54 protein-coding genes, 20 tRNA genes, 2 rRNA genes, 2 riboswitches and 1 other annotated feature (1 of these 79 running past the window's edge) are annotated in these 55799 nt (G+C 39.0%); of the genes, 57 read left to right on the forward strand and 19 right to left on the reverse strand.

Annotated elements, in window-relative coordinates:
- From ACNHOZ_RS00005 to ACNHOZ_RS00135, 27 genes are all read left to right on the forward strand, one after another.
- Positions 1-122: ribosomal RNA gene (locus tag ACNHOZ_RS00005) — 23S ribosomal RNA — on the forward strand; the annotation flags it as partial.
- Positions 123-231: 109 nt separating this feature from the next.
- Positions 232-347 (forward strand): 5S ribosomal RNA (gene rrf, locus ACNHOZ_RS00010).
- A 9-nt stretch (positions 348-356) separates the two neighbouring features.
- A tRNA-Val gene (locus tag ACNHOZ_RS00015) sits at positions 357-432 on the forward strand.
- Between the two features lie 26 nt (positions 433-458).
- A tRNA-Thr gene (locus tag ACNHOZ_RS00020) sits at positions 459-534 on the forward strand.
- Between the two features lie 8 nt (positions 535-542).
- Positions 543-618: transfer RNA gene (locus tag ACNHOZ_RS00025), tRNA-Lys, on the forward strand.
- 14 nt (positions 619-632) lie between these two features.
- Positions 633-714 (forward strand) — tRNA-Leu (locus ACNHOZ_RS00030).
- A 23-nt stretch (positions 715-737) separates the two neighbouring features.
- Positions 738-812, forward strand: a tRNA-Gly gene (locus ACNHOZ_RS00035).
- Between the two features lie 14 nt (positions 813-826).
- Positions 827-915 (forward strand) — tRNA-Leu (locus ACNHOZ_RS00040).
- Positions 916-924: 9 nt separating this feature from the next.
- Positions 925-1001 (forward strand) — tRNA-Arg (locus ACNHOZ_RS00045).
- Positions 1002-1005: 4 nt separating this feature from the next.
- A tRNA-Pro gene (locus ACNHOZ_RS00050) sits at positions 1006-1082 on the forward strand.
- Positions 1083-1087: 5 nt separating this feature from the next.
- A tRNA-Ala gene (locus ACNHOZ_RS00055) sits at positions 1088-1163 on the forward strand.
- Between the two features lie 30 nt (positions 1164-1193).
- Positions 1194-1270, forward strand: a tRNA-Met gene (locus ACNHOZ_RS00060).
- Positions 1271-1297: 27 nt separating this feature from the next.
- Positions 1298-1390, forward strand: a tRNA-Ser gene (locus ACNHOZ_RS00065).
- 25 nt (positions 1391-1415) lie between these two features.
- Positions 1416-1492, forward strand: a tRNA-Met gene (locus tag ACNHOZ_RS00070).
- Between the two features lie 4 nt (positions 1493-1496).
- A tRNA-Asp gene (locus tag ACNHOZ_RS00075) sits at positions 1497-1572 on the forward strand.
- 10 nt (positions 1573-1582) lie between these two features.
- Positions 1583-1658, forward strand: a tRNA-Phe gene (locus tag ACNHOZ_RS00080).
- Positions 1659-1668: 10 nt separating this feature from the next.
- Positions 1669-1744, forward strand: a tRNA-His gene (locus tag ACNHOZ_RS00085).
- Between the two features lie 11 nt (positions 1745-1755).
- Positions 1756-1829, forward strand: a tRNA-Gly gene (locus ACNHOZ_RS00090).
- Positions 1830-1835: 6 nt separating this feature from the next.
- A tRNA-Ile gene (locus ACNHOZ_RS00095) sits at positions 1836-1912 on the forward strand.
- A 3-nt stretch (positions 1913-1915) separates the two neighbouring features.
- Positions 1916-1990, forward strand: a tRNA-Asn gene (locus ACNHOZ_RS00100).
- 3 nt (positions 1991-1993) lie between these two features.
- A tRNA-Ser gene (locus ACNHOZ_RS00105) sits at positions 1994-2084 on the forward strand.
- Between the two features lie 20 nt (positions 2085-2104).
- A tRNA-Glu gene (locus tag ACNHOZ_RS00110) sits at positions 2105-2176 on the forward strand.
- 294 nt (positions 2177-2470) lie between these two features.
- Positions 2471-4432 carry a 1,4-alpha-glucan branching protein GlgB gene (gene glgB / locus ACNHOZ_RS00115; protein ID WP_063248613.1) on the forward strand — a complete coding sequence of 654 codons (1962 nt, stop codon included), beginning with the start codon at positions 2471-2473 and terminating at the stop codon, positions 4430-4432.
- The gene (locus tag ACNHOZ_RS00120; RefSeq protein ID WP_016765788.1) at positions 4383-5534 is read left to right on the forward strand and encodes a glucose-1-phosphate adenylyltransferase; all 1152 of its coding nucleotides are present in this window, start codon (positions 4383-4385) and stop codon (positions 5532-5534) included. The genes glgB and ACNHOZ_RS00120 overlap by 50 nt, the downstream gene beginning before the upstream one ends.
- A gap of 22 nt (positions 5535-5556) precedes the next feature.
- Positions 5557-6582, forward strand: coding sequence for a glucose-1-phosphate adenylyltransferase family protein (locus ACNHOZ_RS00125; RefSeq protein WP_025750736.1), 1026 nt, complete (start codon positions 5557-5559; stop codon positions 6580-6582).
- On the forward strand, positions 6579-8009 hold the full coding sequence (gene glgA, locus ACNHOZ_RS00130) for a glycogen synthase GlgA (RefSeq protein WP_033579578.1): 1431 nt from the start codon (positions 6579-6581) through the stop codon (positions 8007-8009). The genes ACNHOZ_RS00125 and glgA overlap by 4 nt, the downstream gene beginning before the upstream one ends.
- Before the next feature lie 13 nt (positions 8010-8022).
- Complete coding sequence (locus ACNHOZ_RS00135; RefSeq protein ID WP_048019665.1) at positions 8023-10434, forward strand: glycogen/starch/alpha-glucan phosphorylase; 2412 nt, start codon at positions 8023-8025, stop codon at positions 10432-10434.
- A 38-nt stretch (positions 10435-10472) separates the two neighbouring features.
- Here ACNHOZ_RS00135 and ACNHOZ_RS00140 read toward each other — a convergent pair whose 3' ends face one another.
- Together ACNHOZ_RS00140 and ACNHOZ_RS00145 are read right to left on the reverse strand one after the other, a co-directional pair.
- Positions 10473-11270 carry a TIGR00266 family protein gene (locus ACNHOZ_RS00140; RefSeq protein WP_013059569.1) on the reverse strand — a complete coding sequence of 266 codons (798 nt, stop codon included), beginning with the start codon at positions 11268-11270 and terminating at the stop codon, positions 10473-10475.
- Between the two features lie 94 nt (positions 11271-11364).
- Positions 11365-12117: a TraR/DksA C4-type zinc finger protein gene (locus ACNHOZ_RS00145; protein ID WP_013059568.1), complete on the reverse strand. Its 753-nt coding sequence runs from the start codon at positions 12115-12117 to the stop codon at positions 11365-11367.
- Between the two features lie 353 nt (positions 12118-12470).
- Between ACNHOZ_RS00145 and ACNHOZ_RS00150 the strand changes: the two genes are divergently transcribed.
- From ACNHOZ_RS00150 to ACNHOZ_RS00185, 8 genes are all read left to right on the forward strand, one after another.
- Positions 12471-13892, forward strand: a complete 1422-nt coding sequence (locus tag ACNHOZ_RS00150) for an isochorismate synthase (RefSeq protein ID WP_255905878.1) — start codon at positions 12471-12473, stop codon at positions 13890-13892.
- Positions 13879-15633: a 2-succinyl-5-enolpyruvyl-6-hydroxy-3-cyclohexene-1-carboxylic-acid synthase gene (gene menD, locus ACNHOZ_RS00155; RefSeq protein ID WP_033579580.1), complete on the forward strand. Its 1755-nt coding sequence runs from the start codon at positions 13879-13881 to the stop codon at positions 15631-15633. The genes ACNHOZ_RS00150 and menD overlap by 14 nt, the downstream gene beginning before the upstream one ends.
- Before the next feature lie 3 nt (positions 15634-15636).
- A complete protein-coding gene (gene menH, locus ACNHOZ_RS00160) occupies positions 15637-16446 on the forward strand; it encodes a 2-succinyl-6-hydroxy-2,4-cyclohexadiene-1-carboxylate synthase (protein WP_243495221.1) in 810 nt (269 codons plus the stop codon).
- Positions 16447-16462: 16 nt separating this feature from the next.
- Entirely contained in the window at positions 16463-17281 is an 819-nt protein-coding gene (gene menB / locus ACNHOZ_RS00165; RefSeq protein ID WP_013085280.1) for a 1,4-dihydroxy-2-naphthoyl-CoA synthase, read from the forward strand.
- An 82-nt stretch (positions 17282-17363) separates the two neighbouring features.
- Complete coding sequence (locus tag ACNHOZ_RS00170) at positions 17364-18827, forward strand: o-succinylbenzoate--CoA ligase (RefSeq protein ID WP_098112340.1); 1464 nt, start codon at positions 17364-17366, stop codon at positions 18825-18827.
- A gap of 3 nt (positions 18828-18830) precedes the next feature.
- On the forward strand, positions 18831-19934 hold the full coding sequence (gene menC / locus ACNHOZ_RS00175) for an o-succinylbenzoate synthase (protein ID WP_048019668.1): 1104 nt from the start codon (positions 18831-18833) through the stop codon (positions 19932-19934).
- Positions 19935-20211: 277 nt separating this feature from the next.
- A riboswitch (cobalamin riboswitch) is annotated at positions 20212-20397 on the forward strand.
- A 133-nt stretch (positions 20398-20530) separates the two neighbouring features.
- Complete coding sequence (locus tag ACNHOZ_RS00180) at positions 20531-22774, forward strand: ribonucleoside-diphosphate reductase subunit alpha (protein ID WP_028411864.1); 2244 nt, start codon at positions 20531-20533, stop codon at positions 22772-22774.
- A 16-nt stretch (positions 22775-22790) separates the two neighbouring features.
- Positions 22791-23834, forward strand: coding sequence for a ribonucleotide-diphosphate reductase subunit beta (locus ACNHOZ_RS00185; protein ID WP_013059560.1), 1044 nt, complete (start codon positions 22791-22793; stop codon positions 23832-23834).
- A 29-nt stretch (positions 23835-23863) separates the two neighbouring features.
- On the opposite strand, the gene ACNHOZ_RS00190 is transcribed toward ACNHOZ_RS00185, so the two are convergent.
- Entirely contained in the window at positions 23864-24067 is a 204-nt protein-coding gene (locus ACNHOZ_RS00190) for a hypothetical protein (protein ID WP_013059559.1), read from the reverse strand.
- Positions 24068-24133: 66 nt separating this feature from the next.
- Positions 24134-24292, reverse strand: a complete 159-nt coding sequence (locus ACNHOZ_RS00195) for a DUF1540 domain-containing protein (protein ID WP_013059558.1) — start codon at positions 24290-24292, stop codon at positions 24134-24136.
- 207 nt (positions 24293-24499) lie between these two features.
- On the opposite strand from ACNHOZ_RS00195, the gene ACNHOZ_RS00200 reads away from it, so the two are divergent.
- The 3 genes from ACNHOZ_RS00200 to ACNHOZ_RS00210 are packed head-to-tail and all read left to right on the forward strand — an operon-like array spanning position 24500 to position 26065.
- A complete protein-coding gene (locus ACNHOZ_RS00200) occupies positions 24500-24781 on the forward strand; it encodes a DUF2325 domain-containing protein (RefSeq protein WP_028411863.1) in 282 nt (93 codons plus the stop codon).
- A 54-nt stretch (positions 24782-24835) separates the two neighbouring features.
- The gene (locus ACNHOZ_RS00205) at positions 24836-25591 is read left to right on the forward strand and encodes a hypothetical protein (protein ID WP_230624654.1); all 756 of its coding nucleotides are present in this window, start codon (positions 24836-24838) and stop codon (positions 25589-25591) included.
- A 15-nt stretch (positions 25592-25606) separates the two neighbouring features.
- A complete protein-coding gene (locus ACNHOZ_RS00210; protein WP_034271367.1) occupies positions 25607-26065 on the forward strand; it encodes a flavodoxin in 459 nt (152 codons plus the stop codon).
- A 29-nt stretch (positions 26066-26094) separates the two neighbouring features.
- Here ACNHOZ_RS00210 and ACNHOZ_RS00215 read toward each other — a convergent pair whose 3' ends face one another.
- Positions 26095-27132 (reverse strand): cytochrome d ubiquinol oxidase subunit II, encoded by a 1038-nt coding sequence (locus tag ACNHOZ_RS00215; RefSeq protein WP_048019669.1) that lies wholly within the window; start codon positions 27130-27132, stop codon positions 26095-26097.
- A gap of 15 nt (positions 27133-27147) precedes the next feature.
- Positions 27148-28482 (reverse strand): cytochrome ubiquinol oxidase subunit I, encoded by a 1335-nt coding sequence (locus ACNHOZ_RS00220; RefSeq protein WP_028411859.1) that lies wholly within the window; start codon positions 28480-28482, stop codon positions 27148-27150.
- 152 nt (positions 28483-28634) lie between these two features.
- Between ACNHOZ_RS00220 and ACNHOZ_RS00225 the strand changes: the two genes are divergently transcribed.
- Positions 28635-28880 (forward strand): type B 50S ribosomal protein L31, encoded by a 246-nt coding sequence (locus ACNHOZ_RS00225; protein WP_013059552.1) that lies wholly within the window; start codon positions 28635-28637, stop codon positions 28878-28880.
- Positions 28881-28909: 29 nt separating this feature from the next.
- On the opposite strand, the gene ACNHOZ_RS00230 is transcribed toward ACNHOZ_RS00225, so the two are convergent.
- Both ACNHOZ_RS00230 and ACNHOZ_RS00235 read right to left on the reverse strand, forming a co-directional pair.
- A complete protein-coding gene (locus ACNHOZ_RS00230; RefSeq protein ID WP_048019670.1) occupies positions 28910-29869 on the reverse strand; it encodes a metal ABC transporter substrate-binding protein in 960 nt (319 codons plus the stop codon).
- An 83-nt stretch (positions 29870-29952) separates the two neighbouring features.
- Complete coding sequence (locus ACNHOZ_RS00235) at positions 29953-31140, reverse strand: GTP-binding protein (RefSeq protein WP_080968619.1); 1188 nt, start codon at positions 31138-31140, stop codon at positions 29953-29955.
- 119 nt (positions 31141-31259) lie between these two features.
- Between ACNHOZ_RS00235 and ACNHOZ_RS00240 the strand changes: the two genes are divergently transcribed.
- Entirely contained in the window at positions 31260-31832 is a 573-nt protein-coding gene (locus ACNHOZ_RS00240) for a beta-class carbonic anhydrase (protein WP_028411855.1), read from the forward strand.
- A gap of 3 nt (positions 31833-31835) precedes the next feature.
- On the opposite strand, the gene yidD is transcribed toward ACNHOZ_RS00240, so the two are convergent.
- Positions 31836-32063, reverse strand: a complete 228-nt coding sequence (gene yidD / locus ACNHOZ_RS00245; RefSeq protein WP_080754454.1) for a membrane protein insertion efficiency factor YidD — start codon at positions 32061-32063, stop codon at positions 31836-31838.
- A gap of 150 nt (positions 32064-32213) precedes the next feature.
- On the opposite strand from yidD, the gene ACNHOZ_RS00250 reads away from it, so the two are divergent.
- The 5 genes from ACNHOZ_RS00250 to ytkD all read left to right on the forward strand — a co-directional run bounded on the left by ACNHOZ_RS00250 (position 32214) and on the right by ytkD (position 34768).
- Positions 32214-32687 carry an S-ribosylhomocysteine lyase gene (locus ACNHOZ_RS00250; RefSeq protein ID WP_013059547.1) on the forward strand — a complete coding sequence of 158 codons (474 nt, stop codon included), beginning with the start codon at positions 32214-32216 and terminating at the stop codon, positions 32685-32687.
- A gap of 163 nt (positions 32688-32850) precedes the next feature.
- Entirely contained in the window at positions 32851-33291 is a 441-nt protein-coding gene (locus ACNHOZ_RS00255) for a Dps family protein (RefSeq protein ID WP_013059546.1), read from the forward strand.
- Positions 33292-33372: 81 nt separating this feature from the next.
- Positions 33373-33798, forward strand: a complete 426-nt coding sequence (locus ACNHOZ_RS00260; protein WP_033579583.1) for a phage holin family protein — start codon at positions 33373-33375, stop codon at positions 33796-33798.
- A gap of 74 nt (positions 33799-33872) precedes the next feature.
- Positions 33873-34193, forward strand: coding sequence for a hypothetical protein (locus tag ACNHOZ_RS00265; protein WP_028411854.1), 321 nt, complete (start codon positions 33873-33875; stop codon positions 34191-34193).
- Between the two features lie 104 nt (positions 34194-34297).
- Positions 34298-34768, forward strand: a complete 471-nt coding sequence (ytkD, locus tag ACNHOZ_RS00270; RefSeq protein ID WP_034271379.1) for an RNA deprotection pyrophosphohydrolase — start codon at positions 34298-34300, stop codon at positions 34766-34768.
- A gap of 46 nt (positions 34769-34814) precedes the next feature.
- Here ytkD and ACNHOZ_RS00275 read toward each other — a convergent pair whose 3' ends face one another.
- The 3 genes from ACNHOZ_RS00275 to ACNHOZ_RS00285 are packed head-to-tail and all read right to left on the reverse strand — an operon-like array spanning position 34815 to position 37378.
- On the reverse strand, positions 34815-35621 hold the full coding sequence (locus ACNHOZ_RS00275) for an ABC transporter permease (RefSeq protein ID WP_033579585.1): 807 nt from the start codon (positions 35619-35621) through the stop codon (positions 34815-34817).
- Positions 35608-36378: an ABC transporter ATP-binding protein gene (locus ACNHOZ_RS00280; RefSeq protein WP_025750714.1), complete on the reverse strand. Its 771-nt coding sequence runs from the start codon at positions 36376-36378 to the stop codon at positions 35608-35610. The genes ACNHOZ_RS00275 and ACNHOZ_RS00280 overlap by 14 nt, the downstream gene beginning before the upstream one ends.
- 1 nt (position 36379) lies before the next feature.
- Positions 36380-37378, reverse strand: a complete 999-nt coding sequence (locus tag ACNHOZ_RS00285) for an ABC transporter substrate-binding protein (protein ID WP_048019671.1) — start codon at positions 37376-37378, stop codon at positions 36380-36382.
- Positions 37379-37550: 172 nt separating this feature from the next.
- Here ACNHOZ_RS00285 and ACNHOZ_RS00290 point away from each other — a divergent pair, with 172 nt between their 5' ends.
- Together ACNHOZ_RS00290 and ACNHOZ_RS00295 are read left to right on the forward strand one after the other, a co-directional pair.
- A complete protein-coding gene (locus ACNHOZ_RS00290) occupies positions 37551-38333 on the forward strand; it encodes an alpha/beta hydrolase family protein (protein ID WP_048019672.1) in 783 nt (260 codons plus the stop codon).
- A gap of 54 nt (positions 38334-38387) precedes the next feature.
- Entirely contained in the window at positions 38388-38630 is a 243-nt protein-coding gene (locus ACNHOZ_RS00295; protein WP_028411849.1) for a DUF2584 domain-containing protein, read from the forward strand.
- 34 nt (positions 38631-38664) lie between these two features.
- Here the strand turns inward: ACNHOZ_RS00295 and pckA are convergent, their stop codons facing one another.
- Entirely contained in the window at positions 38665-40254 is a 1590-nt protein-coding gene (gene pckA, locus ACNHOZ_RS00300; RefSeq protein WP_048019673.1) for a phosphoenolpyruvate carboxykinase (ATP), read from the reverse strand.
- A 373-nt stretch (positions 40255-40627) separates the two neighbouring features.
- Positions 40628-40745, forward strand: a riboswitch (SAM riboswitch).
- Between the two features lie 132 nt (positions 40746-40877).
- Between pckA and metK the strand changes: the two genes are divergently transcribed.
- Positions 40878-42080: a methionine adenosyltransferase gene (gene metK / locus ACNHOZ_RS00305; RefSeq protein ID WP_013059536.1), complete on the forward strand. Its 1203-nt coding sequence runs from the start codon at positions 40878-40880 to the stop codon at positions 42078-42080.
- A 33-nt stretch (positions 42081-42113) separates the two neighbouring features.
- Here the strand turns inward: metK and ACNHOZ_RS00310 are convergent, their stop codons facing one another.
- From ACNHOZ_RS00310 to ACNHOZ_RS00320, 3 genes are all read right to left on the reverse strand, one after another.
- Positions 42114-43259, reverse strand: a complete 1146-nt coding sequence (locus tag ACNHOZ_RS00310) for a glycosyltransferase family 4 protein (RefSeq protein WP_049166263.1) — start codon at positions 43257-43259, stop codon at positions 42114-42116.
- A gap of 18 nt (positions 43260-43277) precedes the next feature.
- Positions 43278-43802, reverse strand: coding sequence for a phosphatase PAP2 family protein (locus ACNHOZ_RS00315; RefSeq protein ID WP_028411846.1), 525 nt, complete (start codon positions 43800-43802; stop codon positions 43278-43280).
- A 191-nt stretch (positions 43803-43993) separates the two neighbouring features.
- The gene (locus ACNHOZ_RS00320; RefSeq protein WP_028411845.1) at positions 43994-44521 is read right to left on the reverse strand and encodes a gamma carbonic anhydrase; all 528 of its coding nucleotides are present in this window, start codon (positions 44519-44521) and stop codon (positions 43994-43996) included.
- Positions 44522-44628: 107 nt separating this feature from the next.
- On the opposite strand from ACNHOZ_RS00320, the gene ACNHOZ_RS00325 reads away from it, so the two are divergent.
- Both ACNHOZ_RS00325 and ACNHOZ_RS00330 read left to right on the forward strand, forming a co-directional pair.
- Positions 44629-45405, forward strand: a complete 777-nt coding sequence (locus ACNHOZ_RS00325; RefSeq protein WP_063248621.1) for an alpha/beta fold hydrolase — start codon at positions 44629-44631, stop codon at positions 45403-45405.
- Between the two features lie 31 nt (positions 45406-45436).
- Complete coding sequence (locus ACNHOZ_RS00330; RefSeq protein WP_028411844.1) at positions 45437-46495, forward strand: tetraprenyl-beta-curcumene synthase family protein; 1059 nt, start codon at positions 45437-45439, stop codon at positions 46493-46495.
- 12 nt (positions 46496-46507) lie between these two features.
- Here the strand turns inward: ACNHOZ_RS00330 and ACNHOZ_RS00335 are convergent, their stop codons facing one another.
- Positions 46508-47077 carry a class I SAM-dependent methyltransferase gene (locus ACNHOZ_RS00335; protein WP_028411843.1) on the reverse strand — a complete coding sequence of 190 codons (570 nt, stop codon included), beginning with the start codon at positions 47075-47077 and terminating at the stop codon, positions 46508-46510.
- Entirely contained in the window at positions 47074-48036 is a 963-nt protein-coding gene (locus ACNHOZ_RS00340) for a TIGR01212 family radical SAM protein (protein ID WP_048019675.1), read from the reverse strand. The genes ACNHOZ_RS00335 and ACNHOZ_RS00340 overlap by 4 nt, the downstream gene beginning before the upstream one ends.
- 169 nt (positions 48037-48205) lie before the next feature.
- On the opposite strand from ACNHOZ_RS00340, the gene ACNHOZ_RS00345 reads away from it, so the two are divergent.
- From ACNHOZ_RS00345 to ACNHOZ_RS00375, 7 genes are all read left to right on the forward strand, one after another.
- The gene (locus ACNHOZ_RS00345; protein WP_013059528.1) at positions 48206-48469 is read left to right on the forward strand and encodes a YtzC family protein; all 264 of its coding nucleotides are present in this window, start codon (positions 48206-48208) and stop codon (positions 48467-48469) included.
- A gap of 12 nt (positions 48470-48481) precedes the next feature.
- On the forward strand, positions 48482-48637 hold the full coding sequence (locus ACNHOZ_RS00350) for a hypothetical protein (protein ID WP_013059527.1): 156 nt from the start codon (positions 48482-48484) through the stop codon (positions 48635-48637).
- A gap of 158 nt (positions 48638-48795) precedes the next feature.
- A complete protein-coding gene (locus tag ACNHOZ_RS00355; RefSeq protein WP_028411841.1) occupies positions 48796-49983 on the forward strand; it encodes an MDR family MFS transporter in 1188 nt (395 codons plus the stop codon).
- Between the two features lie 157 nt (positions 49984-50140).
- On the forward strand, positions 50141-51463 hold the full coding sequence (locus ACNHOZ_RS00360; protein WP_048019676.1) for a GntP family permease: 1323 nt from the start codon (positions 50141-50143) through the stop codon (positions 51461-51463).
- A gap of 411 nt (positions 51464-51874) precedes the next feature.
- Positions 51875-52093 (forward strand) — a binding site (T-box leader).
- 64 nt (positions 52094-52157) lie between these two features.
- A complete protein-coding gene (gene leuS, locus ACNHOZ_RS00365) occupies positions 52158-54572 on the forward strand; it encodes a leucine--tRNA ligase (protein ID WP_048019677.1) in 2415 nt (804 codons plus the stop codon).
- Between the two features lie 239 nt (positions 54573-54811).
- Entirely contained in the window at positions 54812-55123 is a 312-nt protein-coding gene (locus ACNHOZ_RS00370) for a rhodanese-like domain-containing protein (protein ID WP_028411838.1), read from the forward strand.
- 214 nt (positions 55124-55337) lie between these two features.
- Positions 55338-55517 carry a sporulation protein Cse60 gene (locus ACNHOZ_RS00375; RefSeq protein ID WP_013059521.1) on the forward strand — a complete coding sequence of 60 codons (180 nt, stop codon included), beginning with the start codon at positions 55338-55340 and terminating at the stop codon, positions 55515-55517.
- 4 nt (positions 55518-55521) lie between these two features.
- On the opposite strand, the gene ACNHOZ_RS00380 is transcribed toward ACNHOZ_RS00375, so the two are convergent.
- Positions 55522-55799, reverse strand: the final stretch of a protein-coding gene (locus ACNHOZ_RS00380; protein ID WP_048019678.1) for a BaiN/RdsA family NAD(P)/FAD-dependent oxidoreductase. It continues 994 nt past the right edge of the window; the window shows 278 of its 1272 coding nt (coding positions 995-1272); its start codon lies beyond the right edge, outside the window; the stop codon is at positions 55522-55524.

The raw sequence follows: 55799 nt of genomic DNA on the forward strand, positions 1-55799 counted from the left end.
ATGAGATTTCCCATAGCGCAAGCTAGTAAGATCCCTGAAAGATGATCAGGTTGATAGGTCAGAGGTGGAAGCGTGGCGACATGTGTAGCTGACTGATACTAATCGATCGAGGACTTAACCAAACTTTAAAAGCGTAAGCTTTACTCAGCAACCTGTTATCTAGTTTTGAAAGAACAAAACTTTTTCAAAAAAGTCTTGCTTTCTTTTTTAAATCATGTATAATATAATATGTCTGGTGGCGATAGCGAAGAGGTCACACCCGTTCCCATACCGAACACGGAAGTTAAGCTCTTTAGCGCCAATGGTAGTTGGGACTTTGTCCCTGTGAGAGTAGGACGTTGCCAGGCTTTTATATCGGAGGATTAGCTCAGCTGGGAGAGCACCTGCCTTACAAGCAGGGGGTCGGCGGTTCGATCCCGTCATCCTCCACCATCGACTATTTAAGTCAGAGATTGCACGCCGGTGTAGCTCAATTGGTAGAGCAACTGACTTGTAATCAGTAGGTTGGGGGTTCAAGTCCTCTTGCCGGCACCATTTTTTTCGAGCCATTAGCTCAGTTGGTAGAGCATCTGACTTTTAATCAGAGGGTCGAAGGTTCGAGTCCTTCATGGCTCACCATTTAATATTCACACGCGGGTGTGGCGGAATTGGCAGACGCGCTAGACTTAGGATCTAGTGTCTTACGACGTGGGGGTTCAAGTCCCTTCACCCGCATCTTTACTTAATTTCATATATGCGCGGAAGTAGTTCAGTGGTAGAACACCACCTTGCCAAGGTGGGGGTCGCGAGTTCGAACCTCGTCTTCCGCTCCACGTATATAAGTCCTGCCGGGGTGGTGGAATTGGCAGACACACAGGACTTAAAATCCTGCGGTAGGTGACTACCGTGCCGGTTCAAGTCCGGCCCTCGGCACCATTTTAATAAGCGCCCGTAGCTCAATTGGATAGAGCGTTTGACTACGGATCAAAAGGTTAGGGGTTCGACTCCTCTCGGGCGCGCCATAAACGGGAAGTAGCTCAGCTTGGTAGAGCACTTGGTTTGGGACCAAGGGGTCGCAGGTTCGAATCCTGTCTTCCCGACCATTTATGGGGCCTTAGCTCAGCTGGGAGAGCGCCTGCCTTGCACGCAGGAGGTCAGCGGTTCGATCCCGCTAGGCTCCACCAATGAAATTAAATAATTGTAACGAATAATATGGCGGTGTAGCTCAGCTGGCTAGAGCGTACGGTTCATACCCGTGAGGTCGTGGGTTCGACTCCCTCCGCCGCTACCATATAAGTTACATTTGTTATAAATATACGGAGGAATACCCAAGTCCGGCTGAAGGGATCGGTCTTGAAAACCGACAGGGGTGTTAAAGCCCGCGGGGGTTCGAATCCCTCTTCCTCCGCCATTTATTTATATCATATTCATATCATCGCGGGGTGGAGCAGTTCGGTAGCTCGTCGGGCTCATAACCCGAAGGTCGCAGGTTCAAATCCTGTCCCCGCAACCAAAGTGGTCCCGTGGTGTAGCGGTTAACATGCCTGCCTGTCACGCAGGAGATCGCGGGTTCGATTCCCGTCGGGACCGCCATTTACATAAAGGCTCGGTAGCTCAGTTGGTAGAGCAAAGGACTGAAAATCCTTGTGTCGGCGGTTCGATTCCGTCCCGAGCCACCATTTTAAGACGGCGATTGTGGCGAAGTGGTTAACGCACCGGATTGTGGTTCCGGCATTCGTGGGTTCGATTCCCATCAGTCGCCCCATCTTAAGTAATGCGGGTGTAGTTTAGTGGTAAAACCTCAGCCTTCCAAGCTGATGTCGTGAGTTCGATTCTCATCACCCGCTCCAAATAATGGGCCTATAGCTCAGCTGGTTAGAGCGCACGCCTGATAAGCGTGAGGTCGGTGGTTCGAGTCCACTTAGGCCCACCATATTCCACAGTAGCTCAGTGGTAGAGCTATCGGCTGTTAACCGATCGGTCGTAGGTTCGAGTCCTACCTGTGGAGCCATACGGAGAAGTACTCAAGTGGCTGAAGAGGCGCCCCTGCTAAGGGTGTAGGTCGTGTAAGCGGCGCGAGGGTTCAAATCCCTCCTTCTCCGCCAGTCGTTTTAAATTTAAATATGGCCCGTTGGTCAAGCGGTTAAGACACCGCCCTTTCACGGCGGTAACACGGGTTCGAATCCCGTACGGGTCATCTTAAAAAGGTTTGCATATATGCAAACCTTTTTTTATTTGCGCTTTTTTAAAGATTAAGTAAACAGGAATAATAGTTAGGAATAATTACCATGAATTTTCAGAATAAAAAGTAAGTTTTAAGCAGGATTTTCCCTATATCATATGGAATTATTCATAAAGTAATAAAGTATGAAGAGTATGGAATAAAGAGTAATTTTAAAGAACATTTATTCTATTATATTTGTAGAAAAGGTTTATGTTTTTACTATAAAAGGGAATGAGTGGTAAGAAGCGTATATTATGTGCGTATATTATGTTTGAAGTTAAAGGGGTGGCAAAAGTGAATCTAGCGGTTCAGCCTACTGAATTTGATGTTCATTTGTATCACGAAGGAAACTTATTTCGCAGTTACTCTATTTTCGGTGCGCATCAGGTAACGGTAGAAGGAATTGAAGGCGTACGATTTTGCGTGTGGGCACCTCATGCAAAGGGTGTAAGCGTTGTAGGTGATTTTAATAAATGGAACGGTTTTCAACATTCAATGGTTAAAGTTAATGAAGAAGGTATTTGGATGACATTTATCCCTGAATTAGAACAAGGGACTATTTATAAATATGAAATCATCACACAAAGCAATCAAAAAAAATTAAAAGCAGATCCATACGCTTTCTTCAGTGAAGTGCGTCCAAACACTGCGTCTATTGTTTACTCATTGGATGGGTACAAATGGAACGACCAATATTGGCGTAGAAAGAAAAAACAGCAAAATATATATGAAAGACCACTGTGTATTTACGAGCTGCATGCAGGGTCTTGGAGGACTCATGAAGATGGCAGCCTTTATACATACAGTGAATTAGCACAGGAGCTTATTCCTTATATTGCTGAACAAGGTTTTACACATATTGAGTTATTACCAGTCATTGAGCATCCGCTCGACCGATCCTGGGGATATCAAGGAACTGGATACTATTCTGCTACCAGTCGATACGGTACACCTAAAGAGTTGATGAACTTTATAGATGAGTGTCATCAAAATAATATAGGCGTTCTTTTAGACTGGGTACCCGGGCATTTTTGTAAGGATGAACATGGTCTGTATATGTTCGATGGAGAACCTACTTATGAATACAAAAAAGAACCCGACCGTGAAAACTATGTTTGGGGAACAGCTAATTTCGATTTAGGCAAGCCTGAAGTACAAAGTTTTCTCATTTCGAACGCTTTGTTTTGGTTGGAGTACTTCCACATAGATGGATTTCGAGTAGATGCTGTAGCTAATATGCTTTATTGGCAAAATTCTTCTGGAAAAGCAGTAAATGATGGAGCTGTCAGCTTCTTAAAAAAATTGAATGAAGCTGTTTTTAAATCTGATGAAACGATATTAATGATGGCAGAAGATTCAACGGATTGGCCCCTTGTTACAGCACCTACGTATGAGGGCGGTTTAGGCTTTAATTATAAGTGGAACATGGGATGGATGAATGACGTTTTAACGTACATGGAAGCTGGCGTGGAAAGACGTCCCTATCTTCACGATAAAATGACCTTTTCACTAATGTATGCGTTTAACGAAAACTTTATTTTGCCGCTTTCTCATGATGAAGTCGTACATGGGAAAAAATCATTGCTTAATAAGATGCCAGGTGATTACTGGCGCAAGTTTGCACAGCTTCGACTGCTATATGGATATTTCTTTGCACACCCTGGAAAAAAGCTTTTATTTATGGGCGGAGAGTTTGGCCAATTTGATGAGTGGAAAGATTTGGAAGAATTAGACTGGATGCTTTATGACTTTGACATGCATCGCAATCTTAACGGATATATGAAGGATCTCATCAAGATTTATAAAAGAAGCAAGCCTTTATATGAATTAGACCATAATCCAGATGGATTTGAATGGATTGATGTTAACAATCATCATCAACAAATTTTCTCCTTTATTCGCAAGTCGAAAGAAAATCAGGAGATTTTTATAGTTGTTAGCAATTTTTCTGAGTATCCATATCATTCTTACAAAGTTGGAGTTCCAGTTGAGACAGAGTACATTGAAGTTATTAACAGTGATGACGAAGTGTACGGCGGTTCAGGCATTGTAAATAAAAAGGCATTAAAATCAGTGGATGAATCGTTTCACGGTCAACCTTTTTGCATTGAAATGAATATTCCGCCGTTTGGCATTAGTATACTACGAGCAAAGAGAAAACGAGGGGAGAGAAAACAACATGTTAAAAAAGAAATGCGTAGCGATGTTATTGGCAGGAGGAAAAGGTAGTCGGCTAAGTTCACTTACAAAAAATCTAGCAAAGCCAGCTGTACCATTTGGTGGTAAGTATCGAATTATTGATTTTGCTTTAAGTAATTGTACAAATTCAGGTATTGAAACAGTAGGTGTATTAACACAATATCAACCGCTAGTTCTCAATTCATACATTGGAATTGGAAGCGCTTGGGATTTGGACCGACGGAATGGTGGCGTCACAGTATTGCCTCCATACGCGGAGTCAGATGGAGTAAAGTGGTATAAAGGCACGGCTAGCGCTATTTATGAAAATTTAAACTATTTGACACAATATGATCCTGAGTACGTACTGATTCTATCAGGTGATCACATTTATAAAATGAACTATGAAAATATGCTTGATTATCATATAAACAAAGAAGCAGATGTAACGATTTCTGTTATTGAAGTACCTTGGGAAGAAGCGAGCCGTTTTGGTATTTTAAATACAAATAGTGACCTAGATGTAATGGAGTTCGATGAAAAGCCACAGCGTCCTAAAAATAATCTAGCTTCTATGGGGATTTATATTTTTAAATGGAGTATTTTAAAAGAATATTTAGAAATGGATGCACGCAATCCATACTCAAGCCATGATTTTGGTAAAGATGTTATTCCGCTTTTACTAGATGAAAAGAAAAAGCTAATTGCATATCCATTCCAAGGTTATTGGAAAGATGTAGGAACTGTAAAAAGCTTATGGGAAGCGAATATGGATTTGTTATGTGATAAAGACGAGCTTAATTTATTTGACTCTTCATGGAAAGTATACTCTGTTAACCCTAATCAGCCTCCTCAATATATTGCGCCAAACGCCTGCGTGGTGGAGTCATTAGTAAATGAAGGGTGCGTTGTCGAAGGAAACGTAGAGCAGTCCGTGTTATTTCCAGGTGTACAAATCGGTTCAGGTTCTGAAGTTAAGAAAACGGTTGTCATGCCTACTGCAAAGATAGGCTCTAACGTATATATTGAAAACGCAATTGTTCCATCGGACATTGAAGTTCCAGACGGTACTATCATTCGACCGACCAAAGGAAGCGAAGAAGTAATTCTTGTTACTCAAGAATTGATTGAATCAGTTGCTAAATGCATTTAACGAACAGAGAGGATGAACGACATTGAATAATCAAATGCTTGGTATTATTGATGCTTGTACAAACACAACAGCGCTGCAGCCTTTAACCTTTTATAGATCGATTGCTGCCATTCCTTTTGCAGGGCGCTATCGATTAATCGATTTTACGCTTTCTAATATGGTGAACTCTGGAATTTCGAGCGTTGCCATTTTTCCTCGTGATCGCTATCGCGCATTGATGGATCATATAGGTTCAGGAAAAGAATGGGATTTGGATCGGAAGCGAGATGGATTGTTTATCTTCCCTCCTATGACAAGTGATTTACACTTAGAGAGTCCATCACTATTCACGCAGTTCCGTTATCATATTGATTATTTCTTAAGAAGTAAGCAGGAATACGTATTAATTGCTAATAGTTATACGATATGTACAGTTGACTTTGAGCACGTGCTGCAGCGTCATATTGCTTCAAATGCAGATATTACTGAAATGAAGCAGGGTGATAAATCGCTTAATATGTATATTATTAATAAATCTATTCTAGTTAATATTTTGCAAAATGAATCGCATGATTTTTATACGATTAAAGAAATGGTTCGATATATGGCACAATCTCATCGTGTAGAAAAGTACGAGCACCATGGATATACGGCTGAGATTTCTAGCTTAGATGCCTACTATAAAACAAGTATGGAAATTTTATCTCCAGATGTTTGGAAGCAGTTATTTATCAACGAACGTCCTGTTTTCACTAAAGTAAAAGATGAACCGCCTACTCGTTACGCAAAAAAAGCGGTTGTGAAAAACTCAATGATCGCAAACGGGTGCGTGATTGAAGGACATGTGGAAAATAGTATTATCTTCCGAGGCGTTAAAATTGGAAAAGGTACGGTCGTTAAGAATAGCATTGTGATGCAAAAAGGCGTTATTTTAGAAAATAGTGTATTAGAAAATGTTGTTTTAGACAAAGATGTGAAAATAGGAAGTAATGAAACGTTGCTAGGTGAGTCAGGTCTACCTAGAGTCATTGCTAAAGGAACAACTCAAGGAGCGTTGATGAAGTCGTGAATGTATTATTTGCTGTATCAGAATGTGTACCTTTTATTAAAACAGGAGGATTAGCAGACGTAGCAGGTGCCCTGCCTAAAGAATTAAAAAAGTTAGGAACGAACGTATGTGTAGTCATGCCAAAGTACGGAACCATTCCTCAACATTATCAAGATGAAATGGTGCTTGAAAAAGTTATTCATGTGCAGGTTGGGTGGAGAAGACAGTACTGTGGGATTGAATCGTTAACGATGGATGGCGTTAAATATATTTTCATTGATAATGAATATTATTTTAAAAGAGATAGCTTATATGGGCACTACGATGACGCTGAACGATTTGCTTTCTTCAGCAGAGCTGTGCTTGAAGCTATCCCATTTTTAGAGAATGAGCCTGATATCATTCATTGTCACGACTGGCATACGGCTATGATTCCATTTTTACTTCGTGCTAATTATGATATGTATGATCATATCCAGACGGTCTTTACGATTCATAACTTGCAATTCCAAGGAATTTTCCCTAAAAGCAATTTATATGAGCTATTAAATTTAAATGATTATTATTTTACTACAAGCCAGCTCGAGTTTTATGGGAATATTAATTTTATGAAAGCGGCTCTTGTATCAGCTGATAAAATTACCACGGTAAGTCCTACATATCGAGATGAAATTCAAATGCCCTATTACGGAGAAAGTTTAGATGGATTATTGCGTCAGCGAAATCAAGATTTAATTGGGATTGTAAATGGAATCGATGAAGAAGCTTATAGCCCAGACGCAGATCAGCTTATATCTTATCCTTATTCTGTAGAAGAGATTGAAGGAAAATATAAAAATAAAAAAGAGCTCCAGCGCTATCTTGAATTAGAGGAAAATAAGGATGTTCCAATTATTTCGATGGTTACAAGGTTAACCCAGCAGAAGGGATTGGATTTAGTCAAGCACGTTTTCCATGAGACGGTTAACTTAGGAGCCCAAATTGTTATTTTAGGAACTGGCGAACACGAGTTTGAGCAGTTTTTCCGTGAGATGGAAGATACGTACCCGCAACAAGTAAAAGCCATTATTGGTTTTAATGAGGAACTTGCTCATAAAGTTTATGCCGGTACGGATTTATTTTTAATGCCTTCCCGTTTTGAGCCTTGCGGACTCGGACAATTAATAGCCTTAAAGTATGGAACCATTCCAGTCGTGCGTGAAACGGGCGGCCTGAATGACACGGTCAAAGCTTATAATGAATATAGCGGAGAGGGAAATGGCTTCTCTTTTAAGAATTATAATGCTCATGACATGCTTCATACGTTAGAAAGAGCTGTTTCATTTTATCACCAGAAAGATGTATGGAAAAAATTAATGATGGATGCTATGAGTCAGGATTATAGCTGGGGGCAATCGGCATTTAAATATAATCAATTGTATTCAAATTTGACATCTACTCCATCGTGAAAGGGTGAGCAGATTGTTCTCTGATAAAAAAAGCTTTCAAGAGGCTTTTTTAAAAAAGCTGGAAATGACATATGGAAAGAGCTTTAAAGAATCTACTGTTCAAGATCACTATCATACATTAGGAAATATGGTGCGAGAGTATATTAGCAGCGATTGGATTTCAACCAATGAAATTCATAGGTCTTCACATACAAAGCAAGTGTATTATCTTTCTATCGAATTTTTATTAGGCAGACTGTTGGGTCAAAATCTGTTGAACTTAGGAATTCGGGAAGTTGTAAAAGAAGGATTAAGTGATCTGAATATTTCACTTGAAAATATTGAGGAAATCGAAGTAGACGCAGGATTAGGAAACGGGGGATTAGGCAGGCTTGCTGCTTGTTTTTTAGATTCTCTTGCTTCACTTAATCTTCCTGGTCACGGTTATGGGATTCGCTATAAACACGGTTTGTTTGATCAAAAGATTGTAAACGGCTTTCAAATTGAGCTCCCAGAACAATGGTTAAGGCATGGGAATTCATGGGAAGTACGCAAATTAGATCAAGCAATCGAAGTGAACTTTTGGGGCGAAGTTGAAATGGTACAGGAAGACGGAACATTCTCTTTTCGTCATGTAAAAGGAGAACCCGTCTCTGCTGTTCCTTATGACATCCCGGTTATCGGGTATAAAACAGATACAGTGAATACACTTCGCCTTTGGAATGCGGAGCCTTCATCATTTCCAGTACATAAAGATGTGATGGAGTATAAGCGTCAAACAGAGGCTGTATCAGAATTTTTATATCCGGATGATACACATGAAGATGGTAAAATATTAAGGTTGAAACAGCAATATTTTCTTGTGTCAGCTAGCTTACAAAGTATTATCAGAGCACATCGAAATACCTATCAAACACTTACAAACTTTCACGAAAAAGTAGCCATTCATATTAACGATACGCATCCTGTACTTGCGATTCCTGAGCTAATGAGAATTTTACTGGATGAAGAAAAAATGGAATGGGAAGATGCATGGCATATTACGTCCAATACCATTTCATACACAAACCATACGACTCTTTCTGAAGCCCTTGAGAAATGGCCGATTGATTTATTTCAACCCTTGCTTCCACGAGTGTATATGATTATTGAAGAAATTAATGAGCGCTTTTGTAAAGAATTATGGGAAGCATATCCAGGAGACTGGCAGCGGATTGAAAATATGGCTATTGTAGCGCACGGGCTAGTAAAGATGGCTCATTTAGCAATTGTGGGAAGTTATAAAGTAAACGGCGTGGCAAAGATTCATACTGATATTTTAAAAGAACGAGAAATGAAAGATTTTTATCAGTTTTATCCTGCTAAATTTAACAATAAAACGAATGGAATTACCCACCGGCGCTGGTTGTTAAAAGCTAACCCGCAGCTTTCCTCTCTTATTACCGAGGTGATAGGAGATAAATGGATTAAACAGCCGCATTCTCTTATAAAGCTCCAAGAGTATGTGGAAGATCCAAGCTTTTTACAAGGACTAAAAACAGTAAAACAACAGCGTAAAAAGCTGCTTGCCGATATTATTCAAGAGCAAACGGGAATTAAAATAGATTCACATTCTATTTTTGATGTACAGGTTAAAAGGCTTCATGCTTATAAAAGACAGCTTTTAAATGTACTGCACATTATGTATTTGTACAATCGATTAAAAGAAGACCCTAATTTTCAAATCGTGCCTCGTACATTTATTTTTGGTGCGAAAGCTTCTCCCGGCTATTATTATGCAAAAAAAGTCATCAAGCTAATTAATTCTGTAGCTGATGTTGTCAATCATGATCCACAAACATCACCGTTTTTAAAAGTCGTTTTTTTAGAAAACTATCGAGTGTCACTTGCTGAGTATATCTTTCCTGCAGCGGATGTCAGCGAACAGATTTCAACCGCCAGCAAAGAAGCTTCGGGAACGGGAAATATGAAATTCATGATGAACGGAGCGTTAACTCTTGGTACGATGGACGGAGCGAACGTCGAAATTAGCGAGGCAGTAGGAAAAGATAATGTCTTTATTTTTGGGTTAAAAGCCGAAGAAGTATTGAGCTATCAGCAAAATGGAGGATACCGTGCCTATGATTATTACCATCATGATAAGCGGATTCGACAAGTGCTCGAGCAGCTCACAAACGGCTTCTTACCTGACACATATGACTTATTCGAGCCTATATATGATTCATTATTAATGCAAAATGATGAATACTACGTACTCCGTGACTTTGACTCATACGTTACGGCACAGCAAAAAGTAAACGAAGCTTATGGAAATGAAAATAAATGGCTTCAAATGAGTGCGACGAACATTGCACATTCCGGCTTTTTTTCTAGTGACCGAACGATTGAGGAATATGCATCTGATATTTGGGAAATTCATTCCACTAAAAATTTATTAAATCAATAAATAAAAAAGGTGTAGTCAACGACTACACCTTTTTTATTTTATCTGTTGTCACCGTTTAAGAAATCACCTAAAGAACCAAGGATACTGCCTTCACCTTTACCTCCCGTTGGTGAAACTGCACTTGATAAAACGCGATCGGCTAGTCGGCTAAAAGGAAGAGATTGAATCCAAACTGTTCCCGGTCCTGACAGAGTAGCAAAAAACATGCCTTCTCCTCCAAACAGAGCTGTTTTAATTTTCCCTACATATTCGATGTTGTAATTTACATCACGGGTCATGGCCACTAAACAGCCAGTATCTACACGAAGGCGTTCACCCGGCTGCAGCTGTCTCTTATGAATGGTGCCGCCTGCATGCAAAAATGCTAGGCCATTGCCTTCTAATTTTTGCATAATAAAACCTTCACCGCCAAAGAAGCCAGTTCCTAGTTTTTTTTGAAAGTCAATACCAACGGATACGCCTTTGGCAGCGCATAAAAAGGAGCTTTTTTGACAAATAATTTTATGATCGAGCTGCTCTAAATCGACAGGAATAATCTTACCTGGAAAAGGTGAAGCGAAAGATACTTTTCGCTTGTGATATCCGTTATTTGTATATACCGTCATAAATAAACTTTCACCAGTTAATACGCGTTTCCCAGCACCTTTTAGTTTATTAAAAAGTCCGCTGCTGTTGGAGGAAGAACCGTCACCAAAAATGGTTTCCATCTCAATATCATCTTCCATCATCATCATTCCTCCAGCTTCTGCTATCACACTTTCTGAAGGATCTAATTCAATTTCAACAAACTGCATGTCATCTCCATACAATTTATAATCAATTTCATGTGCATTCATTATGTTCACCTCATTATTAATTCTAATCTCCTATTCATTCGATGTCATCTCCCATAGCTCCTACTAAAAATAGAAAAAAGAGTAGTATGAAGAACTACTCCTTTTCAGTGTATGGATCTTTCTCATAGGCCGGTAAATCTCCAAATATGGTCATCGTACCTTCTTCATCCAGTGCATTTTCATATCGCTCATGCTCTTTTGAAGGATAAATAGGAAGAGGCTGTCCATATAAATCGGTAGCGGCAAAGTTTTCATAATCTTCAACGTACCCAATAGCTTCATCCGCCTCAATATAGGTTTCACTATAGTTAGACGTATCTTCTATAAAATCAGAAGGAGATTCAGACGTCCCGTAACGCGCAACGTCTTGCCAAGAATCTTCTGCGTCGTATCCTGTCGTCTCGGTATCGTCATAGTCGTATTGACCAAATGGGTGATGGAGAACATTTTCTTCTACAGGTCTGTGCTTTGGAATATCCTGTGATGGGCTATGTTCTCTACAGTATAAAGTAGTTGGTACAGCCTGAAGTCTTTCAAATGAGATATCTGCTCCACATACTTTGCATGTTCCATACGTGCTGTGAGCGATTGCCTGCAGTGCTTCTTCTATTTCATGTAGCTCTTGTTTTGCATGTTCATTTAGTGCAAGGTCTTTTTCACGCTCGTATGTTTCTGTGGCTGTGTCACCAGGGTGGTTATCGTAGCTTGAAAGTTCTCCTACAGCATCGTGAGCGTCGCTTCGAGTTAGACCAAAATGATCATTTTGATCAAAGTGCGATTGAATATCAGCCTGCTGCTGCTGTAAATTTTGTTTTAACTGACTGATTTCTTGTTTTGAAAGTGTCATGAAGCTCCCCCTTAAAAATTTAGTGTGCTTTTGTAGTATGTGTTAAAAATTCAAAAAAACACGATTCATATTAGGAGGATTTGGGGTATTCATGAAGCTAAGAGAGAAATGGAGTGGAAAATTAAAGAAAGGTAAAGGTTATAGAAAAGGGTATGATAAAAATAACGTTCTTGAGGGCTAAAGAGTACTAAATAGATCATAAAGATTTTTTTATTGGTTTACTGAAAAGGCGTAATTTAGACAAGCGAAATTAATTTTTGCTCATGAATCGCGATGCTAGATTTTTTTGAACTGAAAGTTTATAATAAGTTAGTTACAGACTTAAGAAAAAAAGATGAACGGGGGGACGTAGTGTGATTGCAACGACCGAACAGTTAGTACAAGAATACATTAAAGATGCGATTGAGTGTGCAAAAAATGAAAATCAGCCAAAATTGGTCAGTTTAGTGAAAAAAGTAAGACCTATTGACCCCCTTATTTTTTATGCGAACGGACATGACCAGTTTTATAAAGAACGCTTTTTTTGGAAAGATCCCAACAGTTATTATACATTTGTTGGATTAGGATATGCGCATACTATTTGCACCAATGCGGCAAAAGAACGTTATTTCCACATTGAAAATGAATGGAAGCGCTTTATAAAAGAAGACTTTTATAAAAATAACCAAATTTTCCCTGATGGGACAGGTCCTCTTTTATTTGGAGGATTTTCATTTGACCCAAATCAGTATCGAGAAAACTATTGGAGTGATTTCCCGAGTTCAAAATTTATGATTCCAACTGTGTTATATACCCAGGTAAATAAAGAAGGATATCTTACCGTTAATATGATGGTTAAAGGACAAGATTCTGTAAAAGAGCACATCAATTATTTCGAAGAGGTCCAAAAACTTGTTCTTTGTGAAGAGTACGACGGGGAATCTCATATTTCACCTTTGCTGTTGGAAAAAGAAGAAATTGGGGTAGAGAAATTTAAAGGAAATATTGAAAGAGCTACTACTTTAATTAAGCAACAGGTTATAGAGAAAGTGGTTCTTGCTCGCCAATTAAAAGTAAAATTTAATGAAGATATTTCTACTGAATACGTGCTTCAGCGTCTGTTAAAGGAACAGCCAACTAGCTACACATATATTTTAGAGGGAGAGCATCAGCATTTTATCGGCGCTTCCCCAGAAAGACTAGTACAAAAACAAGGAGATTACGTGTTTTCCACTTGTTTAGCGGGTTCGATTCCAAGAGGAAAGACAAGGCAGGAAGATCACGAACTAGGTGAGGAATTGCTTCGGGATCCTAAGAACTTAATTGAGCACGATGTTGTTGTTCATATGATTAAAGAAGCGATGAATTCTTATTGTTATGAAGTAGAAATTCCAAATAAGCCAAGTTTATATAAAACAAAGCATATTCAACATTTGTATACACCTGTGAAAGGGCGTATAAAGGAAGATGTGACGCTATTTTCATTTATTCAAAAGCTCCATCCAACACCAGCGTTAGGAGGATATCCTCAACAGGAGGCCTTGCCTATTATTCGAAAGCTAGAATCCTTTGACCGAGGGTGGTACGCAGCTCCTTTAGGATGGATGGATATCAATGGAAACGGTGAATTTATAGTAGGAATCCGCTCGGCTGTTATTCAGCAAAAAGAAGCTGTTTTATTTGCGGGCTGTGGAATTGTAGCAGATTCTACGCCTGAAAGTGAATATGAAGAAACAAAAATTAAATTCAACCCGATGCTTTCAGCTTTAGGAGGGATTATGCGTGGAACACATTAAATCATTAACAACGTATATTGCGTCATTCGTGGATGAATTAGTAGAAGCAAATGTTGAAGAAGTAGTGGTCAGTCCAGGGTCACGTTCAACGCCTATTGCGATGCTTATGGCTGAGCACCCTGATATTCATGTGCATTTAAACATTGATGAACGTTCTGCCGGCTTTTTTGCTCTAGGAATAGCAAAAGCAAAGAAAAAACCAGTGGCGCTTGTATGTACATCTGGAACAGCTGCAGCGAATTATTATCCTGCAGTAATTGAAGCTCACTACTCACGCATTCCTTTAGTCGTTATCACAGCCGATCGGCCGCACGAGTTAAGGGATATAGGTGCCCCGCAGGCAATTAATCAGAATCATCTTTTCGGTCAGTATGCGAAGTGGTTTGTAGATACAGCTTTACCAGAAGAAAGTGCAGATATGAATCGTTATATTCGAACAGTAGCTTCAAGGGCTGTTCATACAGCTCAAGCTATACCGAGCGGTCCTGTACACATTAACGTACCTTTACGTGAACCGATTGTACCAGATTTGTCTATTGAAGATTTATGGAGTCAAGGGAAACGCGGTAAATCATATGTGGCTGCTATTCATGGAGAAGCATCTCTATCTGAAAAAGGATTCGAAGAAATTGCGAAGCGCCTAGAGGGAACAACAAAAGGACTTATTATATGCGGAGATCAAATGTCTTTAAAAGCAGTAGACAGCGTATGCCGTTTAGCTGACGCTTTAAGCTTTCCGGTGCTCGCAGATCCGTTATCACAATTAAGAAGCGGCAAGCATTCAAAAGAAAATGTAATAGAGACATATGATACATTTTTAAAAAGTGATAAGGTTGATGAGCGTTTTTACCCCGAAGTTGTCATTCGTTTTGGCGCGATGCCGGTATCGAAACCGCTATTGCAATTTTTAAAAGCACACGAGCCGAAAGAAATGTTTGTAGTTGACCAAGGTAAAGGCTGGAGAGATCCTACTTTGCGTTCAACAGTGATGATTGAAGCCAATGAAACATTATTTTGTGAAGAACTGATCAAGCGCCTTTCAGCGAATCAAGAGGAGTCTACTTCATGGCTGAGTCTATGGAAAAAGATTAATGCTCAAACTGCACAGGCTCTCAAAACATTAACTTCTGGCCAGGAATGGTTCGAAGGACAAGTAGTTCAAGAAATTGTGGATGTAGTACCTGAAGGCACGGCTTTGTTTGTTGGAAATTCAATGCCTGTTCGAGATATTGATTCTTTCTTCTTAAATACGGAGAAAGATATTCCACTTTTTGTAAACCGAGGAGCAAATGGAATTGATGGTGTGGTTTCGTCTGCTCTAGGCGTAAGCACGGCTTACGATCACACCGTTTTATTTATTGGTGACCTATCTTTTTATCACGATTTAAATGGTCTGCTGGCAGCTAAGATGCATAATTTAAATTTAACCGTTGTGCTAGTTAACAATGACGGCGGAGGAATTTTTTCATTTTTACCGCAGTCAAAACAAGAAAAGCACTTTGAATTTTTATTCGGTACGCCAACTGGATTGAATTTTGAGCATGCCACTCGTCTGTATGATGGCACATTTTCTTCAGCAAGCAGCTGGGAAGAATTTCGACATGCAATGAACCATGCTTTCACAAAAGGCGGGTTACATGTTGTAGAGATTCGCACAACTCGTACAGAAAATGTAGAGACTCATCGCAGTTTGTGGAAACTTGTTTCCGAGGAAATAAATTTGTCAAACGGTGAGGAATAAGCAATGATGTATCAATTAAATGGTGTATCTTACTATGTGCACACCGAGGGAAAAGGAGAGCCGCTGCTGCTTCTTCACGGCTTTACCGGTTCTTCTCAAACCTGGCGTACCTTTATGAAGAAATTCGTTAAAGACTATCAAGTGATTGCTGTTGATATTATTGGTCATGGCCAATCAGCAGCTCCGAAAGAAATCAAACCATATTCAATGGAAGCAGTTGTTGAAGCACTGCATGAGCTGCTTCAACAGCTATCTCTATCACAGGTGAATGTAATTGGATATTCGATGGGAGGAAGGCTTGCTCTCTCATTTGCTCAGCGATATCCACACCCTGTGAAAAAGTTGGTATTAGAAAGCGCATCGCCTGGTTTAAAAACGCGAGAAGAACAAAAGCTAAGAAAAGAAAAAGATGAGCAGCTGGCGAGCCGCATTGTGAAAAATGGAATTGAAGAATTTGTGAACTTTTGGGAGGAAATCCCTCTTTTTCGTTCTCAAAAGCAATTGCCTAGCTATGTTCAAGAAGCGGTGCGTCAAGAAAGACTTTCGCATACAGAAATCGGCCTTTCCAACAGCTTGAAAGGAATGGGAACAGGAGTCCAGCCGTCCCTTTGGGAGAAGCTGGACGATCTGTTGATGCCGGTTTTGCTTATTACAGGAGAAGTAGATCAAAAGTTTTGTTTAATTTCCAAAGAAATGCAAACATTAATACCAAATGCTACTTCTAAAATTATTTTAGGGACAGGCCATGCAATTCACGTGGAACAACCCGAGATTTTTGGTAGAATAGTAAGTGAGTTCTTAGCTACTACATAATTAGGAGGAAATAAAGATGACAGTTGAATGGACATCAGTACGTCAATATGAAGACATTTTATACGAAACATATAACGGAATCGCTAAAATTACGATTAACCGTCCGGAAGTGCACAATGCATTCCGTCCAAAAACAGTAATGGAATTGATCGATGCATTTGCTTATGCTCGTGACGATGCAAGCGTTGGAGTAATTGTATTAGCAGGTGCTGGGGATAAAGCATTTTGCTCAGGCGGAGACCAAAGAGTTCGCGGTCACGGCGGCTATGTAGGAGAAGATGAAATTCCACGTCTAAACGTTCTAGATTTACAGCGTTTAATTCGCGTAATTCCAAAGCCGGTTGTTGCAATGGTATCAGGCTATGCAATTGGTGGAGGCCACGTTCTTCACGTTGTATGTGACTTAACAATTGCAGCGGATAACGCAGTCTTTGGACAAACAGGTCCTAAAGTTGGAAGCTTCGATGCAGGATATGGCTCTGGTTACTTAGCTCGCATCGTAGGCCATAAGAAAGCGCGTGAGATCTGGTTCTTATGCCGTCAGTACAACGCTCAAGAAGCACTAGACATGGGATTAGTAAACACGGTCGTTCCATTAGAACAGCTTGAAGCTGAAACAATTCAATGGTGTGAAGAGATGTTAGAAAAAAGTCCAACCGCTCTTCGTTTCTTAAAAGCAGCATTTAATGCTGATACGGACGGCTTAGCTGGTATCCAGCAATTTGCGGGTGACGCAACGCTTCTTTATTACACAACGGACGAGGCAAAAGAAGGTCGCGATGCATTTAAGGAAAAACGCAATCCAGACTTCCAACAGTTCCCACGTTTCCCTTAAACAGCTGAAACAGCTTGGTGATTATCATCAGGCTGTTTTTTCAATTTGATTTAGTTAATTAGTATAAAAAGGAGAGAAATTTATGAGTGGCCAAACGATTCCTAATGGGCTTATGCAAAGAGCATATTTGACGCCAAACCGAGTGGCGGTAGAAACACCGCAAACATCGCTTACTTTTCAAGAGCTTCATAAGCGTGTTCAAAAAGTAGCGCAGCAGCTTTCGTTTAACGGTGTAAAGCAAGGTGATACCATTGCTTTATGCATGAAAAACAGCGTGGAGTTTATTGAGATTTTACATGCGGTTTCTTATATTGGCGCTCGGGTGCTGCTCGTCAATACGCGTTTGACAAATGAAGAAATCAATTATCAGCTAACAGATGCAAACGTGTCGTTGCTTATTACGGATGAAGCATTTTTAACGAGAGAGTTCCAAAGTTCTATTACTCAGCTTCCTTTATCTTCTTTAAAAAGTTCTCCAGAAACAGAAACGTATTTTCAGAAAACTTGGAATCTCGAGGAGACGTTCACCATTATGTATACGTCTGGAACAACAGGTAATCCAAAAGGAGTGCTGCAGACATATGGAAATCACTGGTGGAGTTCCATTGGTTCAGCGCTTAATTTAGGATTAAATGAAAAAGACTGCTGGCTTATAGCGGTTCCTTTGTTTCATATTAGCGGATTATCCATTTTAATGCGGAGCGTCTTTTACGGAATGAAAATCATTTTAGAAGAACGATTTGAAGCAAGAGCGGTGAATGAAGCCATTGAAAACAAAGGAGTAACAATTATTTCGGTTGTCACTTCCATGCTATCGAATATGCTGGATGAATTAGCTGAACGTAAATATCCAAATACATTTCGCTGTATGCTTTTAGGAGGAGGACCCGCACCGCTTACTATTTTAGAGGCTTGTGTGAATAAAGAAATTCCTGTTTATCAAACGTATGGAATGACAGAAACATCTTCACAGTTCGTTACGCTTTCACCTGAAGATAGTTTGCGAAAACTGGGATCAGCAGGTAAACCATTATTTCCGTGTGCAATGAAAATTGTAGATGAGAATGGAAATGAAACACGTGAAGCAGGAGAAATCATTGTTAAAGGTCCAAATGTTACAAAAGGATATTTAAATAAACCTGAAGCTACTAAAAAAGCCCTTCAACAAGGCTGGTTCTATACAGGAGATATAGGGAAAGTGGATGAAGAAGGCTTTCTATATGTATTAGACAGACGTTCGGACCTTATTATTTCAGGTGGAGAAAATGTATATCCAGCTGAAATTGAAAATGTTTTGTTGAAGCATCCCGCTGTTAAAGAGGCCGGTGTAACGGGAGTAGCCGATGGAAAATGGGGACAAGTTCCTGCAGCATGCATTGTTATAAACGAAGACGTTTCAGATGAAGAGTTATCTTTACACATTCAACAATTTTTAGCAAAGTACAAACTTCCAAAGTATTTCGTTCGAGTAGAGGAGCTACCGCGAACGGCCTCTAATAAAATCATACGCCGGAAGCTATCATCGTTCATACAGAAAGGAATTTAATCGATGATTATCAAAAAAGTACATCTTTATAAAATTGACATGAAGCTTCTTTCTCCTTTTTCAACAAGCTATGGTACGGTCCAGGATCGAGAATTGATTTTGCTTGAAGTAGAAGATGAAAAAGGATTTACAGGATGGGGAGAAGTCGTTGCTTTTTCATCTCCTTGGTATACGGAAGAAACGATTCGGACATGTTTTCATATGTTAGACGATTTTTTAATTCCTTCTCTTCTTCACCAGCAGCTTCAAAAACCAGAGGATGTTCAAAAGTTATTCAAACCTCTAAAGCGCAACAACATGGCTAAAGCAGCTTTGGACTGTGCTGTATGGGATTTGTATGCAAAGCGCCAAAATAAGCCCTTAGCCGAAGTAATTGGCGGAGTAAGGCCTGCTGTAGAAGCTGGAGTGGTAGTTGGCTTAAATGATATTTCCATCATGAAAGAACAAATAAAGACTTATATGAAAGATGGTTATAAGCGCTTTAAAGTGAAAATTAAGCCAGGCGCTGACTATGAGCTACTGAAACAAATTCGAGATGAATTTCCAAGCATTCCTCTTATGGCTGATGCCAATTCAGCCTATAAGTTAAGCGATAGTGATTCATTGAAAAAACTAGATGAATTGAATTTAATGATGATCGAACAGCCGTTAAGTTCGGATGATATCCTTGATCATCGATTATTACAAAAGCAAATGAAGACGCCGATTTGCTTAGATGAAAGTATTGTGAGCTATGAAGATGCACGTCATGCAATCGAACAAAAAAGCTGCAAGATTATCAATGTGAAAATCGGTCGAGTTGGCGGAATGTCTGTAGCAAAAAAAATTCATGATTTATGCGCCCTACACGGTGTAAGGCTTTGGGTTGGCGGAATGTTAGAAGCCGGGATTTCACGAGCTCATAATATCGCCCTTGCCACACTGCCTTCTTTCACGATACCAGGTGACATTTCTGCGTCGTCTCGCTATTGGGAAAAAGATATTATTAAGCCCGAAGTAGAGGTAGAAGCCGGAGTAATAAAGGTGAAGGAAAAACCGGGGATCGGATACGATATTGATAAAAAGTTTATCAAAACAATCACAGCATTTGAAAAAGAATACAAATAATTAAAAACCGTTTTTTATGAAAAACGGTTTTTTATTGATGTTGGCAATGTTTAGTAGAAAAATAGGACAAATTTTTTAAAAAGAGCACATTGTTCCATCAAGCGTGTCAAAACATGTTATGATGGAGTAGTTTGATGAAAAAAGTCGAAGGATTTTATCGTAAAAAACAAAATTATTTTTGAAAATAGGTTGATAGTTTTCTAAGTTGTCCTATATAATGTGTTTATAACATAACACAATATGTTGTTTGTTAAACAATAATAAAATACTATATTTTGTGTTTTCCAGTGAAAAAGGTGTCTGATAAAAAGACTTAAAAGGGAATTTGGTGAAAATCCAAAGCTGTCCCCGCAACTGTGAATGCTGATGAAATAAGGAAATCCACTGTGAGTAAACATCATGGGAAGGCCTTAAAGTAAAAAGAAGCATAAGTCAGGAGACCTGCCTTTTTTATGTCGTTTTATCTTCTTCGGGAGGTGAGAGGGTAGAGCGAGGATTGAGAAAAGACTTAGTGTCTTCTTCTATCTTCGTTCTATTCGCTCACCGAGGTACGGTGAGCGATTTTTTATTTTGAAGTGAAGAGAGGAGCCATATTTATGGTGAATACATTAAAGCCTACAATTCTACATGAATTAACTGCATATATTGAACGTTTAAAAAAAGAATTTACGCAGCTTGATTTTTCTTTGTATGAGGAAAAGGTTATTCAAACTGTTACAGTAAAGGAAAATATGACGGACGAAAAGGTTGCAAACGTACTAATTTTGGCAGCCCTAGAGCGTATTTCAATGGAAGAACCAGATTGGACGTACGTGGCGGCAGACGTCTATTTAAACGAACTATATCGAAAAGCAGCGGACAACCGAGGTTATGATAAAAAAGAGAAGTACGGTTCGTTTTATCAGCTTATTCAAGAACTAACAAAAATCGGCATTTATAATAAACAGCTATTAAAAACATATACAGAAGAAGAAATTAATGAAATTGCTTCAGTCATTATTCCTGAACGCGATCGTTTATTTACATACATTGGATTGCTGACATTAGCAGATCGCTATTTAGCGACATCACATGATAAGCGTGTATACGAATTACCGCAAGAACGTTTTCTTATCATTGCTATGACGCTGATGTCTCAAGAAAAGAAAGAAAATCGAACAGCATTAGTAAAAGAAGCGTACTGGGCGCTTTCTAGTCTATATATGACGGTTGCCACACCAACACTCTCAAACGCAGGAAAGAGCTACGGACAGCTATCTAGCTGCTTTATTGATACGATTGATGACAGCTTACGCGGTATTTATGATAGCAATACAGATTTGGCCACGCTTAGTAAAAATGGAGGCGGAATTGGTGTCTACCTCGGTCATATTAGAAGCCGAGGAAGTGATATAAAAGGTTTTAAAGGCGTATCATCAGGAACAATTCCATGGATGAAACAGCTAAATAATACGGCTGTAAGTGTCGATCAGCTAGGTCAACGACAAGGAGCTATTGCCGTATATTTAGACGTTTGGCATAAAGACATTTTTTCATTCTTAGACGCGCGTTTGAACAATGGTGATGAACGCCAGCGCACGCATGATTTATTCACTGGCGTATGTTTGCCAGATTTGTTTATGGAAAAAGTAGAAGCACGTGAAGACTGGCACTTATTCGATCCTCACGAAGTTCGTACGCTGATGGGCTACTCGTTAGAAGATTTTTATGATGAAGAAGAAGGCAGCGGTTCGTTCCGCACTCGTTACGCTGAGTGTGTAAACAATGAACAGCTTTCAAGAGAAACAGTGCCTGCTATTGAGATCTTCAAGCGCATTATGCTTTCGCAGCTTGAAACCGGAACTCCTTATATGTTCTATCGTGATACGGTTAACCGAGCTAATCAAAACCGACACGCGGGCATGATTTACTGCAGTAACTTATGTACAGAAATCACGCAAAACCAAAGTACAACGGTCGTAACAGAGGAAATTACGGAAGACGGAAAAATTATTATTACAAAGAATCCGGGCGATTTTGTTGTATGTAATCTTTCTTCTATTAACTTAGCGAGAGCCGTAACTGAAGATGTACTTGAACGTTTAATTCCAATTCAAGTACGCATGCTTGATAATGTTATTGAGTTAAATGATTTGCCGGTACTTCAAGCAAAGCTAACGAATCAAAAGTACCGCGCAGTAGGGCTTGGCACATTTGGCTGGAACCATTTGCTTGCCTTAAAGAAAATAGCATGGGAGACAGATGAAGCGGTAGCATATTGCGATGAATTGTATGAACAAATTTCTTACTTAACCGTGCAGGCAAGCATGAACTTAGCTAAAGAAAAAGGCGCATATCCATTATTTAAAGGCTCAGATTTTGAGTCAGGCGCTTATTTTGAAACACGTGAATACACGAGCGAAGCGTGGAGTGAACTGCGTAGCGAAGTTCAAAGCAATGGGATAAGAAATGGATATTTAATGGCTGTAGCACCTAATTCATCAACATCTATTATCGCGGGTTCTACGGCAAGTATTGATCCGATTTTCCGTAAGTTTTATTCAGAGGAAAAGAAAAACTATAAAATCCCAGTGACGGCACCAGATTTATCGCCAGCAACAAACTGGTATTATAAGTCCGTTTATTTAATTGATCAGCACTGGAGCATTAAGCAAAACGCCAAGCGCCAGCGTCATATTGATCAATCTATTTCATTCAATTTATATGTACAAAATGATATCCGAGCAAAAGAGCTGCTAGATCTTCATATGACGGCATGGAAAGAAAAATTAAAAACGACCTATTACGTACGTTCAACATCAAGTGAAGTCATTGAAGAATGTGAAAGCTGTCATAGTTAAAAGGAGTGAATAATTGATGACAAGCATGTTAAAACGAGAATTAATGAACGAAACAGCTCCGAACCGTTCGACAGGAATCATCAACGGCAAGAGCTCCAATATTCTAAACTGGGATGACGTCCGATTTTCATGGGCGTTCCCTAAATACAAGCGTATGCTAGCTAATTTCTGGACGCCGTTTGAAATTAATATGGGTCAAGATATTAAACAGTTCCCTCAGTTAACCGCTGACGAACAAGAGAGCTTTCTAAAAATTATTGGCCTGCTGGCGCTACTGGACAGTATTCAATCAGATTATGCTAGCAAAGTAGCTGACTATGTAACCGATTCTTCGATTAACGCTCTAATGATTATTTTAGCGCAGCAAGAAGTGGTTCATAATCATTCGTATTCATATGTTTTATCAAGTCTTGTACCAAAAGGAAAACAAGATGAAGTATTTGAATACTGGCGTACAGACGAAAAGCTTCGCGCACGAAATGACTTTATTACAAACGGATATAAAGCATTTAGCGAAGAAGCAACGGTTGAAAACTTTTTGAAGTCTATGGTATATGATGTTATTTTAGAAGGACTTTTCTTCTATAGCGGATTTGCGTTCTTCTATAATCTTGCGAGAAATCAAAAGATGGTGGCGACATCTACGATGATTAATTATATCAATCGTGATGAACAGCTTCACGTTGGGTTATTTGAAAAGATTTTCAAGGAAGTACTAAATGAAAATCCAGCTTATCGTACGGAGGAGCTAGAAACGTTTGTAGTTGAAACGTTCCAAGAGGCAGCTCGTCTTGAAATTGAATGGGCGGAATCTGTTATTGGAGAAAAATTCGACGGCATTACGATGAAAGAACTGCAGCAGTACATTGAATATATGGCGAATAAACGCTGTAATCAGTTAGGCTTCGGTCGAGCTGCTTTCCCAGAAGCACCGATTGAAAATCCTCTTCGTTGGATTATTGCTTATCAAGAGGTAGATTTAGGGAAAACCGATTTCTTTGAACAGAAATCACGACAATATACAAAAGCATCAGATGCAAATGGATTTGATGATCTATAAACACAAAAGCTGACTAATTTCCTTATTGATTAGTCAGCTTTTTTTAAGTGAATAAGTCCAAGTTCTAACGCACGTGTGGTAATTAAGTCATCAATTTCTTCTGGAATGTTTTCAAGTGTTCCCCATTTGTATGTCCATAAATGAGTAAATGATTGTACATAGATTGGAAAGGTTTGTTCATTTGCTTTTATGGCTTCTTCTTTAAAAAAATGAATCAGTTGTTCAGTCTTCATACTAGTCTCCTTTTTTATGATCTTGAAGAGAGAAAAAAGACAACCCAGAGGCTGTCCTTTTGCGGGTTACGCTTCAGTTGGCTTGAACGTTTTACAGTCTGTTTCATAGCTGCTTGCTGCATGTTTTCCGCTATGACTTACTACGTAAATTTCTTCTGCACTGCAGTGATTTCCATTTTTCCAAAAGTGACAGTTATTTACTTCACAAAGAATGTTTTGTTCCAACGTTAACCCTCCTTTGTATGTGATAGCTATAGTATGGTCAAAATTCAACTAACTTATAAGAAAGGTGGTAGACTTTCATTTTAATTGAGAATTTTTATCAATTAAACATTGACAAAGAGAATCATTCTCAATTAAACTGTATATATAGTAAAGAATACAGGTTGTTGTCAAATCATTAAATGAATAATTAATTGGGAGGGAACAAACATGTCATCAGTCATGGTTGTAGGAGGAGACAGGTTAAAGCATATTACAGATCGTCTAGCGGGAGAAGGGTTTAATGAAGTAATTCATTTAGATGGCCGTAAAAGCAATATGGTGAAGCGAGAAATTCCCGAACATATTGGGTTTGTATTAGTTATTACGGATTTTATTAATCACAATATGGCAAAAGTCATTAAAGAGAAAGCAAAAAAACAGCAAAAACCAATTTATTTCGTCAAACATTCATGGAGTGCTATTCGTAAAGTGATTGAGCAAATTTCATGATTTAATTTTTGATCATTATTGAGAATGAATTTCAATTAGGGTGGTGAGACATAGATGGAACCGATGAAAGTGCATATAAAGACACTCTCCAATAACCACATCGAACAATTTATTCGATGTCCGTACAAATTTTATCAGCAGCAGCTTCTTTTGAAAAAGACATCTATAGATTGGAAACAGCATGTTCAAGTAACCGTCCATCAAATCATTAAAACATACTATAGCAAGCCAGTTGAGTATCGCTCAAACCTCTATGTTTTACAGCTTATTGAAAAATATTGGCGTCTAAAGCCAAATATGTTTTCATCACCCATTCACTATTACGATGTGTTAGCTAAAGTAAGTGATTATTTACTGAGGTTTTTAGGCGAGAAAACACATGTGGAGCTACCACTTTTTGTGTTTGAGAAATACAGCGTTTATGTAGAAGAAATTCAAAGCAACCTTTCTCTGACCATTGATTTTGCTGCATGGACAGAGAAGTCTTATACGGTAACAAAATTCATTCTAGATGACCATGAAGAAGTGAAGAACGCAATGAAAGACTTTATTATCGTTTTTTCGAAACAAGCTTTTAAAAAGGTTCCTGAACAAATTCGTTTTTATTCATTATTAACCGGAGAAACAACAACTTATTATATTGCAACAGGCGATTATGAAAAAGCCATACTTCAACTACATATTGTCAAAAGTGTGTTAATGGAACCAAAACATTTTCAAAAGAACTATGCATCCAGTGAGTGTGAAAACTGTCCTCTTAAGCAAGAATGTGATGAAGAAGGGGATGTGCGGCCCACACTGCTGGTGTAAAGGAGCGTCATTTACATGAAGGAAATCTTACTAGCTTATGCGAGTATGTCAGGCAACACAGAAGCAATAGCCGATTTGATCGAAGAAGAATTAGTCAAGCATGGATTGCATGTGAAACGAGCAGAAGTATATGACATTGATGCTTCGGACCTTGTATTGGCAGAATCTATTATCTTTGGAGCTTATACGTGGGGAGATGGAGAGCTGCCAGATGATTTTTTAGATCTTTATGATGAAATGGATGATATAGATCTCAGTCAAAAGCAGATGGCTGTATTTGGTTCAGGTGATTCATCATATGATGTTTTTTGCGGAGCAGTTGATTTAATTGAAGAAAAAATAAAGGGACGCAACGGAAATATAGCTGTTCCTGGTTTGAAAATCGAGCTTTCTCCCTTTGGAGAAGATGTAGAAAAATGTAAGGTATTTGCTAAAGACTTTGCTGAAGTAGTGGCAAAATCTGCTGCTTCATAAGAAAACCCGGTCAAGTGCTGACCGGGTTTTTAATATGGCTTCTTTTTGCTGTATTCTTTATTATCTTTCATAAATAGACGCCAGAAATAAAAGAATCCAGGAAATAAAATCGCAAAGCCAACAATATACACAATAAATAACGAATGGAACGCATCGGGATGTGTAAATCCATTCTCAATCGTTACGTTTGGATACACGACATACGGTAAATGACTTCGTCCGTATACGTAACTTGCTAAGAAATATTGAAGGACGATTGATACCACGGCTAAACGAGGCATTCCTTTTCCTTTTTGAGAAGGCAGCAGCAGAGCAATACCAGCTACTACAAATAGACCTACAGACCCGTAAAGAAGAGGCTTAAACTGCATCATTTTATCATATAACCAGCTGGCTTCTGATTGCATTGTAATCATAATAAAGATAGCCATTAGCAGTGAAAGAGGTCCTGTAATGAGCGCATCGCGCCGATAGACCGCATAAGCTTCCATTTCGTCAGATGACTTCGAGTAATCTGCTAATAAAAGAGACGACAGAAACAGGGAAGAGGTAATGGCAAAACCAATAAATGAATAGACGTGCGGACTTGAAAACACTTTTGCTAAATTTAATCGCTGCGTTCCGTCAATTACATCAATAAATCCACCTTGACTTACGGGCAGTACGGCGATTAAAAAAGCAGGAATTAATACGCCAGATATACCAGATACATAAACCAACGCTCTCCGATATTTGAAGCTGCCAGCATAGTGTGAAAACACTAAAAATCCGCTTCGAATAGATAAGAGAAGTAAAATGATACTCCCCGGTACTAGTAGCACTGTTCCAAGCGTAAATGTAGCTCGCGGAAAAAAGCTAAACAGCGCAACAACAATCGCAACGATAAATACATTGGTTACTTCCCAAGTAGGCGATAGATATCTGTTTGCTACATCTGTAGCATTTGTTTTCGTACGGTTAATATAGACCATCGACCAAAAACCAGCTCCAAAGTCCATCGTTCCCATTACAGCATAGATAAAAATGAAGCCCCATATTACAGTAATTGCTAGTAATGAATCACCCATATTCTCACATCCTTTTTAATCTGCTTGCGCAGCAAGCTCTTTAGAAAGCGGATTTCGTCTAAAATAAAACACCAGTACAAGGGCGACTGCGGCCACGAGTACGATATAAACAAGCAAAAACAAGAAAAATAAAATATGCAAATTAGCAGAAGTAGTAACGGCTTCTGATGTACGCATGATGCGGTAAATGACCCAGGGTTGTCTGCCTGTACATGCGAAAATCCATCCGAATTCAATGCCCATAATCGCGAGAGGGCCCGTTGCGACAAATGCCCACATGAAAACTTTAGGGAAGCTTTTCTTCTTTAAAAACTTGTACCAAACAACGCCCACTAGCGCCACTAAAATTAAAATCGATCCGATAATGACCATACCGTTAAACAAGGTATGCACAAAAAGCGGCGGCCAATAATCTCTAGGGAAGTCATTGAGTCCAGTAATCACTGTATTAAAGCTATTACCCGACAAGAAGCTGAGCATCCATGGAAACTCAATGCCATACTTGACTCGCTGTTCTTTTTCATCTGTAAATCCGCCTAAAGCTAATGGCGCATGATCTTGCGTTTCAAATAGACCTTCAGCTGCTGCAAGTTTTTCGGGTTGATATTCGTATACTTTTTGCATCGATTCATGTCCATTCAAAGCTGTTACAAAAGAAAAAATCCCGCCGATTACTAATCCCATCATCAATGCTTTATGATGAAATTTATATTCTCTTGGATTATGTTTTCGCGCACGAAGCATTTTAAAGGCAGCGACTGAAGCAATGACAAAGCCTCCGGTTGTATAAGCAGAAACGGCTACGTGACCGGACGTTACAAAGAAACTCGGATTAAAGAAAGCTGCCCAAGGATCTACGCTTACAATTTCGCCATTTAAAATTCGAAAGCCAGCAGGTGTTCCTTCAAATGCGTGCACGTTTGTAATTAAAACGGCAGAGGCAAGAGCGCCTATTGCTACTAAAATGAGACTGATAATCCTCATTTTTCGAGAAATACGGTCCGCTGCGTATACGTAAATAGAGAGAAAAAGAGCCTCAATAAAGAAAGCATAAATTTCAATTTGAAAAGGAAGAGCCATCACTTTTCCTACGATTTCCATAAAACCCGGCCAAAGCAACGCTAATTGCACACCAGCAATCGTTCCCGTAGGAATAGCGACTCCAAGCAGGACAGCAGCTCCTTTTGTCCAGCGCTGTGCCATAAGTTCATAATCTTTATCTTTTGTTTTGTAGTAAAGAATTTCAGCCAATAAAATCATGAGAGGAATGCCGACGCCAAGAGTGGCAAAAATGATATGTACTCCCATGTTCAGACCAAACATTGAACGTGCAGTAACTAAATGATCCATTCATTTTTCAACCTTTCCAGTAAAGTATTGATAAACCTTATTGTCCACTTTTTACCACGCTTTATGCATCAGAATTGGTAAAACATATAACTTGAAAATAGTAATCATTACGATTATAATAAGTATATATTGTTTTAAAGGAGAGATATTTAATGAAAACAAATATTCATCCAGACTATCGTAAAGTTGTGTTTATGGATACAAATAGCGGAACATCATTTTTATCAGGATCTACAAAACAATCAAATGAGACCGTCCAATGGGAAGATGGCAACACATATCCGCTTTTAAAAGTTGAAATTAGTTCGGATACACATCCATTTTATACAGGAAAACAAAAATTTGCTGATAAAGGCGGCCGTGTGGAACGCTTTAAGCAAAAATATAAATTACAATAAAAAAACTAGCCGGGAGGCTAGTTTTTTTATTAATATAATGCTTTTTTCAACGTATCAATGTTGTGTTGCATAATGGAGAAATAATCTTCTTTATTTTTAACATCGTTTTTCGTTAATGACTCTAAGTTATGAAGTGTTAAAGCTTGAGCTCCCACTTCATTTTTTACAAGTGTAGACACTTTAGGCTTTAAATTTTGGTCAAAGATAAAGTATTTGATATGGTCTTTTTTTGCTTGTTTTACGATGTTTTCTAATTGTTTTTGAGACGGCTCATTTGTAGGAGATAAACCCGCTACGCTAATTTGCTTTAATCCGTATCGTTTTTCCCAGTAGCCGTAGGCTGCATGTGATACTAAAATTTCTTTATGAGGTGCGTCGCCAATCGTTGTTTTTAACTCTTGGTCCACATCTTCAAGCTGAGTCTTTAAGGATTGGAAGTTCTTTTCAAATTCTGCTTTTTTATCTGGTTTTAATTCAACAAGTTCATTTTTAATATTTTCTGCTAATTGAATAGCTAAAATAGGATCAAGCCAAACGTGAGGGTCTGTATCTCCGTGGTGATGCTCTTCTTCATGTGCATGTTCGTCCTCATGGGCATGCTCATCTTCAGAACTCTTTGCTAGTTCAATTCCTTTTGCAGCTTCTACTAAAGCGACATCTTCATTCTTTAGCGTAGACTGTGCTTTATCTGCAAAGCCTTCAAGCCCAATTCCTGAGTAAACGAATGCGTCCGCGTTTGCGATTTTGACCATTGTTTTTGTGGTAGGTTCAAATGAGTGAGCATCTACACCCGTTGGTAAAATGCTTTTAGCTTCTACATATTTTCCACCGATTTTTTCAGTGAAATCCTGTAAAGGGTAAATTGTTGTGTAAACTTCTAATTTTTTATTTTTATTATCAGATGCGTTATTTGCACTGCTTGAACTGCACCCTGCAAGGGCTGTTCCAATTCCTAATGCCAGCACCATTAAAAGTGGTTTGAATTTCATTATGTTGCTCCTTCCGTTCGTATCGTAACCATTTATGACCTATGTTATTATATCGTAATTATTACGATTTGAAAACTAAAAATTTACGTACTTACTGTAAACTTAGGAAGGGGGTCTTTGAAAGTAGCCCAATCTTGATTCATTTCCTCATTTGTCAGCAAACAGTGGTCTAAAGTTTCAATTATTTCAGCTTTGTTCATATCAATACCAATCAATACAAGCTCGTTAATACGGTCTCCAAATTGTTCATCCCATTTTGCTCGTAATTCAGGTTCTTCCTTTAAGGTTTGTTCCCTTTCCTCTGCTGTGTACGTTGCGACCCATTCACCCGCTCCTTGAATCATAATGGACGTACCTGCTTGAGAAAGAAGTCCTGCCATATGGTTACGTGAAGCAAGCCAGAAAAATCCTTTTGCACGTACAATATCAACCGGCCAGTCCTCTAACCATTTCATAAAGCGTTCAGGATGAAGGGGACGATTCCTTCTATATACAAAAGAAGAAATACCAAACTCTTCTGTTTCAGGCGTATGGTGTTCTTCATTTAATTCTTTAATCCACCCGGCTCCTTGACTAGCTTTTTCAAAGTCGAATAAGTCGGTATGAAGTATGGCTTCAAGTTTTACCTCACTATTAATTGTTTGGATAACAGTGGCCTCTGAGTTTAATTTGTGAAGAACAGCCTGCAGCTCATCTGCATCATCTTTTGTTAACAAATCAACTTTGTTTAATAAAATGACGTTTGCAAATTCAATTTGATCGATTAATAAATCAACCACTTCTCTTTTATCGTTTTCATCCGTTCCTTCTTTGCGGTCTAATAAGCTTTCGCCGGATGAAAAGTCTTTCCAAAAGCGATTAGCATCTACTACAGTGACCATCGTATCTAATGAACATTTCTGAGTTAAATCAATGCCAAGCTCTTCATCAATATAAGTAAATGTTTGAGCAACAGGGATAGGTTCGCTGATTCCGGAAGATTCAATGACAATATAATCAATATCATCATTGTCAGCGAGGCGTTCTACCTCTTTCATTAAATCATCTCGAAGCGTACAGCAAATACAGCCATTTTGCATTTCAACAAGTTTTTCTTCTGTTCGAGAAAATCCGCCTTGTTTAACTAAGTCTGCATCAATATTTACTTCGCTCATGTCATTGACAATGACCGCGACCTTTAAACCTTCTTTATTTTTTAAAATATGGTTCAAAAGAGTTGTTTTACCTGACCCAAGGTATCCGCTTAAAACGGTAACGGGAATTTTTTTCACTGTTATAACCTACTTTCTTATCTTTAAATAATAATGATTACGATTTAACACTTTTCATCTTATAGGAAAAAGTATTATAATACAAGAAAGAATTTTTTTTATGAAGGAGAAGACAGCAAATGAGCTTATTACAAGATGTTTTAGAATTCAACAAAAAATTTGTAGAAGAAAAGAAGTATGAACTTTACGAAACAAGCAAATTCCCTAATAAAAAAATGGTTATTTTATCGTGTATGGACACAAGATTGGTAGAATTGCTTCCGCACGCTTTAAATCTGCGTAACGGAGACGTGAAAATTGTTAAAAATGCAGGAGCACTTGTTTCACATCCATTTGGAAGTATTATGCGAAGCATTTTAGTAGCTGTGTACGAGCTACAAGCTGATGAGGTATGTGTAATTGGTCACCATGACTGCGGAGCAGGTAAACTTCAGGCGGAACCTTTTTTAGAGAAAGTAAGAGCAAAAGGCATCTCAGATGAAGTGATTAATACCATTGAATATTCTATGGACTTGAAAAAATGGTTAACGGGTTTTGATTCAGTAGAAGAGACTGTTCAGCATAGTGTAGAGACAATTCGTAATCATCCTCTATTTTCAAAAGATACTCCTGTACATGGACTAGTTATTGATCCAAATACAGGAAAGCTAGATGTTGTTGTAAATGGGTATGAAGCAATCGAAAACAACTAAAGCTTAGTGTGATTTTTTCTCAGGTACTTCATCGATGCCACCCGGATGGAACGGGTGGCATTTTAAAATGCGTTTTATAGTCAAATAAGATCCCTTTACGGCACCAAAGCGTTTAATGGATTCAACTCCGTACTGGGAGCAAGTAGGGTAAAACCGGCACCTTGCCGGAAGAAAAGGCGAAATTCCTTTTTGATATCCTTTTATAAGTAAAAGCAAAAGCTTTGCAATCATTTATTATCACGTTCTTTCTTTCGTGTTTGCTCATACTATAAGGGATAGAAGGAATAAAAAGCAACTAAAAGAAATAAAGGTTATTAAATGGATGAAATATATCGGAATTGCATGTTATGATAGGTGAAAGAAGAAAAAAGGAGTGGTATTATGCCATCAGTAGAAAGTTTTGAGCTAGATCATAATGCAGTTAAAGCACCTTACGTAAGACACTGCGGTGTTCACAAAGTGGGAAGCGACGGCGTTGTAAATAAATTCGATATTCGTTTTTGCCAACCAAACAAACAAGCAATGAAGCCGGACGTTATTCATACGTTAGAGCATTTATTAGCTTTTAATATTCGTACTCATGTAGAAAAATACGATCACTTTGATATTATTGATATTTCGCCTATGGGATGTCAAACGGGATACTACTTAGTAGTGAGCGGGGAGCCGACTGTACGTGAAATTATTGATTTGTTGGACGATACGCTAAAAGATGCAATTAACATTACTGAAATTCCAGCAGCAAATGAAAAACAGTGCGGTCAAGCAAAACTTCACGATTTAGAAGGAGCAAAACGCTTGATGAAGTTCTGGTTAGAACAGGACAAAGAAGATTTAGAAAAAGTATTTGGCTAAAAATAAGCAGTCCGCTGGGCTGCTTATTTTATTTGGAAAAAGATGAAGACGTTTCTCTGAGTCTAAAGAAAGGGAAATGTCTCTTTTTATGAAAAAAATGTTTTAATCAACTAAAAAAGGGTACAACTATACTATATAAAGAGTTCATAAAGGAGCGAACAACATGGCAGCAAATGTAAATGAAATTGTTAATAAACAAGTGGCAAACTTTAGTGTAATGTACATAAAACTTCATAATTTTCATTGGTACGTGAAAGGTGAACAATTCTTCACTCTTCATGAAAAGTTTGAAGAGCTGTATACGGAAACAGCTACAATTATTGATGACCTTGCAGAACGCCTTTTAGCACTAGAAGGAAAACCTGTGGCAACAATGAAAGAATCGTTAGAGCTTTCTTCTATTAAAGAAGCGGATGGAAGCGAAACGGCTAAAGACATGGTTGCTTCTTTAGTAAGCGATTTTGATACGCTAACTGCTGAATTAAAAGAAGGAATGGATGCAGCCGGTGAAGCGGGCGATGAAACAACAGGAGACATGCTGTTAGCTATTCATCAAAGCTTAGAAAAACATACGTGGATGTTAAAGTCATTCCTAGGCAAGTAAGTAAAACCTGCGAGCAATCGCAGGTTTTTTTATGATAAGATGGACGAACACTTTTTTTTCACCGGCATATACTGTAGGGATATGACTTCTGAAAGGGTGAAAAAAGTGGATATGCAGAAGCTTTCTGTCTTGATAATTTCAAGTTTAGGTTCACTGGCTTTTTTTTTATTTGGAGAGTGGGACTATTTACTAATGGCTTTAGTAGCATTAGTGGCGATGGATTACTTGACAGGCACGATTGCAGCTTTTATAAATAAACGTTTATCTAGCAAAGTAGGTTTTAAAGGGATTGCCAAAAAAATTTTTATTTTTGCCATGATTGCTGTAGCAAACTTTATCGATTCTGTATTTTGGGAAAACGGTCATATTATTCGAGATGGAGCTATTTTGTTCTATATTTTAAACGAAATGATTTCAATTACAGAAAACGCAAGAATTGTAGGGGTTCCGATTCCAGAGCCGTTAAAAAAAGCAATAGCGATTTTAAAAGACCGCTTTAAATCGTAGAGTGTATAAAAAAAGAATAAGATACACATAAGAAAGATAAGTTGGCACTAGAAAGAAGGAGCTGAATATCTTTCATGACAAAAAAATATTATGTATCTCTGAGTTCAGGAGAAATCAATCAGTCAAATACTGCTTCAGATTGGAATTATGCGATTGAAGCAACAGATGAAGAAGTGGAGCAGCTGAGAATCTATTTAGATCAGCGCGCTTCAAGCGATTGGTCAAGCTTTTGGCGATCACATATTCCGTATCTGGAATATCATCATGATTCTCAAAATGATATGTACGATAAAACAACAGTTGAGATATATGCCATGCTTTATAAGCTGGGAGACGATGAAACAAAATCACATATCAAACAGATGAATATTTTATCTTCAGATAGAACGGAATAAGGGGTAAAAAGCAAAGAAAAAAAGTACGAGCATACTTTTCTTATCAGGTATGGCCGTAATGTATGATAAAATAAGGGAAAAATCAAATGGAGTTTGAGTCGACCATGTACACATTTAAGGATGCATATCATAATCAAGTATTTTTATCATTTGAAAAAAATCCATTCTCGAAAACTCCACGTCATGTTTGGGTCGTATGCAGGTATGAAAATCAATGGTTGCTAACGAATCACTCAAAACGAGGTTTAGAATTTCCCGGAGGAAAACTAGAAGGCAATGAAATACCAGAAGAAGCAGCGGTTCGAGAAGTGTTTGAAGAAACAGGCGGAGAAGTCTCTTCTTTAACTTATATTGGTCAATATAAAGTAGTAAGTAAAGGAAAGACCATTATTAAAAATATTTATTTTGCTACGATTGGAAATGTAATTAAAAAAGAAGACTACATGGAAACAGATGGTCCCGTAATGATTGACGAACTACCTTCGGGCATTCAACAAGATGATGCGTACAGCTTCATTATGAAAGATAATGTTTTGCAGTATGTAATGAAATATGTAAAGCGAACATTTTTGTAAAAGCATCATATCAACGAAAATACCCCCGTTTGTACGGGGGTATTTTTTATGAGCGTCGGATCAATTTCTTTTCTAGATAAGCCACGCCTTGGTACATAATCGTAGCGAAAATGGCAATTAATAATAAGCTGAGAAGAACAAGAGTAAAGTTGAAGACTTGGAAACCATAAATAATCATATATCCAAGCCCTTTTGAAGAAACTAAAAATTCTCCTACGATGACGCCTACCCAAGATAAACCGACGTTTACTTTAAATGTGGAAATAATGGCAGGCATGGAAGCTGGAAGAATTGCTTCTTTAAAACAGCGGGTTTTCGTTGCCCCGAAGCTTTTTAGTAATTTAATATAGTTTGGATCCACTTCTTTAAAGGCTGTGTAAACGACGATGGATGTAATGATAACGGATATAATCGCTCCCATCGTTAAAATTGAGAAAAATCCTGGCCCAATTGCTACAATTAAAATAGGGCCCAGCGCTACTTTAGGCATGGCGTTTAAAATAACGAGGTAAGGGTCTAATATATGTGCAAGCCTAGTTGAATACCAAAGGGCCGTTGCAAGTAAAATACCTAGCACTGTGCCTAAAATGAAGCCAAGAACTGTTTCGAATAACGTAAAACCAATATGTTCTGCCAGCGAGCCGTCGGCAAGTTTAATTAAAAATAAATGCCATACTTTAGTAGGGGAACTGAAGATTAAAGGGTCAATCCACTTTAAACGAGAAGCCAGTTCCCAGAAGCTAAAAAAGGCTAAGAAAATGACCAGCTGTACGCTCAGTACTAATCGTTTTTCGCCCCGAACCTTGCGAAGGTAGCTTTCGTGAAGAGTATCTAGGGAGCTAGTGGGTTTCAAGTTGATCAAGCTCCTTCCATATGTCCATAAATAAATCGTTATAGACAGGATGCTGTCGTGCTTCAAACGGAGAGAGGGTTCGTAAAATAGAAGGAACCGTGAATGTTTTTGCGATTTTTCCTGGCTTGGCTGAGAATAAAAAGATTCGGCTGCTCATAGCAATGGCTTCGCCGATATCGTGCGTGACCAAAACGGCCGTTTTTTGATAAGTCATCAGTGTTTTGGAGACAAGTTCTTCAAGCTTGAGTTTTGTTTGAAAATCAAGTGCTGAAAAAGGTTCATCCAAGAGTAAAATAGCGGGGTCAATGGCAAGTGTTCGGACTAAAGCGACGCGTTGTCTCATGCCTCCGGATAACTGGTGTGGATATAGGTCATCTACGCCTTGTAGACCAATTTCTTTTAGGAGCAGCAGTGCTTTACTCTCCGTTTTGTCTGTTAGCTGTCCGCGAATTTCAAGCCCAAGTAAAATATTTTCTTTAATGGTTTTCCACGGAAACAAATAATCTTGTTGAAGCATATAACCGATGTTTGGAACTGATGTTCCGATATTTTCACCGTCTATTGTGACAGAGCCTGACGTTGGTTCAATCAAGCCTGCAATAATCGATAGAAGCGTCGTTTTTCCACATCCGCTTGGGCCGAGAAAGGAAACGAATTCTCCTTCTTCAATAGACAAATTAATATGTTCAAGTGCAGTGGTAGCAGACTTTGTCGTAAGGTACATATGTTGAACATCTTGAATGTGAAGTTTTGTCATATTACTCCCTCATTGCATCTTTTGCGAATTTTGTGTTGACTAGCTTGCTGTGATCAATGTGTCTTGGAAGTTCTCCAGATTCGTCCATGATTGTTTGTAAATGATCCCACTCTTTCTCATCTAATAAAGGGTTAGTTGCAAAGGATTTTTGCGATTTATAGCGGTCAATAACAGTTTTTAGCGTGTCTTTAGGTGTATCTTCAAAATACGGTGCAACCACTTCAGCAATTTCATCTGTGCTATGTGTATTCACCCATTTTTGTGCTTTGTAAATAGCTCGAGTAAATTTAGCTGCTGCTTCAGGGTTATCTTTTAAATAGCTTTCTTTGGCCATAAATGTTGTATAAGGAACTGTTCCTGATTCTTTTCCGAAGGAAGCAACGATATGTCCTTTTCCTTGTTTCTCTAAAATACTAGCCGTTGGCTCAAATAATTGAACGTAATCTCCAGTACCAGAAGCAAAAGCATTCGCAACGTTAGCAAAATCAATGTTTTGAACGAGTTTTACATCTTTTTTAGGATCAATATTATGCTGTTTCAACACATATTCCCCTACCATTTGCGGCATGCCGCCTTTGCGTTGACCAAGAAACGTTTTGCCTTTAAGCTGATCCCATGAAAATTGATTGACCTTTTTACGCGCTACTAGAAATGTTCCATCGGTTTGGGTTAGCTGTGCAAAGTTGATGACGGGATCACTAGACCCTTGTGCATATACGTAGATTGACGTTTCCGAGCCGACTAAGGCGACGTCGATGCCATCAGATAAAAGTGACGTCATTGTCTTATCTCCGCCCCAAGTTGTTTTTAAATCTACCTTTAGTCCTTCTTCTTCAAAAAAGCCTTTTGAAATAGCGACGTACTGGGGAGCATAAAAGATAGAGCGAGTTACTTCGCCGACACGAACCGTTTGTACAGATGTTGTTTTGCTGCAGCTAATTAGTGGAATGAGTAAAATCATAATAGCAAGCAAAGAAAAAAGCCATTTAATTGGTTTCATAAAGCAAGCCTCCTTAAAGTAATAAAATATTTTATGATAATGTATGTAAAGAAGTGGAAGAAGGTGAGTGCCTATATAACTATGTGGAAAATCAAAGAAGTAGTAGTCAACGACTGAAAGTAAACCTTAGCGGAAGAAAGTAGGCTAGTTATATAAAGAATGGAGGAAAAAAATGAAAGATGGAACAATTCTTCATAAACAGCGTTTCCCATCATCAAATCCTCGCGTGACGCTGTGGGTGATTACATATGCATGTCAAGGGCTTAAGATTAAAGGAATGCTTGCAGAGCCAAAAGAAAAAGGAATGTATGACGGCTTTTTATACTTAAGAGGAGGTATTAAGAACGTAGGAACGGTTCGCCCTGCTCGACTCATTCAATTTGCTTCACAAGGTTTTATTGTGATGGCTCCGTTCTATAGGGGAAATCAAGGAGGCGAAGGAAACGAAGATTTTGCAGGAGATGATCGTTACGATGCTTTTGCTGCTTACGATTTACTGAAACAGCTCCCTAACGTCCACCATGACCGCATTCATATTTTTGGGTTTTCACGAGGGGGAGTGATGGCTTTACTCACAGCCATTGAAAAAAAAGACAGCCGTTCTCTTGTGCTATGGGGAGGCGTCACGGATATGGTGCTGACATATGAAGAAAGAGAAGATTTAAGAAGAATGATGAAGCGGGTGATTGGAGGAACTCCTTCTAAATATCCTGAAAGATACGAATGGAGGACACCTTTGCATCGTGCTCATCTCGTCGAGCCGCCGGTCTTGCTTATTCATGGTTTAGAAGATAAAAACGTCTCAATTGATCATTCCTATCAGCTCGAATCTAAACTAAAGAAGTCCAATAAAAAAGTTACCAGCTGGTATTTTGAAAACTTTCCACATGCTTTTCCACCAAAAGAAAACCGAGAAACGGTAAAGAAGTTAACGAATTGGATGAAAGCGCAATAAAAGATATGCTACGATAGAAAAAACAAGTAGAATAACAGTGAGGAGTGAGAGAAAATGGGGATGCCGCTAGAATTAAATACAATGATTGTGACAAAAGGCAACGAAAAGCGTGTAACAGATAACATTTTTCAAGTTGAGAAAAAAGGATATCGTTTGTATCCGTTGGATATTCCATTAAACATTCACAAAACGAAAAATGGAGAATGTATTGGAACTGCTGTTGTGCGTAAGGTAGAAATGGAGCAGGAAAAAACCATTGTCACATATGAACTGACAAAATTACATTCGACTAACTAAAAAACCGATCGTCTATAAGACGATCGGTTTTTTATTAGACTCTAGGTCCGCCTAACGTTGAAATGTCCGATGCGACATCATTAAAACGCTTGAAGTTCGCTTTGAATTTAGCGGCAAGTTCAGTTGCTTTTTGGTTATAAGCTGTTGCATCGTTCCATGCTTTAGAAGGCTGAAGCACTTCATCAGGAACTCCCGGAACATGAGTTGGAATAGATAAACCAAAAATAGCATCTGTTACTGTTTCGGTATTAGCTAGTTCTCCTTCAAGAGCTGCTTGAACCATAGCTCGAGTGTAACTTAACTTCATTCGTTCACCCACGCCGTATTCACCGCCGGTCCATCCAGTGTTTACAAGGTAGACATTTACGTTATGTTCATCGATTTTCTTTCCTAGCATTTCTGCATAAGTTGTTGGAGAAAGAGGTAAGAAAGGCTCACCAAAGCATGTAGAGAAAGTAGCCTGTGGCGATGTTACGCCGCGCTCTGTTCCAGCTAACTTACTAGTGTATCCGCTCAGAAAATGGTACATCGCTTGTTCTTTTGTAAGCTTGCTGATTGGAGGTAAGACGCCGAAGGCATCAGCAGTTAAAAAGACAATAGCTGTAGGGTGCCCAGCAACGCTTGGCAATACCGTATTATCAATAGAGTCAATTGAATAAGCGGCACGAGTATTCTCTGTTAAACTATTATCATTGTAATCTGCTACTTTCGTATTTTGATTCAACACTACATTTTCCAGTACTGCGCCGAAGCGAATTGCATTAAAAATTTGCGGTTCTTTTTCTTCGGAAAGCTGAATGCACTTCGCGTAGCAGCCCCCTTCAATATTAAATACACCAGAGCTTGACCAACCGTGCTCGTCATCTCCGATTAAACGACGGTTTGCATCAGCAGAAAGCGTTGTTTTACCCGTTCCAGATAAACCAAAGAATAATGCAACGTCACCTTCTTCTCCTACGTTAGCAGAACAGTGCATGGATAGAATATTGTTTTGAGGAAGCAAGAAGTTCATCACTGAAAAAATAGATTTTTTCATTTCACCAGCGTATTCAGTTCCTCCAATTAGCACAATGCGTCGCTCTAATGAAAGAATAATGAAGGTTTCAGAATTCGTCCCGTCTGTTTCAGGATCAGCTTTGAACGTTGGAGCTGCTACAATTGTAAACGGCTTCACATCATCATTTGTTTTTTGTTCAGCTGAAGGGCGAATGAATAACTGCTGAGCGAATAGGTTGTGCCATGCAAATTCATTAACTACTTGAATTGGTAACTGATATTTTTTATCAGCTCCAGCATATCCATTAAAAACAAAAAGTTCATCCTGCTTCTTTAAGTGGGTTAAGACTTTTTTGTATAGCGCATCGAATCGCTGAGCAGAAATTGGCTGATTGACGGGTCCCCATTCAACCGTTTTTGAAGATACAGCATCGCTTACAATAAATTTATCCAAAGGAGAGCGACCTGTATATTTTCCGGTTTCGACTGACACAGCACCTGTAGAAGTCAGCGTTCCTTCGCGTCGAGCTAGAATTTTTTCAACAAGTTGTGGAACAGATAATTGGTGTTTTGTTGTTTTTAATTGAAGCAAACCATTTAATTCGATAGACATATCAACAGTACTCATGTGCACTACCTTCCTTTTTAGCTATTATTTATTCATTAATGTTTGAAATTTATAATTAGTATAACACATTTATTTAATTATTCTATACTATTTAACTAAAAATGTTTGTGTATTATAAAAAAATGTACGTTATACCTATTTTAGACACATGTATATGTGCTAGAAGCGAAAAAAGTGAAGCTATTTCAAGTGAAAGCCTTTTTTTGGTCTGTCTTGTTAACCAAACTTCGTGATCATTCTTAATAAGGTATACTATTTTTAAATTTGAGTATGTTACATTAAAACAGATTCAAACATAAAGAGATGATTTCCATTTGAATGTTGTTGACAGTGAAGCGCTTTTTCATGTATTATATGTCCTTGAACGGATACTCTCTTATCCCGAGCTGGTGGAGGGACAGGCCCTGTGAAACCCAGCAACCATCGTCATTTTTTTGTGTAGACGATAAGGTGCTAACCTGATGCAAGGGCACAACCTTGATCGATAAGAGTGAAAGGCTTATGTAGAATTTGATACCTTTCCTCGATACAAGGAAAGGTTTTTTTATATTTTTTAACGTGTAATGAAAATAAGGGAATGAGTACCGTATCACAATGTATCGTATTTATAAGGAGGAAAACTGATGTCAACACAACGTCGTCTGTTCACGTCAGAATCTGTTACAGAGGGACATCCCGATAAAATTTGTGACCAAATTTCTGACTCAATTCTTGATGCTATCCTAGCAAAGGATCCAAATGCTCGTGTTGCTTGTGAAACAAGCGTAACAACTGGTTTAGTTTTAGTAAGCGGTGAAATTACAACTTCTACTTACGTGGATATTCCTAAAACAGTTCGTGAAACAATTAAAGGAATTGGCTATACTCGTGCAAAATACGGATTTGATGCTGAAACTTGTGCAGTATTAACATCTATCGACGAGCAGTCAGCTGATATCGCTGCTGGTGTAGACCAAGCGTTAGAAGCACGTGAAGGTCAAATGTCCGATGAAGAAATCGAAGCAATCGGAGCTGGAGACCAAGGGTTAATGTTTGGTTATGCATGTAACGAAACAAAAGAATTAATGCCTCTTCCAATTTCATTAGCTCATAAACTTGCTCGCCGTCTAACAGAAGTACGTAAAGAAGAAATTCTTCCTTACCTTCGCCCGGATGGTAAAACACAAGTAACAGTTGAATATGATGAAAACAACAAACCTGTTCGCATCGATACAATTGTTATTTCAACTCAGCATCACCCAGAAGTAACGTTAGAGCAAATTCAACGTAACTTAAAAGAATATGTAATTAATCCAGTTGTTCCAAATGAGTTAATTGATGAAAATACAAAGTATTTCATTAACCCAACAGGACGTTTCGTAATCGGCGGCCCTCAAGGAGATGCTGGTTTAACTGGTCGTAAAATTATCGTTGATACTTACGGCGGATATGCTCGTCACGGCGGCGGTGCATTCTCTGGTAAGGACGCAACAAAAGTAGACCGTTCAGCAGCTTATGCAGCTCGTTATGTTGCGAAAAACATTGTAGCAGCTGATCTTGCTGATAAATGTGAAGTACAACTAGCATATGCAATTGGTGTTGCACAGCCAGTATCTATTTCAATTGATACATTCGGTACAGGAAAAGTTTCTGAAGAAGTACTAGTAGATGTAGTACGCAAAAACTTTGACCTACGTCCAGCAGGCATCATTAAAATGCTTGATTTACGTCGCCCAATTTATAAGCAAACAGCAGCTTACGGTCACTTTGGTCGTACAGATGTGGAGCTTCCTTGGGAGTTCACAGACAAAGCTGAAGCATTAAAAACTCAAGCTTTAGCTAAATAATAAAAAAAATCTCCGTGAAAACGGAGATTTTTTTTATGCCCATTGAATACCTTCAGCAGATTTTTCTACGACATCTTCATATTCTGAAAGCAAATGCTGAAAAATGGCGTCCCATGATTGAGTAAGAGCATAGTGTCTAGCTGCATGGCCAAAGTGAAGCCGCTGGTGCAAATCATCAAGTAAACCTGTAATAGCCGAACTGAATTCTTCTAAGGAGTGAGGTTTGCAAAGGTAGCCGTTTCGCCCGTGCTGAACCATCTGTTTAACTCCTCCTGCATTTGCTGCCACCACGGGAGTTCCAGAAGCAAGAGACTCCAGTACGACATTTCCGAACGTTTCTGTTTCTGAAGGGAAAACAAACAAATCAGATGAAGAATAGATATGAGCAAGTTGCTTACCTTCAAGAAAGCCTGTAAATGTCATATGCTCAGATGCTTGCTGTTGCATTTGTTCTTTTAAAGGACCATCTCCCACAATAAGCCAGTGAACTTGGTGGCGGATATGATCAGGTAAAGATCGGGCAATTTTTAGTAAAAAATCAGCGTTCTTTTCTTTAGCTAACCTTCCTACATACGTTAAGATGTAGGGTTTTTTTATATTATATTTAATACGAATATCAAAGCGGTCATAGTGGGGATGGAACAATTTGTGATTTACCCCTCGCGACCAAATAGCTACGTTGTGAAACCCTTGTTTTTCTAGCTGCTGTTTGGTCACTTCGGAGGGAGCGAATAATTTTTGTACAGGTTTATAAAACCATTTCATATATTTTTGCAGTGGTACACGCATTTTTTCAAGTTCATAGTGAGATAAATAATCATCAAAATTGGTATGATAAGAGCCGACAAGAGGAATACCTAATCTTTTTCCGTAATAGGAGCCGCAAAGCCCCATTGTAAAAGGAGTGGCCAAATGAATAAGAGAAGGGTTGAATTCCTGCAGCTGCTTTTTAATTTTTAGAACGTTTGGCAATGAAAAGCGGCTGTTTGGATAAAGGAAAAACGGCATGCTAGGCGAGCGGTGAACATACGGTGAAAACGACCGATTATGAGCAAATTCAGGAGCAAATACCTGGATGGGAATTTGCTTTGATTTGACATACTGAGTAAATTGATAAAGTGTTTTAGCAGCTCCGTTAACTTCCGGAGCAAATGTATCTGTAAATAAAGCAATTCTCATGAGTACTCCTCCTATCAATTAGACTAAAAATATGTTCAGTGAAACAGCACCTGAAAAGATGCCGAGTATCAGGCCTACCATGACATCCGTCGGATAGTGCAGACCGAGATAAATTCTTGAAATGCCTACCGTTACTGCAAGCGGCAAAAGAACGGCAGCGAAGGCTGGGTAAGTAATCATCAGAGGGGTAACTAACGAAAAAATAGCCGTTGTATGCCCCGATGGAAATGAATGATCTTTTAATGGATTTTCTAATACTTTTGTATGCTTTAGTTGAATATAAGGCCGTTGTCTCGGATATAGCTTCTTAGCAATGGCAACAGGAATATGGCTAACGGCTAGAGAAAAGGCACAGGCGTAAGCGACGGATGAAGGATGCAGAAATAGCAGCAAGCACGCTATCACAATGGTAAACGTGGCTCCGCCGGCATGAGTTAGTAAACGTAAAAATCTATTTAAGTGCTTTCGATCAAAATGTTGATTTACACTTTTGAATAATCGGCATTCGGCATCGTATACATACTGAATTAACTTGGCTTTCATAGAGTCGCTCCCTTTTTAATAAATACGTCTTTATTATTCAGTTTAATCTTTAATTGTGGAGGCAGTACTAAAACGATGTAAATTAATATGGAAATTTCTTTACAATTGTGGAGAGAATAGAACATGATTAGAGAGTTTGTGGAGATACTAAAAAAATTCCCTCAGTATGACTTTCTGAGGGAACGTTTCCTTTATAATGAAGAATCAGATTTCTTAATAGACTTATAATACTGCCCTTTTTCTACATATTCTGTACGAATGCGCTGCATATCTTTTAAATCCTCCTCAGTCAGAGTGCGGATTACTTTAGCAGGTCGACCGAGTGCGAGAGTATTAGGTGGTATTTTTTTACCGGGAGGCACTAAACTTCCTGCACCGATAAAAGCACCTTCACCAATTTCCGCACCGTCTAAAATAATAGAGCCCATGCCAATGAGCGCGCGTTTGCGGATGATGGAGCTGTGTAAAATAACTTGATGTCCTACTGTCACATCATCCTCAATAAGCAAAGGAGCATTTGGGCTTTGATGGAGTGTTGATTGATCTTGTATATTTACTCGTTTCCCGATAATAGTAGGCGAAACATCTCCTCTAATAACGGTGTTAAACCAAATGCTGCTTTCTTCACCAATGGTGACATCTCCAGTAATCGTGACATAGTCTGCGAGGAAGCAGCTGGGTGCAATATTAGGCATTTTTTCTTTATACGGATAAATCATCAAATCATCTCCCTTTATTAGTTGAAAAAAAGTAGTAAATCTTCTAATGTAAGTGTACAAAGGTTTTTAAAGCAGGTAAACAAAAAAAGGAAGAAGGAGTAACTCAAATGCATAAATGGGAAGCAGAAAATCCAAAAGGCGTTATTGTCATGGTCCATGGAGCAGCGGAGCATCACGGGCGCTATCGCTGGCTGATTGAGATGTGGCGTTCGGTTGGAATGCACGTAATCATGGGAGACCTTCCTGGCCAAGGCTTAACAACGAGAAGAAGAGGACATATCCTATCCTTTGATGAATATGTATATGAAGTGGAAGAATGGGTACGTGAAGCGCAAAAATATGATTTGCCTATTTTCCTGTTAGGACATAGTATGGGAGGACTGGCGGTTATTCGTACGCTGCAGACAAAAAATCTTCCTATATGGGGTGCGATTCTTTCCTCACCTTGTCTAGGATTAAAAGAGCAAGTACCAGCTTACTTAGATATGTTATCTAAAGGATTAAATAAAGTCATGCCGAACAAACTTTTTGATTTGGGTCTTACTGTTGAAAAAGCAACAAGAAACCAAGAAGTTCGAGATGAAGATGAAAACGACTCACTGTACGTTACAAAAGTTTCTGTAAGATGGTACCGAGAATTGATTCAAGCTGTTAACTTAGCTTTTAAAGATATCGATCGTTTGCCGGATGTTCCGCTTCTTGTGATGCAGGCAGGAGAAGATAAAATTATTGAAAAGCTGATTGTTAGACAGTGGTTTGATGAAATAGAGCTAAGTGAAAAAATCTACAAAGAATGGTCTCAGCTGTATCACGAAATCTTTAATGAGCCTGAAAGAGAATACGTTTTTACATACGCGAAAAGCTTTGTTGATCTTCACATTTAATGAGTGCTGTCAGAAATTGAGGTGAAAATAAATGAAGATTCCGTCTCGTCCTATTTCATTAATGAGAAAAATTTATCGAGAAGTGTTTCCCGTCGTTCATCATGAGCTTAACCATTGGCGGGAACGGGCAAAAGAGATTCCTAATAAAGAATTACGCACTCAAGCATTGGCAAGTATCGATACAAAAACTTTTCATTGTGAAGGAGGCGGCATCCTATCGATTTTAGCGAAAGAAAACATGATTGAATGCGTAAAATTTATCGTTGCCTACCAAACAATCAGCGATTACTTAGATAACTTATGTGACCGCAGCAATTCGCTCGATCCTAAAGATTTTGCAGCCTTACATGAATCGATGCCAGATGCGTTGACTCCTCATGCACCTCTTGGGGATTACTATCGTTTTCGAACGGATAAAGACGATGGAGGATATTTAGCGGAACTTGTCCAGACTTGTCAGCAGTCCTTGCGAAAAGCCTGTAATTACCATATCGTCTCTTCACATTTATTAGAACTAGCTACTTATTATTGTGATTTGCAAATACATAAGCATGTTGAAATCAAGGAAAGAGTTCCACGATTAGAGAATTGGTTTGATGCTCACCGGCACAGTGTTCCTGAAATGGAGTGGTATGAATTTTCAGCGTGCTCTGGTTCAACGTTAGGCATTTTTTGTTTGGCCGCTTACAGTTTTCAAGAAGAGATGACCAAAGAAATGACGGAGAAAATAAAAGCGGGATATTTTCCTTATATTCAAGGTTTACATATTTTACTCGATTATTTAATTGACCAAGAAGAAGATAAAGCAGGAGGAGATTTGAACTTTTGTTTTTATTATCCTCACTATCAGCAAATGATGGACCGCTTTTTGCATTTTGTTGTAAAAGCGGACGAATATGCTAAAAAACTGCCGGATTATCACTTTCACTGCTTTATCTATAAGGGACTCCTGGGCGTTTATTTGTCCGATCAAAAAGTGAGGGCACAAAAACATGTTCATGTGAATGCACGTCGATTAATCAAAGCGGGGGGAGCACTCAGCTACTTTTTCTATATCAACGGACGCTTGTACCGAATGTTAAAAAGATAAGCCATATACGGCTTATCTTTTTTCAATAGCAATGATGAACGGAGGATTGTTTTGCTGATTCATGAAGCGATATTGTAAAACATGGACGTCTTTTTGATCCAGATTTTGGACGTACGTTAGTAAATCGTCTCTTTCTTGTTTCCCTTGTTCGTGTCCGTGATAAATAACGAGCACAATCACTCCTTCAGGTGCTAGCAAATCAAGTAACTGCTCAATTGCAGAAATTGTTGTTTCAGAAGTGGTGACGATGTCTTTATCTCCACCTGGTAAATAACCTAAATTAAAGACAGCGCCCGTCACTCGTCCATTAATAGAAGTAGGAAGCATGCTTATATTGCTATGGCTTTCTTGGATAAGCGTGACTCGTTTTTCTACATGATGTTCTGTCAATCGCTGCTGAGTTGCTTGAATGGCTTGGGGCTGAATGTCAAATCCATATACATGACCTGTATCTCCGACTAAGTTGGCTAAGAACAATGTATCATGTCCATTTCCTGCTGTAGCATCAATCGCGACATCTCCTTCAGCCACAGCATTAGTGAGCAACGTGCGGGCAAAAGGCAGGATACGTTCTATTTTCATCTTTCCATCAACTCTTTTTCGTAATATTTTCCTTGATAGCTTTGGCGACGTTCGAGCTCTTGATCAATGGCATTTAATACGCTCCACTTATTTACGCTCCACATCGGTCCGATCATGAGGTCTATCGGTCCATCACCGGTAATACGATGAACAATCATCTCAGAAGGGATTACTTCGAGCTGATCGCATACAAGCTTTACATATTCTTCAAATGAAAGAAATTCAACAAGGCCCTTTTCATACTGTTTGACCATAGGAGTTCCTTTTAGTAAATGAAGCAGATGAATCTTAATTCCTTGAACGTCTAATTTTGCTACTGCCCGTACCGTTTCCATCATCATCTCAGGTGTTTCTAAAGGCAAACCATTAATGATGTGAGAACAAACGCGAATACCGTGTTTTCGAAGCTTTGCTACACCATCTACATAGCATTGGTGATCGTGTGCCCGGTTGATAAGCAGTGAAGTTCGTTCATGAACAGTTTGCAGTCCAAGTTCTACCCATAGATAAGTTCGTTCATTTAATTCAGCCAAGTACTCCACCACATCGTCGGGGAGACAGTCAGGGCGCGTGGCGATAGAAAGCCCAACAACTCCGGGAAGCTTTAAGACCGCTTCATATTTTTCACGAAGCTCCTCAACAGGAGCGTGAGTGTTAGTGAATGCTTGAAAGTAAGCAACGTATTTTCCGTCTTTCCATTTATGATGCATTTTTTCACGGATTTCGTTAAATTGTGTCACAAGATCATCCGCTCTGTTTCCAGCGAAATCTCCTGAACCGGCAGCGCTGCAAAACGTACAGCCGCCGTGAGCTACCGTGCCGTCTCTGTTTGGACAATCAAATCCTCCATCTAAGGCTACTTTAAATACCTTATGGCCAAAGTGGTTACGTAAGTGGTAATTCCAGGTATGATAACGTTTGTTTTCAGATTTATACGGAAATGGGTTTGTCTGATTCAAATCAGCAACCTCCTTTTTACATGCAATATACATCAACAAATTGTATCAAAAACGTGAAAAAGTGCCAAACAAATTTAAGGATGCTTATATTTAACAGGTTCTTCTTGTCGTAAAGGGGAGTAAAGTTGCGCAAAATAAGACAGAAATGAACGAATAGGAGGAATAGACAATGACAACTCGTCAAGCAGTGGATCAACTTATGCAGCAGTGTGAAGATGCTATTCGCTTTGGACAAGGTCAGTTACAGGAAGGCATGAAACAAGAACATTACAATGACACTGAATATACAAAAGCACAGGAAAAATTAGAAAATGCTTATAAAGAAATTGAAGAGTTTTCTCACAGTGCAAATGCACAGCAAAGAGAGCAGCTATATCGCATGCGCCTGCAAGTTCAGCAGCTGCAAAATAAATTGATTACAACTCAGCATTAAGGAGAGGATTTTATGGCAACTCGTTCAAATCAAAATAACCCGGAACAAAAAACAAAAAACGGGATCAACAGCAATGATATTGAGCTAGGAAAAGATTTTGATCCTGTAAAAGAATTAAAAGCACGGAACAGCAAGCGTGCCCAGCCGGTTCGTTCGAAGCAAAAATAAGCGGTAAAAAGGTGATTTTGCATGATATTGTCATGTGAAATCACCTTTTTAAATAGTCAGCGAATTTCAAATAAATTGTCTATATGTAAAAGCATTGCGAACCCTTTAAGAAAAGACTAGAATGTACGTTGGCATTCGAATAGATAGGGGGGAGATCAATGCCCAAGTCACTTTGGTTTTTGATTATTGGTATGCTTGTAAACGTAACGGGAGCTTCGTTTTTATGGCCTCTCAATACAATTTATATAAATGAACATTTAGGAAAGTCGTTATCCGTTGCAGGAGTGGTTCTTATGCTGAACTCTGCTGCAAGCGTAGTGGGTAATTTACTAGGGGGAACGCTTTTTGACAAAATTGGAGGATATAAATCCATTTTATCAGGAATTATTATTACCCTTGTTGCATTAGTGGGACTGGTGTTTTTCCATGGTTGGCCTACATATGTTGTTCTCTTGGTTATTGTAGGGTTTGGATCTGGTATTGTGTTTCCATCTATGTATGCAATGGCAGGCTCAGTCTGGCCACAAGGCGGAAGAAAAGCATTTAATGCGATGTACGTTGCTCAAAATGCAGGAGTGGCTATTGGCGCAGCGGTAGGGGGCGTTGTAGCATCCTATTCATTTACGTATATTTTCTTAGCTAATACAATTTTATACGTTATTTTTCTTCTTATTGCTATTTTTTCATACCGTCATATTTCGGTTACAGTTGGGCAAACGAATGTCCTTAATGAAGCCGGTAGTATTCAGCACAAAACGAAACTGACGGCCCTTCTTATTTTATGTACAGGATACGTATTATGCTGGGTCGCGTATGTTCAGTGGCAAACAACGATTGCTACGCATACGCGTGAGTTGAATATACCTCTTTCTAGCTACAGTTTGCTTTGGACGATTAACGGCATTTTAATTGTAGTCGGTCAGCCTTTGATTGTGCCTATCATTCAAAAAGTAGCAAAGACATTAAAAGTACAGGTTCTAATTGGAACGGTTATTTTTGTGGCTTCTTTCATCATCGTGGTGAATGCCACAACATTTTCGCAGTTCTTAACAGCAATGATTGTGTTAACAGTTGGAGAAATGTTTGTTTGGCCAGCAATTCCAGCTGTCGCAAGTCAGTTAGCTCCATCAGGAAAAGAAGGGTTTTATCAAGGCGTAGTCAACAGTATGGCTACTGCAGGTAAAATGATTGGCCCTCTCTTTGGAGGCGTTATTTTCGATGCGTTTAATATGTCTACCCTGTGCTATTTATTAATTGCACTATTGTTATTTAGCATGTGTACAACATGGATATACGATTATAAATTAAAAGAAAAACGTCAGCGTTCACTAACCATCTCTAAATAAATAGAGGTGGTTTTATTTTTGACTGTTCAATAAACGTAGGAATGTCTTCAGTATTCCTTTAATAATATAGTAAGGGTCGTGACAAGCAAAGAAAGGAGTATATACCTTTAAAAATGTAAGCGTTTTCTAATTATATGACTTCTTGGGGGGCTAGAATATGCTTAGTATGATTGGATTAATTGGAGGATTATTGCTGCTCATTGTATTAACGATGAGAGGCATGAATTTATTTATAGCAGGTCCGCTTAGTGCTTTAGTTGTTGCGTTAACAAGCGGAATGCCTTTATTTCCACAGCTGGTGAAAGAAGGAGAAGCAAATTTTGTTGGGAATTATATGTCTGGTTTCACAGGATTTATTGCTTCTTGGTATTTAATGTTTCTATTGGGGGCCGTTTTTGGAAAAGTGATGGAAGACAGCGGGGCCGCTGATAGTGTTTCTCGCTGGATTGTCAGTAAACTAGGAATGAAAAGAGCAGTGTTGGCGATTGTACTTGCCTGTGCGGTCTTAACATATGGAGGAGTCAGTCTGTTTGTAGTAGCATTCTCTGTCTATCCAATGGCTTTAAGCTTATTCAAACAAGCTGATTTGCCGAGGCGGTTTATCCCTGCTGCTTTAGCATTCGGTTCCGTTACGTTTACGATGACCTCGGCTGGATCGCCTGAAATCCAAAACTGGATTCCAATTGAATATTTAAAGACTAGTCCGTATGCAGGATGGGAAGTTAGTTTAGTTGTAGCGGTAGTGATGGCTGTATTCGGCTACTGGTGGTTAAAGCGCTTAATTTCAAAAGCAGTTAAAAATGGAGAGCGTTTTATATCACGCGAGAAAGATCCAGCAGTAACGGAAAATCAGTCTCTTCCTAATCCGTTATTAAGTTTGCTTCCGCTTGTGGTCGTGCTCATTATTTCTTTTGCACTTCATAAGCCGCTTCAGCAATCTGCGTTGATTGTCGCACTTTTAAGCGGTATCATTGTCACATACATTGTGAACCGAAAACACTTTAAAGGATTTTGGAATGCAGCATCAGAAGGGACGCTTGGAGCGCTAATTGCAATTGGGAATACAGCTGCTGTCGTAGGTTTTGGAGGGGTTGCTAAGGCTGTTCCCGCGTTTGGAGTGGCTGTAGATGCCATGACGCATATTCCAGGCAGTCCGTTGATAGGGGGAGCTATTGCGGTGAGTGTTATCGCGGGGATGACAGGTTCGGCTTCAGGAGGTCAGGCGATTGCTTTGCCAATTTTAGCCCCTCACTATCTAGATGCTGGTGTAAATCCAGAAGCTCTCCATCGTGTAGTAGCTATATCTTCTGGCGTATTAGATTCCTTGCCTCATAATGGTTATGTCGTCACCACAATTAATTCTATTTGCGGAGAAACTCATAAAGATGCGTATGGATCAGTTGCAGCGATGACGGTAGTTGTGCCGCTTGTTGGTCTCGTACTTGCGATTATCCTGTTTTCTTTTGGATTTGGTATTTAATAATAGCTGTTAAAGAAAGTAGAGGCGGGGACAAAAGTATTTTAGCTGAAAGAAGATCCGAACGATAAATCGTTCGGATCTTTTCATTATTATGGTGAACTCGGCTTTTATGTGTTTAGTTGCTTTAAGCTGTTGATTGGAGCGCAAGATGAAGCCTTGCACGGAAATGAACAGTTTTGTAGCAAGGAGTCCAGATATCCTATTTATTCAGCTTTAGATAGGATTAACTTAATTATGTCTAAATCTCTTTGTTTGGCGTTGTATGTATGTTTTTGGGAGAAGTTGTTCATATATAAGAATGAAAGAGGGGATTTAGCAACAAAGCAGTGAGGCAGTGTAGAAACTTTTACAAAATCCGTTGAACAACTTGCAGTTTGCGAACATATTATTTACAATACAAGGTAGTATGATGTAAAAACTATGATAAGGAATAGTAGTGAACGAAGCGAGCTAAGAGAGCTGACGGGTGGTGCGAGTCAGCAAACGGGCGTTCATGAACTCACCTTGGAGTTGTAAATGTGAAGTAAAGTAACATTTACCGTCTATCCGCGTTAAGGAAAATGAGTGAGTACATAATTGTGCTAATTTGGGTGGTACCGCGGGAAGTTTATTCAACCTCTCGTCCCTTTGTTTGAGGGATGAGGGGTTTTTTAGTTTAATTAAATACAGCTGGAGCGTACAAGGAGGATTATGTATGGCTTTTAATCATGAAAAGATCGAACAAAAATGGCAAAAAGTTTGGGAAGAAAATAAAACATTTAGAACAACAGAAGATGAAGGAAAGCGTAAGTTTTACGCATTAGATATGTTCCCTTATCCATCTGGGGCGGGTTTACACGTTGGGCATCCAGAAGGTTATACAGCAACGGACATTTTATCTCGTATGAAGCGTATGCAAGGATACAATGTACTTCATCCAATGGGATGGGATGCATTCGGACTACCTGCTGAGCAGTATGCATTAGATACAGGAAACGATCCGGCTGAGTTCACTGAACTTAACATTAATAATTTCCGTCGTCAAATCAAATCGTTAGGTTTCTCTTACGATTGGGAGCGTGAAATTAATACGACTGATCCTAACTACTACAAATGGACGCAGTGGATTTTCTTACAGCTATATAAAAAAGGCTTAGCTTATGTGGATGAAGTAGCTGTTAACTGGTGTCCTGCGTTGGGAACAGTACTTGCAAACGAAGAAGTTATAGATGGCAAAAGTGAGCGCGGTGGGCATCCGGTTGAGCGTCGTCCAATGAAGCAGTGGATGCTTAAAATCACAGCTTATGCAGATCGTTTACTAGAAGATTTAGATGATCTTGATTGGCCAGAAAGTATTAAAGAAATGCAGCGAAACTGGATTGGCCGCTCTGAAGGAGCTCACGTTCACTTCACAATTGATGGATATGACGAAACATTTACTGTGTTCACAACGCGTCCTGATACGCTGTTTGGGGCAACGTATGCCGTTTTAGCACCTGAACATCCGTTTGTGGATAAAATTACGACAGCCGAACAAAAAGAAGCGGTAGAAGCGTATTTAGATCAAATTAAAAGCAAAAGCGATTTAGAGCGTACAGACTTAGCTAAAGACAAAACGGGCGTATTCACAGGTGCTTATGCAATTAACCCTGTAAACGGTGAGAGAATGCCAATTTGGATTGCTGACTATGTTCTAATGAGCTATGGTACAGGTGCAATTATGGCTGTTCCTGCTCATGATGAGCGTGATTATGAGTTTGCTGTTAAATTTGAACTGCCGATTAAAGAAGTAGTAGCGGGTGGAGACGTTTCAAAAGAAGCTTATACAGGCGACGGCGAGCACGTTAATTCAGACTTCTTAAATGGTCTAGACAAAGAAGAAGCAATTTCAAATATGATTCAGTGGCTTCAAGCAAATGAAAAAGGTGAAAAACAAGTAACATACCGTCTGCGTGACTGGTTATTCAGCCGTCAGCGCTACTGGGGTGAACCGATTCCTGTTATTCACTGGGAAGATGGCACAACAACTGCAGTTCCTGAAGATCAGCTTCCGCTTGTTTTACCAAAAACAACTGAAATCAAGCCGTCAGGTACAGGTGAATCTCCATTAGCAAACATTGATGACTGGGTGAACGTTGTAGATCCGGAAACGGGCAAAAAAGGGCGCCGCGAAACAAATACAATGCCTCAATGGGCAGGCAGCTGCTGGTATTACTTACGCTACATTGATCCAGCGAACAGCGAAGCATTAGCAGATGCAGACAAATTAAAAGAATGGTTGCCGGTTGATATTTATATCGGTGGAGCTGAACACGCTGTTCTTCATCTATTGTATGCTCGTTTCTGGCATAAATTTTTATATGATATCGGCGTAGTTCCAACAAAAGAGCCGTTCCAAAAACTGTTTAACCAAGGTATGATTCTTGGAGAAAACAATGAAAAAATGAGTAAGTCAAAAGGTAACGTTGTAAACCCAGACGAAATCGTAGAAAGCCACGGTGCAGATACGCTTCGCCTTTACGAAATGTTTATGGGACCGTTAGATGCATCCATTGCTTGGTCAACAAAAGGGCTTGATGGTGCACGCCGTTTCTTAGATCGTGTATGGCGTTTACTTATCGAGGATAATGGTGAATTAAGCAGCAAGGTTCAAGAAAGCAATGATACTACACTTGAACGCGTATATCACCAAACGGTGAAAAAAGTAACGGAAGATTACGAAGGTCTTCGTTTTAATACAGGTATCTCTCAACTTATGGTATTCATCAACGACGCATACAAAGTTGATGTGCTGCCAAAGCAATACGTAGAAGGATTTGTGAAGCTATTAGCACCAATTTGTCCTCATACAACTGAGGAATTATGGAGCAAACTAGGCCACGAAGATACGATTTCATATGAAGCTTGGCCTGCGTTTGATGAAGCGAAACTTGTAGATGATGAAGTGGAAATTGTCGTTCAAATTAACGGTAAAGTACGTGCAAAATTAAACGTACCTGCTGAGGCATCTCGTGAAGAGCTTCAAGATATTGCAATGGCTAATGAAGATGTTCAAGAGTTCATTGAAGGTAAGACAGTACGCAAAGTGATTGCTGTGCCTGGTAAATTAGTAAACATCGTAGCTAATTAAGTATTGATGTAGAACAGCCCCCCTGACTAAAGAGCAGTCAGGGGGGCTGTTCTAGACCTAAGGGCCTGATGTCCCCCTTTCGGGGTTGACATCAGGCCCTTAGTTAAACCTTTAACTACGATTGGAAAAGCTTAGGTAGGCTGCTGCTTAAGCTTTTCTTATTTAGTGGCATAAAGGTATTTGAATTTGCTACAATAGCGATAGCAAGCTGAATGAAAGAATAGAGAGGAATGACGAAGATGGAAGAAGTAAAAGTGATTACGCCTGAAGAGCTTCAAAAACGCGTTGAAAATGGAGAAGAGCTTCATTTAGTTGATGTTCGCGAAGATGAGGAAGTAGCAGAAGGAATGATTCCAACTGCTAAACACATTCGTATGAATGATATTCCAACTAATGTGGATTATTTCGATAAAGAAAAAGAATATATTTTCATTTGCCGTTCTGGACGCCGCAGTGAAAACGTATGTTACTACCTTCAAGAACAAGGTTATAAAGTAACAAATATGGTTGGCGGTATGTTAGAGTGGGAAGGAAAAACGGTTAATAAATAAGAAAAAGCGCCTTTGACAGGCGCTTTTTTCTTTTGGAATGAAACTTCTACCATTCGACTAAAATGATAGTAGCAAAACAAATGATGACTAAATCTATAAAAGTCTTCATAAAAATAGAGGTAGGAAGAAGTTGAAAATCAGTACGAAAGCCATCATTGAGAGAAGCAGTCCATTCTGATTGAAACAAATTTGATAGGACAAGGTGGTAGAAGCTATGATACAGGTGAAAATGTTTGATAAAGAGCATGAAAAAGATTTAGAGTTTGCGGTGAACCGATTTTTACGCAAATTAGAAGATGAAGACGTCGTGGATATTAAGTACCAAGTCACAGTGGATGTTGATCGTGATGAGCAGGTGTACTGTTTTTCAGCCATGGTTATGTATAAAGCCTAGCGTATTATGCTAGGCTTGTTGCAAATTCTCCTGCATTACTGCCAGCCAAACGGCCTGTTACAAGGGCAGAAGTAATATTGTATCCTCCAGTATATCCGTGGATATCAAGAATTTCCCCGCAGAAGTAAAGGCCTTGCATAAATTTAGAAGACATTTCTTTTGGGTGAATTTCTTTAACGGATACTCCGCCTCCTGTGACGAAGGCTTTCTCTAAAGAAAGTGTGCCGTTTACAGCAAATTCAAATCGTTTGCACATTCTCGAGAATTCTCTCAGTTTTTCAT

Source organism: Priestia sp. D51, assembly GCF_053345675.1.

What these genes read in the sequence shown, in the direction of transcription:
- ACNHOZ_RS00335 (WP_028411843.1), bottom strand. Translation starts at nt 47,077, where the DNA reads ATGAAAATAGAACGTATCCTGCCTTTTGCCCGCACGTTGCTCACTAAT.
- ACNHOZ_RS00180 (WP_028411864.1), top strand. Translation starts at nt 20,531, where the DNA reads ATGGTGAATACATTAAAGCCTACAATTCTACATGAATTAACTGCATAT.
- ACNHOZ_RS00310 (WP_049166263.1), bottom strand. Translation starts at nt 43,259, where the DNA reads ATGAGAATTGCTTTATTTACAGATACATTTGCTCCGGAAGTTAACGGA.
- ACNHOZ_RS00360 (WP_048019676.1), top strand. Translation starts at nt 50,141, where the DNA reads ATGCTTAGTATGATTGGATTAATTGGAGGATTATTGCTGCTCATTGTA.
- ACNHOZ_RS00295 (WP_028411849.1), top strand. Translation starts at nt 38,388, where the DNA reads ATGGGGATGCCGCTAGAATTAAATACAATGATTGTGACAAAAGGCAAC.
- yidD (WP_080754454.1), bottom strand. Translation starts at nt 32,063, where the DNA reads ATGATTGCAAAGCTTTTGCTTTTACTTATAAAAGGATATCAAAAAGGA.
- ACNHOZ_RS00220 (WP_028411859.1), bottom strand. Translation starts at nt 28,482, where the DNA reads ATGGATCATTTAGTTACTGCACGTTCAATGTTTGGTCTGAACATGGGA.
- ACNHOZ_RS00255 (WP_013059546.1), top strand. Translation starts at nt 32,851, where the DNA reads ATGGCAGCAAATGTAAATGAAATTGTTAATAAACAAGTGGCAAACTTT.
- ACNHOZ_RS00240 (WP_028411855.1), top strand. Translation starts at nt 31,260, where the DNA reads ATGAGCTTATTACAAGATGTTTTAGAATTCAACAAAAAATTTGTAGAA.
- menB (WP_013085280.1), top strand. Translation starts at nt 16,463, where the DNA reads ATGACAGTTGAATGGACATCAGTACGTCAATATGAAGACATTTTATAC.
- ACNHOZ_RS00285 (WP_048019671.1), bottom strand. Translation starts at nt 37,378, where the DNA reads ATGAAACCAATTAAATGGCTTTTTTCTTTGCTTGCTATTATGATTTTA.
- ACNHOZ_RS00260 (WP_033579583.1), top strand. Translation starts at nt 33,373, where the DNA reads ATGACTTCTGAAAGGGTGAAAAAAGTGGATATGCAGAAGCTTTCTGTC.
- ACNHOZ_RS00370 (WP_028411838.1), top strand. Translation starts at nt 54,812, where the DNA reads ATGGAAGAAGTAAAAGTGATTACGCCTGAAGAGCTTCAAAAACGCGTT.
- ACNHOZ_RS00185 (WP_013059560.1), top strand. Translation starts at nt 22,791, where the DNA reads ATGACAAGCATGTTAAAACGAGAATTAATGAACGAAACAGCTCCGAAC.
- leuS (WP_048019677.1), top strand. Translation starts at nt 52,158, where the DNA reads ATGGCTTTTAATCATGAAAAGATCGAACAAAAATGGCAAAAAGTTTGG.
- ACNHOZ_RS00250 (WP_013059547.1), top strand. Translation starts at nt 32,214, where the DNA reads ATGCCATCAGTAGAAAGTTTTGAGCTAGATCATAATGCAGTTAAAGCA.
- ACNHOZ_RS00345 (WP_013059528.1), top strand. Translation starts at nt 48,206, where the DNA reads ATGACAACTCGTCAAGCAGTGGATCAACTTATGCAGCAGTGTGAAGAT.
- ACNHOZ_RS00205 (WP_230624654.1), top strand. Translation starts at nt 24,836, where the DNA reads ATGGAACCGATGAAAGTGCATATAAAGACACTCTCCAATAACCACATC.
- ACNHOZ_RS00315 (WP_028411846.1), bottom strand. Translation starts at nt 43,802, where the DNA reads ATGAAAGCCAAGTTAATTCAGTATGTATACGATGCCGAATGCCGATTA.
- ACNHOZ_RS00355 (WP_028411841.1), top strand. Translation starts at nt 48,796, where the DNA reads ATGCCCAAGTCACTTTGGTTTTTGATTATTGGTATGCTTGTAAACGTA.
- menC (WP_048019668.1), top strand. Translation starts at nt 18,831, where the DNA reads ATGATTATCAAAAAAGTACATCTTTATAAAATTGACATGAAGCTTCTT.
- pckA (WP_048019673.1), bottom strand. Translation starts at nt 40,254, where the DNA reads ATGAGTACTGTTGATATGTCTATCGAATTAAATGGTTTGCTTCAATTA.
- ACNHOZ_RS00265 (WP_028411854.1), top strand. Translation starts at nt 33,873, where the DNA reads ATGACAAAAAAATATTATGTATCTCTGAGTTCAGGAGAAATCAATCAG.
- ACNHOZ_RS00325 (WP_063248621.1), top strand. Translation starts at nt 44,629, where the DNA reads ATGCATAAATGGGAAGCAGAAAATCCAAAAGGCGTTATTGTCATGGTC.
- ACNHOZ_RS00230 (WP_048019670.1), bottom strand. Translation starts at nt 29,869, where the DNA reads ATGAAATTCAAACCACTTTTAATGGTGCTGGCATTAGGAATTGGAACA.
- ACNHOZ_RS00210 (WP_034271367.1), top strand. Translation starts at nt 25,607, where the DNA reads ATGAAGGAAATCTTACTAGCTTATGCGAGTATGTCAGGCAACACAGAA.
- ACNHOZ_RS00320 (WP_028411845.1), bottom strand. Translation starts at nt 44,521, where the DNA reads ATGATTTATCCGTATAAAGAAAAAATGCCTAATATTGCACCCAGCTGC.
- ACNHOZ_RS00200 (WP_028411863.1), top strand. Translation starts at nt 24,500, where the DNA reads ATGTCATCAGTCATGGTTGTAGGAGGAGACAGGTTAAAGCATATTACA.
- ACNHOZ_RS00120 (WP_016765788.1), top strand. Translation starts at nt 4,383, where the DNA reads ATGTTAAAAAAGAAATGCGTAGCGATGTTATTGGCAGGAGGAAAAGGT.
- ACNHOZ_RS00280 (WP_025750714.1), bottom strand. Translation starts at nt 36,378, where the DNA reads ATGACAAAACTTCACATTCAAGATGTTCAACATATGTACCTTACGACA.
- menH (WP_243495221.1), top strand. Translation starts at nt 15,637, where the DNA reads ATGATGTATCAATTAAATGGTGTATCTTACTATGTGCACACCGAGGGA.
- ACNHOZ_RS00215 (WP_048019669.1), bottom strand. Translation starts at nt 27,132, where the DNA reads ATGGGTGATTCATTACTAGCAATTACTGTAATATGGGGCTTCATTTTT.
- ACNHOZ_RS00170 (WP_098112340.1), top strand. Translation starts at nt 17,364, where the DNA reads ATGAGTGGCCAAACGATTCCTAATGGGCTTATGCAAAGAGCATATTTG.
- ACNHOZ_RS00190 (WP_013059559.1), bottom strand. Translation starts at nt 24,067, where the DNA reads ATGAAGACTGAACAACTGATTCATTTTTTTAAAGAAGAAGCCATAAAA.
- ACNHOZ_RS00290 (WP_048019672.1), top strand. Translation starts at nt 37,551, where the DNA reads ATGAAAGATGGAACAATTCTTCATAAACAGCGTTTCCCATCATCAAAT.
- ACNHOZ_RS00375 (WP_013059521.1), top strand. Translation starts at nt 55,338, where the DNA reads ATGATACAGGTGAAAATGTTTGATAAAGAGCATGAAAAAGATTTAGAG.
- ACNHOZ_RS00350 (WP_013059527.1), top strand. Translation starts at nt 48,482, where the DNA reads ATGGCAACTCGTTCAAATCAAAATAACCCGGAACAAAAAACAAAAAAC.
- metK (WP_013059536.1), top strand. Translation starts at nt 40,878, where the DNA reads ATGTCAACACAACGTCGTCTGTTCACGTCAGAATCTGTTACAGAGGGA.
- ACNHOZ_RS00330 (WP_028411844.1), top strand. Translation starts at nt 45,437, where the DNA reads ATGAAGATTCCGTCTCGTCCTATTTCATTAATGAGAAAAATTTATCGA.
- ACNHOZ_RS00145 (WP_013059568.1), bottom strand. Translation starts at nt 12,117, where the DNA reads ATGACACTTTCAAAACAAGAAATCAGTCAGTTAAAACAAAATTTACAG.
- ytkD (WP_034271379.1), top strand. Translation starts at nt 34,298, where the DNA reads ATGTACACATTTAAGGATGCATATCATAATCAAGTATTTTTATCATTT.
- glgB (WP_063248613.1), top strand. Translation starts at nt 2,471, where the DNA reads ATGTTTGAAGTTAAAGGGGTGGCAAAAGTGAATCTAGCGGTTCAGCCT.
- ACNHOZ_RS00140 (WP_013059569.1), bottom strand. Translation starts at nt 11,270, where the DNA reads ATGAATGCACATGAAATTGATTATAAATTGTATGGAGATGACATGCAG.
- ACNHOZ_RS00225 (WP_013059552.1), top strand. Translation starts at nt 28,635, where the DNA reads ATGAAAACAAATATTCATCCAGACTATCGTAAAGTTGTGTTTATGGAT.